This is a genomic window from Burkholderia sp. 9777_1386 (genome assembly GCF_015712265.1).
GTDB classification, from domain to species: domain Bacteria; phylum Pseudomonadota; class Gammaproteobacteria; order Burkholderiales; family Burkholderiaceae; genus Burkholderia; species Burkholderia cenocepacia.
Genome location: NZ_JACCQB010000010.1, coordinates 110,552 through 166,208 on the forward strand (window position 1 = coordinate 110,552; position 55,657 = coordinate 166,208).

51 protein-coding genes, 5 tRNA genes, 1 other RNA gene and 1 riboswitch (2 of these 58 cut by a window edge) are annotated in these 55,657 nt (G+C 67.3%); of the genes, 37 read left to right on the forward strand and 20 right to left on the reverse strand.

Features of this window, described 5'->3' with window-relative positions; translation table 11 throughout:
• A protein-coding gene (gene gyrA / locus H0X91_RS10985) for a DNA gyrase subunit A (RefSeq protein ID WP_077038477.1) crosses the window boundary here: on the reverse strand, positions 1-591 show its 5' portion. It extends 2,013 nt beyond the left edge of the window; the window shows 591 of its 2,604 coding nt (coding positions 1-591); it begins with the start codon at positions 589-591; its stop codon lies beyond the left edge, outside the window.
• A gap of 541 nt (positions 592-1,132) precedes the next feature.
• On the opposite strand from gyrA, the gene ompA reads away from it, so the two are divergent.
• The 4 genes from ompA (at position 1,133) to ssrA (ending at position 3,766) form a co-directional block, all read left to right on the forward strand.
• Positions 1,133-1,801: an outer membrane protein OmpA gene (ompA, locus tag H0X91_RS10990; protein ID WP_006476579.1), complete on the forward strand. Its 669-nt coding sequence runs from the start codon at positions 1,133-1,135 to the stop codon at positions 1,799-1,801.
• 152 nt (positions 1,802-1,953) lie between these two features.
• Entirely contained in the window at positions 1,954-2,652 is a 699-nt protein-coding gene (ubiG, locus tag H0X91_RS10995; protein WP_006486844.1) for a bifunctional 2-polyprenyl-6-hydroxyphenol methylase/3-demethylubiquinol 3-O-methyltransferase UbiG, read from the forward strand.
• A 13-nt stretch (positions 2,653-2,665) separates the two neighbouring features.
• Entirely contained in the window at positions 2,666-3,379 is a 714-nt protein-coding gene (gph, locus tag H0X91_RS11000) for a phosphoglycolate phosphatase (protein ID WP_058902093.1), read from the forward strand.
• A 17-nt stretch (positions 3,380-3,396) separates the two neighbouring features.
• Positions 3,397-3,766, forward strand: a transfer-messenger RNA (tmRNA) gene (ssrA, locus tag H0X91_RS11005).
• A 247-nt stretch (positions 3,767-4,013) separates the two neighbouring features.
• Here ssrA and H0X91_RS11010 read toward each other — a convergent pair.
• The 3 genes from H0X91_RS11010 to H0X91_RS11020 form a co-directional block, all read right to left on the reverse strand.
• On the reverse strand, positions 4,014-4,367 hold the full coding sequence (locus H0X91_RS11010; protein ID WP_006486887.1) for a DUF4148 domain-containing protein: 354 nt from the start codon (positions 4,365-4,367) through the stop codon (positions 4,014-4,016).
• Positions 4,368-4,714: 347 nt separating this feature from the next.
• Entirely contained in the window at positions 4,715-4,984 is a 270-nt protein-coding gene (locus tag H0X91_RS11015; protein ID WP_006486884.1) for a hypothetical protein, read from the reverse strand.
• Between the two features lie 100 nt (positions 4,985-5,084).
• Positions 5,085-6,191, reverse strand: a complete 1,107-nt coding sequence (locus H0X91_RS11020; protein ID WP_196433031.1) for a substrate-binding domain-containing protein — start codon at positions 6,189-6,191, stop codon at positions 5,085-5,087.
• A 131-nt stretch (positions 6,192-6,322) separates the two neighbouring features.
• Here H0X91_RS11020 and H0X91_RS11025 point away from each other — a divergent pair, with 131 nt between their 5' ends.
• Genes H0X91_RS11025 through H0X91_RS11040 form a run of 4 tightly spaced genes read left to right on the forward strand, consistent with a single transcriptional unit; the run spans position 6,323 to position 11,664 of the window.
• Positions 6,323-6,823 carry an NAD(P)H-dependent oxidoreductase subunit E gene (locus H0X91_RS11025; protein ID WP_034200858.1) on the forward strand — a complete coding sequence of 167 codons (501 nt, stop codon included), beginning with the start codon at positions 6,323-6,325 and terminating at the stop codon, positions 6,821-6,823.
• Positions 6,820-8,397: a formate dehydrogenase beta subunit gene (locus H0X91_RS11030; protein WP_196433032.1), complete on the forward strand. Its 1,578-nt coding sequence runs from the start codon at positions 6,820-6,822 to the stop codon at positions 8,395-8,397. Before H0X91_RS11025 ends, H0X91_RS11030 begins: the two co-directional genes overlap by 4 nt.
• Before the next feature lie 17 nt (positions 8,398-8,414).
• A complete protein-coding gene (fdhF, locus tag H0X91_RS11035) occupies positions 8,415-11,405 on the forward strand; it encodes a formate dehydrogenase subunit alpha (protein ID WP_196433033.1) in 2,991 nt (996 codons plus the stop codon).
• Between the two features lie 7 nt (positions 11,406-11,412).
• Positions 11,413-11,664 carry a formate dehydrogenase subunit delta gene (locus H0X91_RS11040; RefSeq protein ID WP_196433034.1) on the forward strand — a complete coding sequence of 84 codons (252 nt, stop codon included), beginning with the start codon at positions 11,413-11,415 and terminating at the stop codon, positions 11,662-11,664.
• 6 nt (positions 11,665-11,670) lie between these two features.
• Here the strand turns inward: H0X91_RS11040 and H0X91_RS11045 are convergent, their stop codons facing one another.
• Positions 11,671-13,317: an FAD-dependent monooxygenase gene (locus H0X91_RS11045; protein WP_034200861.1), complete on the reverse strand. Its 1,647-nt coding sequence runs from the start codon at positions 13,315-13,317 to the stop codon at positions 11,671-11,673.
• Between the two features lie 130 nt (positions 13,318-13,447).
• On the opposite strand from H0X91_RS11045, the gene H0X91_RS11050 reads away from it, so the two are divergent.
• A complete protein-coding gene (locus H0X91_RS11050) occupies positions 13,448-15,283 on the forward strand; it encodes a tetratricopeptide repeat protein (RefSeq protein WP_408733128.1) in 1,836 nt (611 codons plus the stop codon).
• A gap of 81 nt (positions 15,284-15,364) precedes the next feature.
• On the opposite strand, the gene H0X91_RS11055 is transcribed toward H0X91_RS11050, so the two are convergent.
• Entirely contained in the window at positions 15,365-16,660 is a 1,296-nt protein-coding gene (locus tag H0X91_RS11055; protein ID WP_006496552.1) for an MFS transporter, read from the reverse strand.
• Positions 16,661-17,014: 354 nt separating this feature from the next.
• Between H0X91_RS11055 and H0X91_RS11060 the strand changes: the two genes are divergently transcribed.
• On the forward strand, positions 17,015-17,968 hold the full coding sequence (locus tag H0X91_RS11060) for a hypothetical protein (RefSeq protein ID WP_172843422.1): 954 nt from the start codon (positions 17,015-17,017) through the stop codon (positions 17,966-17,968).
• Between the two features lie 78 nt (positions 17,969-18,046).
• Here the strand turns inward: H0X91_RS11060 and H0X91_RS11065 are convergent, their stop codons facing one another.
• Positions 18,047-18,745, reverse strand: a complete 699-nt coding sequence (locus tag H0X91_RS11065; protein ID WP_084750673.1) for a DUF2968 domain-containing protein — start codon at positions 18,743-18,745, stop codon at positions 18,047-18,049.
• A gap of 115 nt (positions 18,746-18,860) precedes the next feature.
• Positions 18,861-20,051, reverse strand: coding sequence for a gamma-glutamyl-gamma-aminobutyrate hydrolase (locus H0X91_RS11070; protein WP_006496556.1), 1,191 nt, complete (start codon positions 20,049-20,051; stop codon positions 18,861-18,863).
• A gap of 281 nt (positions 20,052-20,332) precedes the next feature.
• Between H0X91_RS11070 and H0X91_RS11075 the strand changes: the two genes are divergently transcribed.
• From H0X91_RS11075 to H0X91_RS11110, 8 genes are all read left to right on the forward strand, one after another.
• The gene (locus H0X91_RS11075; protein ID WP_196433035.1) at positions 20,333-21,013 is read left to right on the forward strand and encodes a GntR family transcriptional regulator; all 681 of its coding nucleotides are present in this window, start codon (positions 20,333-20,335) and stop codon (positions 21,011-21,013) included.
• A gap of 6 nt (positions 21,014-21,019) precedes the next feature.
• Positions 21,020-22,396 (forward strand): amidase, encoded by a 1,377-nt coding sequence (locus H0X91_RS11080; protein WP_124633229.1) that lies wholly within the window; start codon positions 21,020-21,022, stop codon positions 22,394-22,396.
• Positions 22,397-22,532: 136 nt separating this feature from the next.
• A complete protein-coding gene (locus H0X91_RS11085; RefSeq protein WP_196433036.1) occupies positions 22,533-23,045 on the forward strand; it encodes a disulfide bond formation protein B in 513 nt (170 codons plus the stop codon).
• 625 nt (positions 23,046-23,670) lie between these two features.
• Positions 23,671-24,675, forward strand: coding sequence for a xanthine dehydrogenase accessory protein XdhC (gene xdhC, locus H0X91_RS11090; protein ID WP_196433037.1), 1,005 nt, complete (start codon positions 23,671-23,673; stop codon positions 24,673-24,675).
• 18 nt (positions 24,676-24,693) lie between these two features.
• A complete protein-coding gene (locus H0X91_RS11095) occupies positions 24,694-25,719 on the forward strand; it encodes an adenosine deaminase (RefSeq protein ID WP_006482041.1) in 1,026 nt (341 codons plus the stop codon).
• A 27-nt stretch (positions 25,720-25,746) separates the two neighbouring features.
• Complete coding sequence (locus tag H0X91_RS11100) at positions 25,747-26,094, forward strand: hypothetical protein (protein ID WP_080403529.1); 348 nt, start codon at positions 25,747-25,749, stop codon at positions 26,092-26,094.
• Entirely contained in the window at positions 26,091-27,410 is a 1,320-nt protein-coding gene (gene guaD / locus H0X91_RS11105; protein ID WP_196433038.1) for a guanine deaminase, read from the forward strand. The genes H0X91_RS11100 and guaD overlap by 4 nt, the downstream gene beginning before the upstream one ends.
• A 122-nt stretch (positions 27,411-27,532) precedes the next feature.
• Positions 27,533-27,661: riboswitch (yybP-ykoY riboswitch) on the forward strand.
• Between the two features lie 94 nt (positions 27,662-27,755).
• Positions 27,756-28,328 carry a TMEM165/GDT1 family protein gene (locus H0X91_RS11110; protein ID WP_196433039.1) on the forward strand — a complete coding sequence of 191 codons (573 nt, stop codon included), beginning with the start codon at positions 27,756-27,758 and terminating at the stop codon, positions 28,326-28,328.
• Positions 28,329-28,382: 54 nt separating this feature from the next.
• On the opposite strand, the gene H0X91_RS11115 is transcribed toward H0X91_RS11110, so the two are convergent.
• Positions 28,383-29,090: a DUF4136 domain-containing protein gene (locus H0X91_RS11115; RefSeq protein ID WP_012492880.1), complete on the reverse strand. Its 708-nt coding sequence runs from the start codon at positions 29,088-29,090 to the stop codon at positions 28,383-28,385.
• 187 nt (positions 29,091-29,277) lie between these two features.
• Here H0X91_RS11115 and pepN point away from each other — a divergent pair, with 187 nt between their 5' ends.
• The 7 genes from pepN to H0X91_RS11150 all read left to right on the forward strand — a co-directional run bounded on the left by pepN (position 29,278) and on the right by H0X91_RS11150 (position 37,151).
• A complete protein-coding gene (gene pepN, locus H0X91_RS11120) occupies positions 29,278-31,971 on the forward strand; it encodes an aminopeptidase N (RefSeq protein ID WP_059721550.1) in 2,694 nt (897 codons plus the stop codon).
• Positions 31,972-32,253: 282 nt separating this feature from the next.
• Positions 32,254-33,267: a class 1 fructose-bisphosphatase gene (locus tag H0X91_RS11125; protein ID WP_006485729.1), complete on the forward strand. Its 1,014-nt coding sequence runs from the start codon at positions 32,254-32,256 to the stop codon at positions 33,265-33,267.
• 206 nt (positions 33,268-33,473) lie between these two features.
• Positions 33,474-33,549 (forward strand) — tRNA-Thr (locus tag H0X91_RS11130).
• Between the two features lie 169 nt (positions 33,550-33,718).
• Positions 33,719-34,528 carry a helix-turn-helix transcriptional regulator gene (locus tag H0X91_RS11135; RefSeq protein ID WP_062910910.1) on the forward strand — a complete coding sequence of 270 codons (810 nt, stop codon included), beginning with the start codon at positions 33,719-33,721 and terminating at the stop codon, positions 34,526-34,528.
• A 153-nt stretch (positions 34,529-34,681) separates the two neighbouring features.
• Positions 34,682-36,424 carry an FAD-dependent oxidoreductase gene (locus H0X91_RS11140; RefSeq protein WP_034200870.1) on the forward strand — a complete coding sequence of 581 codons (1,743 nt, stop codon included), beginning with the start codon at positions 34,682-34,684 and terminating at the stop codon, positions 36,422-36,424.
• The gene (locus H0X91_RS11145; RefSeq protein WP_006485726.1) at positions 36,421-36,633 is read left to right on the forward strand and encodes a hypothetical protein; all 213 of its coding nucleotides are present in this window, start codon (positions 36,421-36,423) and stop codon (positions 36,631-36,633) included. The genes H0X91_RS11140 and H0X91_RS11145 overlap by 4 nt, the downstream gene beginning before the upstream one ends.
• A 263-nt stretch (positions 36,634-36,896) precedes the next feature.
• Entirely contained in the window at positions 36,897-37,151 is a 255-nt protein-coding gene (locus H0X91_RS11150; RefSeq protein ID WP_006476609.1) for a GlsB/YeaQ/YmgE family stress response membrane protein, read from the forward strand.
• A gap of 79 nt (positions 37,152-37,230) precedes the next feature.
• Here H0X91_RS11150 and H0X91_RS11155 read toward each other — a convergent pair whose 3' ends face one another.
• From H0X91_RS11155 to H0X91_RS11170, 4 genes are all read right to left on the reverse strand, one after another.
• The gene (locus H0X91_RS11155; RefSeq protein WP_062884697.1) at positions 37,231-37,716 is read right to left on the reverse strand and encodes a TlpA family protein disulfide reductase; all 486 of its coding nucleotides are present in this window, start codon (positions 37,714-37,716) and stop codon (positions 37,231-37,233) included.
• The gene (locus H0X91_RS11160) at positions 37,713-38,981 is read right to left on the reverse strand and encodes a sialidase family protein (RefSeq protein ID WP_196433040.1); all 1,269 of its coding nucleotides are present in this window, start codon (positions 38,979-38,981) and stop codon (positions 37,713-37,715) included. The genes H0X91_RS11155 and H0X91_RS11160 overlap by 4 nt, the downstream gene beginning before the upstream one ends.
• Positions 38,969-41,332 (reverse strand): TonB-dependent receptor, encoded by a 2,364-nt coding sequence (locus H0X91_RS11165; RefSeq protein ID WP_059721554.1) that lies wholly within the window; start codon positions 41,330-41,332, stop codon positions 38,969-38,971. The genes H0X91_RS11160 and H0X91_RS11165 overlap by 13 nt, the downstream gene beginning before the upstream one ends.
• Positions 41,333-41,460: 128 nt before the next feature.
• Positions 41,461-41,850, reverse strand: coding sequence for a DUF2946 domain-containing protein (locus H0X91_RS11170; protein WP_006486673.1), 390 nt, complete (start codon positions 41,848-41,850; stop codon positions 41,461-41,463).
• A 198-nt stretch (positions 41,851-42,048) separates the two neighbouring features.
• On the opposite strand from H0X91_RS11170, the gene H0X91_RS11175 reads away from it, so the two are divergent.
• Positions 42,049-42,195, forward strand: coding sequence for a hypothetical protein (locus H0X91_RS11175; RefSeq protein ID WP_009690993.1), 147 nt, complete (start codon positions 42,049-42,051; stop codon positions 42,193-42,195).
• A 220-nt stretch (positions 42,196-42,415) separates the two neighbouring features.
• The gene (locus H0X91_RS11180) at positions 42,416-43,009 is read left to right on the forward strand and encodes a chorismate mutase (protein WP_062910913.1); all 594 of its coding nucleotides are present in this window, start codon (positions 42,416-42,418) and stop codon (positions 43,007-43,009) included.
• A 13-nt stretch (positions 43,010-43,022) separates the two neighbouring features.
• On the opposite strand, the gene H0X91_RS11185 is transcribed toward H0X91_RS11180, so the two are convergent.
• Both H0X91_RS11185 and H0X91_RS11190 read right to left on the reverse strand, forming a co-directional pair.
• Complete coding sequence (locus H0X91_RS11185; protein ID WP_006496574.1) at positions 43,023-44,150, reverse strand: exonuclease domain-containing protein; 1,128 nt, start codon at positions 44,148-44,150, stop codon at positions 43,023-43,025.
• 141 nt (positions 44,151-44,291) lie between these two features.
• The gene (locus H0X91_RS11190; protein WP_006476615.1) at positions 44,292-44,495 is read right to left on the reverse strand and encodes a cold-shock protein; all 204 of its coding nucleotides are present in this window, start codon (positions 44,493-44,495) and stop codon (positions 44,292-44,294) included.
• 393 nt (positions 44,496-44,888) lie between these two features.
• Between H0X91_RS11190 and H0X91_RS11195 the strand changes: the two genes are divergently transcribed.
• Together H0X91_RS11195 and H0X91_RS11200 are read left to right on the forward strand one after the other, a co-directional pair.
• A complete protein-coding gene (locus H0X91_RS11195; RefSeq protein ID WP_006486644.1) occupies positions 44,889-45,155 on the forward strand; it encodes a hypothetical protein in 267 nt (88 codons plus the stop codon).
• 502 nt (positions 45,156-45,657) lie between these two features.
• The gene (locus tag H0X91_RS11200) at positions 45,658-46,809 is read left to right on the forward strand and encodes a porin (protein WP_006486676.1); all 1,152 of its coding nucleotides are present in this window, start codon (positions 45,658-45,660) and stop codon (positions 46,807-46,809) included.
• Positions 46,810-46,891: 82 nt separating this feature from the next.
• On the opposite strand, the gene greB is transcribed toward H0X91_RS11200, so the two are convergent.
• Entirely contained in the window at positions 46,892-47,455 is a 564-nt protein-coding gene (gene greB, locus H0X91_RS11205; RefSeq protein ID WP_006486618.1) for a transcription elongation factor GreB, read from the reverse strand.
• Positions 47,456-47,584: 129 nt separating this feature from the next.
• On the opposite strand from greB, the gene H0X91_RS11210 reads away from it, so the two are divergent.
• The 3 genes from H0X91_RS11210 to H0X91_RS11220 all read left to right on the forward strand — a co-directional run bounded on the left by H0X91_RS11210 (position 47,585) and on the right by H0X91_RS11220 (position 47,942).
• A tRNA-Arg gene (locus H0X91_RS11210) sits at positions 47,585-47,661 on the forward strand.
• Between the two features lie 66 nt (positions 47,662-47,727).
• Positions 47,728-47,804, forward strand: a tRNA-Arg gene (locus H0X91_RS11215).
• Between the two features lie 61 nt (positions 47,805-47,865).
• Positions 47,866-47,942: transfer RNA gene (locus tag H0X91_RS11220), tRNA-Arg, on the forward strand.
• 191 nt (positions 47,943-48,133) lie between these two features.
• On the opposite strand, the gene H0X91_RS11225 is transcribed toward H0X91_RS11220, so the two are convergent.
• The 4 genes from H0X91_RS11225 to H0X91_RS11240 all read right to left on the reverse strand — a co-directional run bounded on the left by H0X91_RS11225 (position 48,134) and on the right by H0X91_RS11240 (position 52,440).
• Complete coding sequence (locus tag H0X91_RS11225; protein WP_006496576.1) at positions 48,134-50,500, reverse strand: RelA/SpoT family protein; 2,367 nt, start codon at positions 50,498-50,500, stop codon at positions 48,134-48,136.
• Between the two features lie 63 nt (positions 50,501-50,563).
• Positions 50,564-50,767: a DNA-directed RNA polymerase subunit omega gene (gene rpoZ / locus H0X91_RS11230; RefSeq protein WP_006025620.1), complete on the reverse strand. Its 204-nt coding sequence runs from the start codon at positions 50,765-50,767 to the stop codon at positions 50,564-50,566.
• 58 nt (positions 50,768-50,825) lie between these two features.
• Positions 50,826-51,509, reverse strand: coding sequence for a guanylate kinase (gene gmk / locus H0X91_RS11235; RefSeq protein WP_006486663.1), 684 nt, complete (start codon positions 51,507-51,509; stop codon positions 50,826-50,828).
• 7 nt (positions 51,510-51,516) lie between these two features.
• Positions 51,517-52,440: a YicC/YloC family endoribonuclease gene (locus H0X91_RS11240; protein ID WP_006486665.1), complete on the reverse strand. Its 924-nt coding sequence runs from the start codon at positions 52,438-52,440 to the stop codon at positions 51,517-51,519.
• 174 nt (positions 52,441-52,614) lie between these two features.
• Between H0X91_RS11240 and rph the strand changes: the two genes are divergently transcribed.
• The 5 genes from rph to H0X91_RS11265 all read left to right on the forward strand — a co-directional run.
• Positions 52,615-53,355 (forward strand): ribonuclease PH, encoded by a 741-nt coding sequence (gene rph / locus H0X91_RS11245; protein WP_196433041.1) that lies wholly within the window; start codon positions 52,615-52,617, stop codon positions 53,353-53,355.
• The gene (gene rdgB / locus H0X91_RS11250) at positions 53,348-53,974 is read left to right on the forward strand and encodes an RdgB/HAM1 family non-canonical purine NTP pyrophosphatase (protein WP_006486636.1); all 627 of its coding nucleotides are present in this window, start codon (positions 53,348-53,350) and stop codon (positions 53,972-53,974) included. The genes rph and rdgB overlap by 8 nt, the downstream gene beginning before the upstream one ends.
• A 34-nt stretch (positions 53,975-54,008) precedes the next feature.
• Positions 54,009-55,223 carry a radical SAM family heme chaperone HemW gene (gene hemW, locus H0X91_RS11255; protein WP_196433042.1) on the forward strand — a complete coding sequence of 405 codons (1,215 nt, stop codon included), beginning with the start codon at positions 54,009-54,011 and terminating at the stop codon, positions 55,221-55,223.
• Between the two features lie 44 nt (positions 55,224-55,267).
• A tRNA-Ser gene (locus H0X91_RS11260) sits at positions 55,268-55,355 on the forward strand.
• Positions 55,356-55,496: 141 nt separating this feature from the next.
• A protein-coding gene (locus H0X91_RS11265) for a hypothetical protein (RefSeq protein WP_006486642.1) crosses the window boundary here: on the forward strand, positions 55,497-55,657 show its start. The gene runs 235 nt beyond the window's last position; the window shows 161 of its 396 coding nt (coding positions 1-161); its start codon is at positions 55,497-55,499; its stop codon lies off the right edge, out of view.

Genomic DNA, 55,657 nt, shown 5'->3' on the forward strand with positions numbered 1-55,657 from the left:
CAGGTGCTGGCACGCGTCGACGACTTCGTTCAGGTTGTGCGGCGGGATGTTGGTCGCCATGCCGACCGCGATGCCCGACGAGCCGTTGATCAGCAGGTTCGGGATGCGCGACGGCAGGACCGACGGCTGCATTTCGTTGCCGTCGTAGTTCGGCTCGAAATCGACCGTTTCCTTGTCGATGTCGGCGAGCAGCTCGTGACCGATCTTCGCCATGCGAATTTCGGTGTAACGCATCGCCGCGGCATTGTCGCCGTCGATCGAGCCGAAGTTGCCCTGCCCGTCGATCAGCATGTAGCGCAGCGAGAAATCCTGCGCCATCCGCACGATCGTGTCGTAGACCGCGATATCGCCGTGAGGGTGGTATTTACCGATCACGTCACCGACGATACGCGCCGACTTCTTGTACGCACGGTTCCAGTCGTTGTTCAGTTCGTGCATCGCGAACAACACGCGCCGGTGCACGGGCTTCAGGCCATCGCGGACATCAGGGAGGGCACGTCCGACGATCACGCTCATCGCGTAATCGAGATACGAACGGCGCATTTCCTCCTCTAGGGAGGTGGGCAGGGTCTCTTTGGCGAATTGATCCATGTATCCGTATCGTTTCGGAGCGAAGACGGCGAACGCCTTTCGCGTGGGCGCTGCATGCGCAACGCAACGCGAGATTCTAACATGCGCCCATCAGCCGCCAATTCGCCTTCCCCTCTATATATAAATAGCAAAAATCGCGGCCGCGACGAATCGGCCGCAATCGCATCGCACCCACGCGTGTGCGACTCGACGTCGCAGGCGATCGCATCACCGTGTTTCACGCACACGAGTAAACAACTGCACGCATTCACGCAATTTCGCCGCCCCGCTCTTGACAATCTCTAAAAGTTACGGCAGGCCGGTGTTGCGCATGCACCACAAAGTTGAAGCGATCTTGGGGTGGGGAGGATTTTTTTTCGTAGGAAGGGAACGATATGGCAAAATGCCAACGCACTGAAAGTTAGACGCTGCTCGAAGTCTACACAGAGCGGTGCCGCGTTTTTTGTGCCGCACCAATGTTATACTTCGAGCAATGTATGACTTGTCACCGTCAACAGGCTCGCAGTAAACCTGCGGTAATCTCAATTTCGAGAGGAGAAATATGAATAAACTTTCAAAGCTCGCGTTCATTGCAGCTACCGCAGTTATGGCTGCATCCGCTTCGGCACAGTCGGTGCCGGCGTCGCGTCAAGCCGTCAATGACAACTGGGTGAACGGCACGGGCGAATGGGTGTGGATGAACGGCACGAACGAGCTCTGCTGGCGCGATGCGTTCTGGACGCCGGCCACCGCCAACGCGAAGTGCGATGGCGCACTGGTCGCCCAGGCACCGCAGCCGCCGGTCGCTCCGGTCGCTCCGGCCATCACGAGCCAGAAGATCACGTATCAAGCTGACGCACTGTTCGACTTCGACAAGGCAACGCTCAAGCCGCTGGGCAAGCAAAAGCTGGACGAACTGGCTTCGAAGATCGAAGGCATGAACACGGAAGTGGTCGTCGCAACGGGCTACACGGACCGCATCGGTTCGGACAAGTACAACGACCGTCTGTCGCTGCGCCGTGCGCAAGCCGTGAAGTCGTACCTGGTCAGCAAGGGTGTGCCGGCCAACAAGATCTACACGGAAGGCAAGGGCAAGCGCAACCCGGTTACGACTGGCTGCAACCAGAAGAACCGCAAGCAACTCATCGCCTGCCTCGCACCGGACCGCCGCGTGGAAGTCGAAGTGGTTGGTACGCAGCAAGTGCAGAAGACGACCGTTCCGGCAAACTAAGCCGCGGTTTTCGACTGCTTCAAAGCCCCGCTCCGGCGGGGCTTTTTCATTGACGCCCGTCCAGGCGCTCGCTGGCCTCGTGGTCCGCCCGCTTATATACTCGGGGCTGACGCACCGAAGCACCGCCCTCCTCTCGTAGCCCGTTTGCCGACATGACCAACGCCGATCCGCACGAACTCCAGAAATTCAGCGACCTCGCCCACCGTTGGTGGGATCCGAATGCCGAATTCAAACCGCTGCACGACCTGAACCCGGTCCGGCTCGGCTGGATCGACGCGCATGCGCATCTGGCCGGCAAGCGCGCACTCGACATCGGCTGCGGCGGCGGCATCCTGTCCGAATCGATGGCCGGGCTCGGCGCCCAGGTGAAAGGCATCGACCTGTCGACCGAAGCGCTCGGCGTGGCCGACCTGCACAGCCTCGAAAGCGGCATTTCGGTCGATTACGAGGCGATCGCCGCCGAAGCGATCGCCGCGCGCGAACCGGGTACCTACGACGTCGTCACCTGCATGGAAATGCTCGAGCACGTGCCGTCGCCGGGCGATGTCGTGGCTGCGTGCGCGACGCTCGTGAAGCCGGGCGGCTGGGTGTTCTTCTCGACGCTGAACCGCAACCTGAAGTCCTATCTGTTCGCCGTGATCGGCGCCGAGTACATCGCGCAAATGCTGCCGAAGGGCACGCACGATTACGCGCGCTTCATCCGCCCGTCGGAGCTGGCCGGCTTCGTGCGTGCGACGGATCTGCACATCGTCGAGATCAAGGGCATCACGTATCACCCGATCGGCAAGCGCTTCGCGCTGTCGAACGACACCGACATCAACTACCTCGTCGCGTGCCGCCGCGGCGCGTGACTCCCCGACCGGCATGACGACTCCCCTTTCGACCGTGCGGATCGCCGACGAACCGCGCCTGCTGCACTGCGATGCGGTCCTGTTCGACCTGGACGGCACGCTCGCCGACACGGCGCCCGATCTCGCGGCAGCCGTCAACAAGATGCAGCGCGAACGCGGCCTGCCCGAAACGTCGCTCGACGTGTTGCGGCCGCTGGCCTCGGCCGGCGCGCGCGGGCTGCTCGGCGGCGCGTTCGGTATCGACCCGCACACGCCGGGCTACGACGCGATGCGCGACGAGTTCCTCGCCAACTACGCGACCGATCTGTGCGTGCATACCACGCTGTTCCCGGGTATCGGCGACGTGCTCGACGAACTCGATGCGCGCGGCGTGCGCTGGGGCATCGTCACGAACAAGGCGATGCGGCTCACGGCACCGCTCGTCGAGCTGCTCGGCCTCGCGTCGCGCGCCGCATGCGTCGTCGGGGGCGACACAACGCCGCACTCGAAGCCGCATCCGGCCCCGCTGCTGCATGCAGCCGGCCAGCTGACGCTCGCGCCCGCGCGCATCGTCTACGTCGGCGACGACCTGCGCGACATTCAGGCCGGCAGCGCCGCCGGCATGGCCACGGTCGCGGCCGCATACGGCTATTGCGGCGACGGTATCGCGCCGGCCGACTGGCAGGCCCAGCACCTCGTCGACACGACGCAGGAACTGCGGGACCTGCTGCGCGATGTTGGGCTATAATGTTTGATCTTATCCGCGGGGGCGACCTGGTTTCGACAGGGGTTGTGAAGCGGCTAGGGCATGTCGAGGACCCGTCACCTCGTTAATCAATGGGAAAATCGTAACTGCAAACGACGATACGTTCGCACTGGCAGCCTAAGGGCCGCCGTCCTCTGCCTAGTTCACTGACGGGCTAGTGTCGCAAGACCGGTAGCAATACCGACAGAGGTCATTTACGTCAGTTAAGCCCTGTCGGCGTCGCGACGCCAGGGTCGAAAATCTAGCGAATCGCCGTAGTGCAGCGTGTTCGTCCGCGTCGCTGCGGTTAAATCAAAAGACTGGACTAAACATGTAGAACTAGTCGTGGAGCGCTTCTGGACGCGGGTTCGATTCCCGCCGCCTCCACCAAATTCCGCGCTCGTCGCACGAACCCCGCAAGACGCAAGTCTGCGGGGTTTTTTGTTGCCGACGAAACGCACTCCGATCCCTTCCAAAAAAGCGCCCAGCCACGGGCGGGCCGGGCGGAATGCCGCCGGCGTTCCGGCGACAGGAGGTGACGGATGTTCTGCCGCGCCCGCGGCATCATCGCTTGCGCGGGGCAGCGGCCGGCCCGGCGGTCAGGCGTCGCGCCTGCCCGCACCGGGCGATGTACGACTTAGCTGCCGCGATACAGCGACTTCATTTCTTCCGCGCTGGCCGGGCGCACGCCCATCGCACGCGAACCCGATGCCGATGCGCCCTGTGCCTGCGCACCGTAGCCGCTGACGTCGGCGCCTTGCGCTTGCGCCAGTGCACTGCGCTGCTGCTCCGCGATACGCGCCGTTGCGGCCTGGATCGCTTCCGGATAATGCGGATCTTCGCCACGGGCGGAGTTGTAACCGGCCTGCTGGAGCTGAACCAGTTCGGCACGGACCTGCGCACGGGTGATCGTCGAACCCGACTGGGCGAACGACACGACCGGGGCAACGAGAGCGGCAGCAACGACAACAGCTTGAACGAGCGACTTCATGATGACCTACCTCCAGGTTTGTCTGATTCGGCGGTGAACACGTTGATCAGCGCCGACAAACCGAAGTTTATGTAGGTGGATGCTTAAGAATAAGGCAGGTTTCAGGAAGACATCCTTCCTGATTTACGGGTTAACCCTGAATCACCGTCGATATGGCAATGCGGGCGAACGGTCGCTTGGTCCGTCCCCGCATTGCAGGAAATGCCTGCCCCAAAGCACGAGCCCCGCGAAGCGGCAGGCTTCGCGGGGCTCGAACAAAGCGGAACGGGCGCAATCGGTTGTCAGTTGATCCTGCTGCTGTCCTGAAGACAGGCGCCCCGCCCGGGCGCAAACACACAGCCTGCGCGTTACCGGCTATCCATCGGGCACTTCAGGTTGCAGCCGTTCGGATCGCCCAGGTCCCCCTTGCGGCGCAATGCCGACTTCTTGCTGCCCTGGTATTTCTGCGACGGCGCCGACGCCGCGAAAGGCATCTGCGGATGTTCGTTCAGGCGAAACTGTTCGCTCAGGATCCCGCCGGGCACACCCGGGGAATTCTGCGCGAACGCAAACGGCGAAGCGACGACCAGCAGCCCCGCGGTCAACGCTGCCGCGGCAAGGGGAACGGAAAATTTCATGGCGGATGACGCCTGAACGGCGTGCTTGTTGGAACGTTGATCAAGCGGCAAGCGTAGCGCAAATCCCCCACTGCTGCAGCGCGGTTCGATCGCGTCTTCGTTACCGGAAATTGCCGTCAGACGCGCTCGCGCCGTCGCTGCCGGCCAGCCCGGTCGCGATGCACTCCAGCGCGCCGCACGCGGCCGGATCGTAGCCGTCGAGATGCGCGACCCGTTCGACGAACCGTGCGTCGCGCAGCAGCGCCAGCACGTCGGCGAGCGGCCGCACATCGAGCCGGGCGCGCTCGCAGGCGAAGTAATAGTCCTCGTCGACGACCGGAATGAAGTCGAGCCCGAAATGACGGGCGGCCGGCTCGACACCGAAACCGAGATCGGCCATGCCGCTCGCGACGAACGCCGCGATCGCCGAATGCGTGAGTTCGGCCGACGCATAGCCGTCGATGCGCTCCGGATCGATGCCGATCGCGCGCAACGCGAGATCCAGCAGCATGCGCGTGCCCGACCCCGGCTGGCGATTGACGAAGCGGATGTCGTTGCGTGCCAGATCCGCCAGCCCGCGGACCTGCTTCGGATTGCCGCGCGGGACGAACAGCCCCTGCTGGCGGCGCGTCAGATGAATCAGCACGTGGCGCGTGTCGTCGAGCCAGGGCCGGTAGATTTGCGCGCACTGCGCGCGAAACGCGCCGCGCGGCAAATGAAAGCCGGCGAGATCGCATTCGCCGCGGACGAGCGCCTGCACGGCCTCGACGCTCTCGCGATACTTGATGTCGACGGCCGCCTGCGCATCGACGAGCGCGGAGACGAGCGCCGCGACCGCGTAACCGTGCGACGCATGAATGCGCACGGCGCCATCGCGCTGCGCGAGCCGCCGGTTGAGCTCGCTGGCCACCTCCGCCGCCAGCGTACGCAGGTTCCCGTCGAGGCGGCTGCGCGCCAGACGCTGCGCATCGACGACCGCCTGCCCGAGCGCCGACAGCGTCGAACCCTTGCCGCGTGCGGTTTCGATCAATTCCCCGCCGATGCACGACTCCAGCGCGCGCAGCATGCCCCACGCGTGCCGATACGACAGTCCCTTCGCTTGCGCGGCCTGCGCAATGCTGCCCGTATCGGCCACGAGCTCTAGCAGCGGCGCGACGTCGGACAGACTGGCCGAACGGCCTTCGGTGTCGCGTACGGTCAGATACGCGTCGCATTCGATTCGAATCAATTATGCACTCCGATTTCCTATTGCGACCGCGAAATCTTCCGCTTATCGTTGGTCGAAATCAATCAGAACGAAGTCCCGATGCGCACTATATGAATTTCGAGCGCATATGAGACTTTGGAGGAGCATAACCGATGTCCCCGAATTCCCCTGCGCCCGACGCGCTCGTCGGGCGCCATGCGCGCGCCGGCCGGTCGCTCGTCGCGATCCTGCATGCGATCCAGGACGACGCGGGCTACGTGCCGCCGGGCTGCGTCGCGCCGCTCGCCAAAGCGCTGAACCTGTCGCGCGCGGAAGTGCACGGCGTGCTGACCTACTACCACCATTTCCGCACCGCGCCGCCCGCGCGCGTGACGATCCAGATGTGCCGTGCCGAAGCGTGCCGCAGCATGGGCTGCGAAACGCTCGCCGCTCATGCGGAAGCCCGCACGGGCTGCCGGTTCGACGCCGCGCACGGCGATGCCGCCGCGCCCCACGCGCCGGACGACGTCGCGCTCGAATCGGTCTACTGCCTCGGGCTATGTGCGCAATCGCCGTCGATGACGGTCAACGGCGTGCTCCACGCGAAGGTCACGCCGGAGAAGTTCGACGCGCTGCTGGCCGACGCGGTCGCCCACACGCAGGAGCTGGCATGACGACCCGCATCTACGTTCCGCGCGATTCGTCCGCGCTCGCGCTCGGCGCCGACGCGCTCGCCGCCGCGATCGTGGCCGAAGCCGAACGGCGCGGCGTCGCGATCGAACTGGTTCGCAACGGTTCGCGCGGGCTGCTGTGGCTCGAACCGCTCGTCGAGGTCGGGACGGCCGCGGGCCGCGTCGGCTATGCGAACCTGTCGGCCGCCGACGTGCCCGCCCTGTTCGACGCCAACTGGCTCGACGGCGGCACGCATCCGAGCAGTGTCGGCCTCGTCGACGCACTGCCCTACCTCGCCCGTCAGCAGCGACTCACGTTCGCGCGCATCGGCCTGACCGATCCGCTGTCGATCGACGACTATCTGCAACACGGCGGCCTCGCCGGCCTGAAGAACGCACTGGCGCTCGACGGCGATGCCGCCTGCGAAACGCTGATCGAATCGGGGCTGCGCGGCCGCGGCGGCGCGGCATTCCCGGCCGGCATCAAGTGGCGTACCGTGCGGCAAGCACGCGCCGCGCAGAAATACATCGTCTGCAACGCGGACGAAGGCGATTCGGGCACGTTCTCCGACCGCCTGCTGATGGAGTGCGATCCGTACTGCCTGATCGAAGGAATGATCATCGCGGGCGTCGCCACCGGCGCGACGGTCGGCTACATCTACGTGCGCAGCGAATACCCGCACGCGATCGCCACGCTCGAAGCCGCGATCGTCCGCGCGCGTGAAGCCGGCTGGCTCGGCGAACACGTGCTCGGCTCCGCGCATGCGTTCGAGCTGCACGTCGCGAAAGGCGCGGGCTCGTACGTGTGCGGCGAGGAAACGGCGCTGCTCGAATCGCTCGAGGGCAAGCGCGGCGTCGTGCGCGCGAAGCCGCCGCTGCCCGCGCTCGCGGGCCTGTTCGGCCAGCCGACCGTCATCAACAACGTGATCACGCTCGCGACGGCGCCGGTGATCTTCGCGCGCGGCGCCGCGTTCTATCGCGATTACGGGATGGGCCGCTCGCGCGGCACGCTGCCGTTCCAGCTGGCAGGCAACATCCGTCACGGCGGCCTCGTCGAGCTTGCGTTCGGCGTCACGCTGCGCGAGCTGCTGTTCGACTTCGGCGGCGGCACGGCCAGCGGCCGGCCGGCCCGCGCCGCGCAGGTCGGCGGCCCGCTCGGCACCTACCTGCCCGACCATCAGTGGGACGTGCCGCTCGACTACGAGGCGTACACGGCGATCGGCGCGGTCGTCGGCCACGGCGGCATCGTGCTGCACGACGACACGTCGAATCTCGCCGAGCTGGCCGAATACGCGATGAAGTTCTGCGCGATCGAATCGTGCGGCAAGTGCACGCCGTGCCGGATCGGTTCGACGCGCGGCGTCGAGACGATCGCGCGGATTCGCGACGGCGACACGTCGGAGCGGCAGGTCACGCTGTTGCGCGACCTGTGCGACACGATGCTCGCCGGTTCGCTGTGCGCGATGGGCGGCATGACGCCGTACCCGGTGCTGTCCGCGCTCGACCATTTCCCCGAAGATTTCGGGCTCGCAGCCGGCAAGGATGCCGCGTCGAGCCCGGTCAAGGCTGCGGCCTGACCCAGAAGGAGCCCTGCATGTCCCTCGACACGAACAACGTCCGCCAAGGCGGCTGCGGCTCGGGCCAATGCGCGTGCAAGAGCGCCGCGCAGGCGCGCGCATTCGACCCATTCGACGAGAGCGCCGCGCAGGCGCGCGCATTCGACCCATTCGACGAAACCGACTACGGCACGCCGCAACGGCATGCCGACACCGACGTCACGCTCGAAATCGACGGCCAGCCGGTCACGGTGCCGGCCGGCACGTCGGTGATGCGCGCGGCGATCGAAGCCGGCGTCAACGTCCCGAAGCTCTGCGCGACCGATTCGCTCGAACCGTTCGGCTCGTGCCGGCTGTGCCTCGTCGAGATCGAAGGCCGGCGCGGCTATCCGGCGTCGTGCACGACGCCCGCCGAGGCCGGCATGAAGGTGCGCACGCAGTCGGACCGGCTGCAGTCGCTGCGCCGCAACGTGATGGAGCTGTACATCTCCGACCATCCGCTCGACTGCCTCACCTGCCCCGCCAATGGCGATTGCGAGCTGCAGGACATGGCCGGCGTGGTCGGGCTGCGCGAAGTGCGCTACGGCTTCGATGGCGCGAATCACCTGAAGGACACGAAGGACGAATCGAATCCGTACTTCACGTACGATCCGTCGAAGTGCATCGTCTGCAACCGCTGCGTGCGCGCGTGCGAGGAAACGCAGGGCACGTTCGCGCTGACGATCGCCGCGCGCGGCTTCGAATCGCGCGTCGCCGCCGGCGAAAGCGAATCGTTCATGGCATCGGAATGCGTGTCGTGCGGCGCGTGCGTCGCCGCCTGCCCGACGGCCACGCTGCAGGAAAAATCCGTCGTGCAGCTCGGCCAGGCCGAACACTCGGTCGTCACGACCTGCGCGTACTGCGGCGTCGGCTGCTCGTTCAAGGCCGAGATGAAGGGTACGCAGGTCGTGCGCATGACGCCGCACAAGAACGGTCTCGCGAACGAAGGCCACGCCTGCGTGAAGGGACGTTTCGCGTGGGGCTATGCGACGCACAAGGACCGCATCACGAAGCCGATGATCCGCGAGAAGATCACCGACCCGTGGCGCGAAGTGAGCTGGGACGAAGCCCTCACCTACGCGGCGACGCAATTCCGCAAGCTGCAGCAGAAATACGGCCGCGATTCGATCGGCGGCATCACGTCGTCGCGCTGCACGAACGAGGAAACCTATCTCGTGCAGAAGCTCGTGCGCGCCGCGTTCGGCAACAACAACGTCGATACCTGCGCACGCGTGTGCCACTCGCCGACCGGCTATGGCCTCAAGACGACGCTCGGTGAATCGGCCGGCACGCAGACGTTCGCATCGGTCGGCCAGGCCGACGTGATCGTCGTGATGGGCGCGAACCCGACCGACGGCCATCCGGTATTCGGCTCGCGACTGAAACGGCGCGTACGCGAAGGCGCGAAGCTGATCGTGATCGACCCGCGCCGCATCGACGTCGTCGACGGTCCGCACGTGAAGGCCACGCACCACCTGCAGTTGCGCCCGGGCACCAACGTCGCGATCGTCAATGCGCTGGCGCACGTGATCGTCACCGAAGGGCTGGTGGCCGACGCATTCGTCGCCGAGCGGTGCGAGACGCGCGCGTTCGAGCAATGGCGCGACTTCGTCGCGCAGGCCGACAATTCGCCCGAGGCGACCGCCGACGTGACGGGCGTGCCGGCCGAGTTAGTGCGCGAGGCCGCGCGCCTCTATGCGACGGGCGGCAACGCCGCGATCTACTACGGGCTGGGCGTCACCGAACACGCGCAGGGCTCGACGACGGTGATGGGCATCGCCAACCTCGCGATGGTGACCGGCAACGTCGGCCGCGAAGGCGTCGGCGTCAATCCGCTGCGCGGCCAGAACAACGTGCAGGGTTCGTGCGACATGGGCTCGTTCCCGCACGAATTGCCCGGCTACCGGCACATCGGCGACACGGTCGTGCGCACGCAGTTCGAGCAGGCGTGGTCGGCCACGCTGCAGCCGGAGCCGGGGCTGCGCATCCCGAACATGTTCGACGCGGCGCTCGACGGCAGCTTCAAGGGGCTCTACTGCCAGGGCGAGGACATCGTCCAGTCGGACCCGAACACGCAGCACGTCGCGGCCGCACTGTCCGCGATGGAATGCATCGTCGTGCAGGACATCTTCCTGAACGAAACCGCGAAATACGCGCACGTGCTGCTGCCGGGCTCGACGTTCCTCGAGAAGGACGGCACGTTCACGAATGCGGAACGCCGGATCTCGCGCGTGCGCAAGGTGATGCCGCCGCTCGCGGGCTACGCGGACTGGGAAGTCACGCTGCTGCTGTCGCAGGCGCTCGGCTACGACATGCACTACACGCATCCGTCGGAAATCATGGACGAGATCGCGCGGCTCACGCCGACCTTCTCGGGCGTGTCGTACGAGAAGCTCGACGCGCTCGGCAGCATTCAATGGCCGTGCAACGAACAGGCGCCGGACGGCACGCCGACCATGCACATCGACACGTTCGTGCGCGGCAAGGGCCGGTTCGTGATCACCAAGTTCATTCCGACGCCGGAGAAGGTCACGCAGCGCTATCCGCTGATCCTGACGACGGGCCGCATCCTGTCGCAATACAACGTCGGCGCGCAGACGCGCCGGACCGAGAACGTTCAGTGGCATGAAGAGGATCGCCTCGAGATCCATCCGCACGACGCGGAAGATCGCGGGATCCGGACCGGCGACTGGGTCGGCATCGAGTCGCGTGCCGGTCAGACCGTGTTGCGCGCGCGGGTGTCCGACCGCATGCAGCCGGGCGTCGTGTACACGACGTTCCACTTCCCTGAATCGGGGGCGAACGTGATCACGACGGACAGTTCCGACTGGGCGACGAACTGCCCCGAATACAAGGTGACGGCCGTGCAGGTGATGCCGGTTGCGCAACCGTCCGACTGGCAGCGCTCGTATGCGCGCTTCAACACGGAGCAGCTCGACCTGCTCGAGCGCCGCGCCGCCGCGCCGGCCGCCGTGACGACAGGCAAGTGAGGCAACCATGGACAACGACCACCTGATCGACATGGCCAACCAGATCGGCGCATTCTTCGAATCGATGCCCGATCGCGGCGAAGCGCTGACCGGGATCGCCGAGCATATCCGGCGCTTCTGGGAGCCGCGGATGCGTCGCGCATTCCTCGCCGCGCTCGACGATCCGTCGAGCGAAGCCGGGCAACGCGCGGCGCCGATCGTGCGCGACGCGATCGCCGCGCATCGCGCGGCGATCGTCCCCGCGGCGGCGGCGGCCTGAGCGCGGCTACGCGGACACCGACATGCCCGCGAACCAGCTTTCGCAGTGGCGCAGCAACGCGTTCGCGTCGGTTGCCGTACGCCCGCGCGCGGCGACATAGCCGTCGGGCCGCAGCAGATAGAACGACGGCCGCGAGCGGCCGTATTCCTGCGCGAGCCCCGCCGCCCCGTCGCCTTCGGCATCGGCGACACGCCACACGCGCACCGCTTCCGGCATGATCCGCTCGAGCCCCTGCACGAGCACCTGCGCGTCGGCCGAGATCGGCGGTACCTCGCCGGCGTCGGTATTCACCGGCTCTTCCAGCAGCAACAGCGTGAAGCTCGCCGGATCGTGAAGATCGTATAGCCGCGCCGTGCCGGGCGCGCGACCGAGCGGCCCGTCGAGCACGTGCACGAGTGCATCGGGCGCGCGTTCGCCGGCGCGCGGGCCGCCGTCGAGCACGCGCTCGAGCGTGAGCGGACTCTTCCGGTACTGCACGCCGAGCTCGCTGACCGTGCGCCTGACCGCGTCGCGCATCGGCCCGAACGACGCCAGCAGCGGCACGACATGATCGCGCAGCAGCTTCATCGCGCCGCGCTCGGCTCCGACGACCTGCGTGACGAAACCGGTCTGCCGCAACACGTCGCGCTCGATCGGGTGGCGCTCCGCGTGATACGTGTCGAGCAATCGCTCGGGCGCGCCTGCACGGAGGACGCGGGCGAGCTTCCAGCCCAGGTTGAACGCCTCCTGGATGCCGGTGTTCATGCCCTGCGCGCCGGCCGGACTGTGGACGTGCGCGGCGTCGCCCGCGAAGAACACGCGGCCGTGACGCAGCCGGTCGACCATCCGGCTGTGCAGGTGGAAATAGGACGACCATGCAAGATCGCTCGGCGCGATCGATGCGCCGACGCGCGCGCGGATGATCGCGTCGCATTCGTCGAGCGACGGCGCCGGCGCGTCAGGCGACGCATCGCTGCCGGGCGGCCGGTCCGCGACGAGCCGGTAACGACCGCCCCCCATCGGAAACAGGCCCGCGATGCCCGCGGATGTCGTAAACAGGCGGATCTCTTCGTCCGGCCAGTCGGGTATCGCCGCGAAATCGGCAAGCAGGAACGTCTGTTCGAACGCATGCCCGGCAAAGCCCAGGCCGAGCAGATGCCTGACCGTGCTGTGCGCGCCGTCGGCCGCAATCAGGTACGACGGCGTGAACGACTCGTCGCGGCCGTCGGCGCGGCGAAGCGTCACGTCGAGCGACGTGCCGCCCGCGTCGCAGGCGGTCAGCGTCGTACCGCGCTCGACGCTCACGCCCATCCCGGCCAGATGCTCGGCGAGGAGCCGCTCGGTGATGCTCTGGTCGAGGAACATCAGATACGGATAGCGCGTTTGCAGCGGATCGAAATCGAGCCGCGCGATCACGCGGCCGTCGGCATGCAGCTCGGCCGCATGCGCGCGATGACCGAGCGCGAGAAACGGCTCGACCGCGCGATGCTGCTCCAGCAGTTCGAGCGTGCGCGCCTGGATGCCGATCGCACGCGAAAACGGCGCGGGCGCGACGAGACGATCGATGAGGCGCACCGGCACGTGGGCCCGCGCGAGGCTCATCGCCGCGGCAAGGCCGGTCGGTCCCGCGCCGACGATCAGCACGGGCGGGATATCGGACAGTGTGTCAGCCATGAGGACCTCGATGACACGCGATCATGCAAGTCTACGCCGCTCCGCGTGACGGGGCCATATGCCGACCGGCCGATCCGCGGCCCCGCCGCGCGGTGTGGGAAAATACGCGCTTTCCGCCAGTTTTCGCGTCATGGATTCCGCATTCGACCAGGCATACGCCGCACACCGTGCGGGCCGCCTCGCCGAGGCCGAGCACGGCTATCGCAACGCGCTCGCCTCCAACCCCGCTGACGCCGACGCGCTGCACCTGTTCGGCGTGCTGCGGCACCAGCAGGGCCAGCACGCCGAGGCGGCCGATCTCGTCGGCCGCGCCGTCGCGCTGCGTCCGGACGATGCGGCGCTGCAGCTCAATCTCGGCAACGCGCTGAAAGCGCTCGGCCGGCTCGACGAAGCGATCGACCGCTTTCGCAACGCGCTGACGCTCGCGCCCGAATTTCCGCTCGCGCACTACAACCTCGGCAACGCGTATGCGGCGCTGCAGCGCCACGACGATGCGATCGACGCCTTCCGCCGCGCGCTGCGGCTCACGCCCGACGACGCGTCGATCCACAACAATCTCGGCAACGCGCTGAACGCGCTCGGCCGCCACGACGACGCGCTCGCCGCGTTCGGTCGCGCGCTCGAGCTCCGGCCCGGGCACGCGGGCGCGCACAACAACCTCGCGATGGCGCTGAACGCGATGGGGCGCGCCGACGATGCGATCGCACACTTCCAGGCCGCGATCGCCGCGCAGCCGCGGTTCGTCGCCGCGCATTTCAATCTCGGCAATACGTTCGATGCGGTCGGCCGGCATGCCGAGGCGGCCGCGGCATTCGAAGCCGCGCTCGCGCTGCATCCGCCGTTTCCGCTCGCGCTGTTCGGGCTTGCGAATGCGCTCTGCGCGCAGGCGCGCCACCGCGACGCGCTGCCCTACTACGAACGCGCCGTCGGGCTCGATCCGTCGTTCGGGCTCGCGTGGCTGAATCTCGGCAACGCGCATCACGCGCTCTGCGCGCACGAGATGGCGCTGCGCGCATACGACCAGGCGCTGCGCGTCGCGCCCGATCTCACGCTCGCGCGGCTGCACCGCGCGGTCACGCTGCTGACGCTGCGCGACTTCACGCGCGGCCTGCCCGCCTACGAAGCGCGCCACGAGACGCCCGGCGCGACGCCGCTCGGCACGCTGCCGCGCTGGCAGGGCGAGCCGATTGCGTCGCGCACGCTGCTGATCCGCGCGGAACAGGGGTTCGGCGACACACTGCAGTTCGTCCGCTTCGTGCCGCTGGTCCGCGCACGCTGCGCGCGCGTCGTCCTCGAAGTCCAGCCGGAGCTCGTCGCGCTGCTGGCGCCGGCTGCGTCGCGCTGGCGCGTGACGCTCGTCGCGCAGGGCGCCGCGAAGCCGCCTGCCGCGGACGTCGCCTGCACGCTGATGAGCCTGCCGTTCCTGCTCGGGCTTCAGCCGGACGACATCGCCGGCTCGCGCTACCTCGACGCCCCCGACGGCGCCCGCCGGCGCTTTCGCGGCTCGCTCGGCGGGCAGTCGAAGCGCAAGTTCGGCCTGGCCTGGTCGGGACGCCGCCAGGCGCAGGAAAACCGCTCGATGCCGTTCGACGCGCTCGCGCCGCTGCTCGCGCTGCCGGACATCGACTGGATCGTGCTGCAGCCCGCGCTCGACGACGACGAACGGACGCGCGTCGACGCGCATCCGCGCGTGCATCGTCTCGACGGCCGGCTGAACGACTTTGCCGATACGGCCGCGCTGATCGAGCGCCTCGACGGCGTCGTCACGATCGACACGGCGGTCGCGCACCTCGCGGGCGCGCTCGGCAAGCCACTGTGGGTCATGTTGCCGTTCGCAGCCGACTGGCGCTGGTTCACCGGCGACGACTGCCCGTGGTATCCGCGGGCCAGGATCGCGCGCCAGCCTGCACCGGGCGCGTGGCGCGACGTGGCGGCCGCGGTGGCCGACCTGCTGCGCGAAGCATGACCGCAAACGAAACAGGGAGCGCATCGCGCTCCCTGTTTCGATGTGATGCGCGGCCGACGCCGCGCGCTAGCCCTGCCGCCGTCAGACCGACTTGTACTGGTTGCGCGCGTCGGCCGTGCGGTACAGCACGAGCGTCGCGATCAAGCCGCAGATCGCGGCCACGCTCAACCACAGCCCCGGCGCCGCCTTGTTGCCCGTCTGGTGGATCAGCAGCGTCGAGATCGCCGGTGTGAAGCCGCCGATCGTCGTGGCCAGGCTGTACGCGAGCGAAAAGCCGGCCGTACGCACGTCGGCCGGCATCACTTCGGTCAACGCGACGACCATCGCCCCGTTGTACGACGCGTACAGGAACGACAGCCACAGCTCGACCGCGAGCAGCCGCAGGAACGACGGATCGCCGACGAGCCACAGCACGGCCGGGTAAGCCGACAGCAGCGTCAGCACGGTGAACGCGATCAGCACCGGGCGGCGGCCGATGCGGTCGGACAACGCACCGGACAGCGGCAGCCACACGAGGTTCGAGATCCCGACGCAGACGGTCACGATCAGCGCATCGAGCGACGACAGGTGCAGCACTTCCTTGCCGAAGGTCGGCGTATAGGCGGTAATCATGTAGAACGACACCGTCGTCATGATCACCATCCCCATGCCGGCCACCACGACGCCCCAGTTGTCGAGCATCGAGCGCATGATCTCGCCCATCGTCGGACGGTGACGCTTCGCCAGGAATTCGTCGGTCTCCTTCAGCGACCGGCGGATCAGGAACAGGAACGGCACGATCAGGCAGCCGATCAGGAACGGAATGCGCCAGCCCCACGCGGTCATTTCCTCGACCGGCAGCGCGCGGTTCAGCACGACACCGACGAACGCGGCGAACACGACGGCCACCTGCTGGCTGCCCGACTGCCACGACGTATAGAACCCCTTGTGCCCCTTCGTCGCGATTTCCGACAGGTAGACCGACACGCCGCCGAGCTCGACGCCCGCCGAAAAGCCCTGCAACAGCCGGCCGAGCAGCACGAGCACCGGCGCGAGCACGCCGATCGTCGCATAGCCCGGTATCGCGGCCACCGTGAGCGTGCCGATCGCCATCAGCCCGAGCGTCAGGATCAGCCCCTTGCGGCGACCGTGATGGTCGATGTACGCGCCGAGCACGATCGCGCCGACCGGCCGCATCAGGAAACCCGCGCCGAATACCGACAGCGACAGCATCAGCGATGCAAAGGCGTTGCCGCTCGGAAAGTACGTTTTCGCGATAGCCGACGCGTAATACCCGTAGACCATGAAGTCGTACATTTCCAGGAAATTGCCGCTGACGACCCGGAAGACGGTGCGGACTTTCGATTCCTGCGCGATGGCAGGGGACGCTGTGGACATGTTTTCTCGCTCAGCTCGGATGGCGCGAATACCGCGCCGCATGAATCCGGCGATGCGCGACGCGCCGGGTTGACCCGCGCGCACGGGCATCGCTGCCCGCCGACGGCACGGCGCGTAACGACGCGCCGCCGGCATGATTCGCGAATCATGCCACGCCAGGCCGACATTTGCCTTGTGGCGCGCCCGTCCCGGCTGTCGCGGCACCCACCTCGTACCAGTCGCCCTCAAACGGGCACAAGAATCAGATTGATCTGATCGACCTGCCTTCGCCGGCTGACCACAATGTCACGATTTGCAACGACATTTCCGCGGCGCGCCGGCACGGTTGCCCGTATCGCACGGTGTACCCCTTTCATGACCCCATCGCCCCTCGTCCCGATCGAAGGCGCGCTCGCCCGCCCGCGCGTCAATCCGCTCGATCACGTCCCGCCGTTCGGCCGCGAATGGCGGTTTCTCGGCGCACCCGGCGCACGGCCCGGCAAGCACGGCCTCGCGACCCTGACGACGTCCTGCGTCGATGTCGGCCGGCCGCACCGCACATGCCGGTGGCAACCGCTACCGGCGGCCGCGCTGCCGGCTTCGGGCGGGCGGGCTGTCGCGCCGGCTGCGGCCCCCGCCCGGCGGTTGCGCCATCCCGCGCGCCGCCCTCGCGACCGGCGCGCGATGTACGCGGTCTGCTGGAGCATCGGCGCGCTCGGCATCATCGGCTGGCTGATCGGCACGTACGACCCGCCGGCGGGTTTCGGGCCCGTGCATGCGATTCAAGCGACCGGCCGTACGTCCGATCACGTCACGACATCGACCGGCTCGATACGTGTCGCCTCGGCACAGCCGGATACATCGACGCGCGTCATGCCGCAGCACAAGATGGCGACGCCCGTCGCGCACACGGTCGAATCACCGCCAGCCAGGCACCGCGTCGCGCTTCGACCGGCAACGCTTCACCCGCAAGCGACGGCCGACGTGCGGCACGTCACGCCTGCTTCACCACGTCGAGCAACCGGCCTGCGCACAACGAAGTCACCGACCCGCACACCGGTCGTGCCGCGGCTCGCTGCGCATCCGCCGATCCTGCGCGACGCGGCCAGCACCGGCACACGCGATCGACTCGCTCCACCGCCGCGCATCGCCAACACGCGCGATGCACGCGGCTCGCTCGACGATCCGGCCACGTTGATCGCAATGGCGAACGCGCTGCGCGCCACGCAGCCGGCCCGCCCGGCACACCCGAGCGCGGCCGGTTTCGACTGGACGTCGCAACTGTCGCACCGCCGCGTGACCGACACGCCGGACGCGTTCACGCACTGACGCCCGCGCAATAAAAAACCCGGCGAAGATCGCTTCGCCGGGCTTTCGCTCGTCTCGCTCCGTCCGTTCGACGAACCGTTACTTGTGCGCGGGCAGCCCCGTCTCGGTCTGTCTCTCGAGTTGCCGCACCTGCTCCTGCAGATCGCGCAACTGCAACTGCGCAGCCCGCTTCTCGACCTGCAGCGCCTGCGCCTGCTCCTGCGCCGACTTCTGCCGCTGCGCGACTTCGGCCTGCTGGCTGCGCGCGACGCTCAGATCGGCCTGCAACTGTTGCGCACGATTCGCCTGCAGCGCGATCACGCGCTCGAGAAATGCCTTCTGCGCCTGCAACTCGGTCCGGCGGATCTCGATATCGGCGAGCTGCGCGGTCTGCTGCACGAAGTTCGCGTACACCGTCTCCGCGCGATTCTTTTCCTGCGAACGGATCACGCGCCACAGGTTCTTGTCCTGGAACAGCGCGACGTAATACGTCATCTCGCGCGGATCGAACATCAGGCTCGCGCCGTAGCTGCCGTTGTACGTGGTGCGCATCTCGACAATCCGGCCGTCGTGCAGCATCTGCGTCAGCTCGGCGACGTTGCCTTGCGCGGCGGCGTCCATCGCGACCGCGCCCGATGCCGCCGATGACGCGCCGCCGCTCAGGCTCGTGACCGCCGGACGCGTGCCGGCAACAGGTGCGCTCGCGTCGGCGGACCAGGCCGCGCCCGCTTGCGCGCAGGCAACCAGCGCAACGATCCACGTTGCGCATCGTGCAGGGGAAAAGTTTCGGAAAACCAACGTCAGACTCCGGCGAACGAATCGGAACTCGCGATTATCGTTCAAAACGAAACGGCCGCATCTCGAATTTATCGGGATGCGGCCGGCCTTCGTGCAACACGGAAAATGCGGCGTGCTACAGACGCGTTTCACGCGCCGCGCGCAGGAACGCATCGAGCAGCGGCGTGCAATCGAGCAGTTCCGAGCCGCCCGCGCGATGGAACTCCGGATGCCACTGCACGCCGACGACGAACGGCGAGCGCCGATGGCGAATGCCTTCGATGATTCCATCGCCGGCCGATACGGCCTCGATGTTCAGATCGCGGCCGAGATCGCGGATCGCCTGGTGGTGAATCGAGTTGACGATCGCTTCGCTGCGTCCCGGGAACATGCTCGCGAGCGTCGACGAGTCGGGGAAGCGGATCGCGTGACGATGCTGGTCGTAATGCTCGCTCACGTGCGCATTCGCGGTCGGCACGTCGGTGGCGATGTCCTGGTACAACGAGCCGCCGAACGCGACGTTGATCAGCTGGCAGCCGCGACACACGCCGAGCACGGGTTTGCCGGACTCGACGAATTCGTGCAGCAACTCGAGCTCGTACATGTCGCGCACGCGATCGCCGGGCCATTCGGGACGCGCATCCGACGCCGCGTAGGTCTGCGGCGACACGTCGGCGCCGCCTTGCAGCAGCAGGCCGTCGAGATGCTTCGCGTAATCGCGCAGGCGGATGTTGCTCGGATGGATCATGCCTTGATGGCCGACGGTCGGAATCATGAACACGAGCACGTCGCGCGACATCACCCAGTGAGCGATCGATTCCTCGAGATACTGCAGCGTCTTGCCGCGCAGCCCCTTCGCGCCCGGCTCCGGATGGAAGATCCGCGCCGACACGCCGATGCGCAGCGTGCGCTGCGTGATGCGCTGGCCGGCGCGGTCGAACAGCCGCCGCGCGCGCGCCGCGACGATCCGGCCGAACACCGACCACGGCGTGTCGCTCTGCTTCAGGTAGGCCGGCGGCGCATTCTGCGCGTTCGCGGGCGGCGGCCGCGGCGTGTCGAAATCGGGCTGCGCGCCGAATCCGGGCGGCGGCGCGCCGGGCTTCGGCGGCGCGGCTGCGGCAGCGCCATCGCCTACGGCGCCTGCCGCACCGGGCGCGCCCGGTTCGGATGCGGCCGTGACGGGCGACGCGCCGTCGTCGGCGACGTTGTGCGCGGCGGCCTGCGTGGCCGGCGCATCGGGCGTTTTCGCCGGATCGGGACGGGGGGAATCGGAAGAAGCGGAAGAGGTGCCGGGCAGACCGGCCGGGGAAGGCGTGGTTTCGCTCATGACGATGGTCTGGTACGTCGCTCGCGCGTATGGATTGACGAAGATTCATTATGCTTCAGTGCACGATCGCGCGGCAAACCTGCAACATCCTGTCGATATTGTTGCAAGTCGGTGGCAAGTCGTGCCGCGGGGCGGTTCCGCTCACGCGCCGGCACCGGCTTGCCCGATATCTTCCCCAGTGGACATCCGTGATATATCACAATAATATCCAGAGATCGTCCACGCTTTCCGAGCCTCCGCGTCATGATCGCGCCCCCTCCGGCCCCGCTGCCGCCGCCCGCATGAGTACGCTGATCGACGTCGCACGCGACCGCCCCGCCGCATCGCCGGCCAGCCTTGCCGACCGCGCGTACGCGCTGATCCAGCGGGACATCATCACGATGCGCCTGAAGCCGGGCGCCGCGCTCAACGAAGCCGACCTCGTCGCGCGCACCGGGATCGGCCGCACGCCGGTGCACCAGGCCGTGCATCGGCTCGTGCTCGAAGGGCTGCTGTCCGTGATGCCGCGCAAGGGCCTGATGGTGCAGCCGCTGTCGCTCGACGACATCGTCGCGGTGATCGACGTGCGGCGCATCAACGAAGCGCACTGCGCCGAACTCGCCGCGCGCCATGCGACACCCGACGATCTCGCGCACCTGGCCGCGCTGCTCGACGACGGGCAGGCCTGCGTCGACACGCACGACGTCGAAGGCATGATGGAGCTCGACCGCGCGTTTCACCAGACGATCGCCGCGGCCGCGCGCAATGCGGTGCTCGCCGACATCCTGCGCGCGCTGCACGAGCGCTCGCTGCGCTTCTGGTTCGTCACGCTGTCCGAACCGCACCATCTCGCCGACGTCCAGCACGAGCACCGCGCGCTGTTCGACCGGCTGTCCGCCCGCGACGCCGCCGGTGCGCGCGCAGCCGTCGAAAGCCACATCGATTCGTTCCGCTCCACGCTTGTCCAACATCTTCGCCCCTGAGCCGCCATGACCACTTTCACGCCGTTCCCCCCGCTCGCCCAGCTCGCCGCCGACCTCGCCGCCGGCCGGACCACGAGCCGCGCGCTCGTCGACACCGCGCTCGACCGGATCGCCGATCCGGCGGGCCAGGGCGCGGTCGTCTTCACCGAAGTCGATGCCGACAACGCCCGCGCGGCCGCCGACGCCCACGACCGGCTGCGCGCCGCGGGCACCCTGCTGTCGCCGCTCGCGGGCATTCCGGTATCGGTCAAGGACCTGTTCGACGTCGCGGGCCAGGTGACGCGCGCGGGCTCGCGCGTGCTCGACGGCGCACCGGCCGCGCGCACCGATGCGGTCGCCGTCGCGCGGCTCAAGCGCGCGGGCGCGGTGCTGGTCGGCCGCACCAACATGAGCGAATTCGCGTTCTCGGGGCTCGGGCTGAATCCGCACTTCGGCAATCCGCGCTCGCCGTACCACCGCGACGTGCCGGGCGACGCGCGGATTTCGGGCGGCTCGTCGTCGGGGGCGGCCGCGTCGGTCGCCGACGGGATGGCCGCCGTCGCACTCGGCACCGACACCGGCGGCTCGATCCGCATCCCGGCCGCGCTGTGCGGGCTCACGGGCTTCAAGCCGACCGCGAGCCGGATCCCGACGCAAGGCGGCGTGCCGCTGTCGACGACGCTCGACTCGTTCGGCCCGATCGGCCTCACGGTCGCGTGCTGCGCGCTCGTCGACCGGATGCTGGCGGGGCTCGAGCCGCACGTGCCGGCCGCCCGGCCGCTCGAAGGCGTACGGCTCGGCGTGCTGACGAACTACGTGACGGACGGCGTCGATGCCGACGTCGCGGCCGCGCTCGACACCGCGCTCAAGCATCTGGAAGCCGCCGGCGCGATCGTCACCGACGTGCGCTTCCCCGCGCTCGACCGGCTGCCGGAGATCAACCGTTTCGGCTTCTCGCCGATCGAGGCGTACGCGTGGCATCGTCCGCTGCTCGCCACGCATCGCGACCAGTACGACCCGCGCGTGCTGACGCGGATCCTGAAGGGCGAACCCGCGAGCGCCGCCGACTATCTCGACCTGCTCGCCGCGCGTGCCGCGATGCTCGACGAAGCCGCGCACACGGTCTGGTCGCGCTTCGACGCGCTCGTCGCGCCGACGGTGCCGGTCGTGCCGCCGCGCATCGCCGAACTCGAAACGGACGACGACGCGTTCACGCGCACCAACGCGCTGATCCTGCGCAACCCGAGCGCGTTCAACTTCCTCGATGCGTGCGGGCTGTCGCTGCCGTGCCATCCGCGCGACGCGGCGCCGGTCGGCCTGATGCTCGCGGCGGCGCCGCATCGCGACGACGCGCTGCTCGCGATCGGCCAGTCGGTCGAGGCCGTGCTGAACACGATCCGCTGACCGCGCCCGCCGATCGTCGGCGGACCGAGCGCGGTGCGGCAGGGTGCCGCACGCGCGCTGTCAGTTTCGTGCCAGACCGTTCGCGCTAAAATCGCGCGATTGTTTTCCGGACCGACCGACGAGGAACCCCGCCGACATGAACGACTACACGCTTGCACTACGCCGCGAACGCCGCCTGCTGATGCTGCTCGGATGGGTGTGCATCGCCCTGCTGGCCGGCGCGCTGTACCTGCAGTACGTGAAGAACGAAGACCCGTGCCCGCTGTGCATCATCCAGCGCTACTTCTTCTGCGCGATCGGGATCTTCGCGTTCCTGGCCGCCGGGATCCGCAACTGGCGCGGCGTCTGGGTGCTCGAGCTGCTGATCGCGATCGCCGCGGCCGGCGGTGTCGGCACGGCCGCACGGCACCTGTCGATCCAGATGAATCCGGGCTTCAGCTGCGGCTTCGACACGCTGCAGCCGATCGTCGACAGCCTGCCGCCCGCGCAGTGGTTCCCCGGCATGTTCAAGGTCGCCGGGCTGTGCGAGACCGTCTACCCGCCGATCTTCGGCATCCTGCTGCCCGGCTGGGCGCTGATGGGCTTCGCCGTGATCCTGGTCGCGGTCGTCGCGAGCCTCTGGCGCCATCGCCGCAAGCTCGCGGGCTGACCGGCCGGCCGCGTTTTGGCCCATGGCCTGCGCGGCCCCGCCGAACGGGCCGCGCGCCGCCGGCAAGTCGTCGCCCGGCTGCAGCCGACGCCTCCGGCGGCCCTGCCCGGCCGCCGCGCGTAAACACCTACCCCGCCGTCGCCTGGATTTCCGGGCGAGCGCGTGTCGCGCGATTGCCGCGCCCCCGCCCCGCCACGCATGCGTTTCGGCCCGATGTGCATGCATCGGTCCCCCGATCCCGCGCGGCGGGCCTATGATCGACATGATCGCCTCCTGATAGCCCGGATCACCGCCCGGCCATGTTCCGGCCGCGTGGCGATGCTATCTTCGGGACTGGATGGCGATCTACGTGCGCGAGGCCAGGCGGTCTCACCGCTCCCTGCGTAACGCGCGCCCGATCCGCAATGTCGACTGGATTCATCATGACAACGCAAACCATCCGCATCCGTCACCCTCATGGCGTCCGCGCGTCCGGCGGCGCCGTACGCGCACGCCGTCAGTCCGCGGCCACCGCACGGCATCGGCCCTGCAGCCGGCCGGCCCCGCTCCCGTCCGTCCTCGTTGCCGCCGCGCCCGCCAGCCCGCGCCGCGTGTCGTGCCGCGTCGTCCCGAACGGAGCGTGCTGATGGAAGCCTGGCTCGGCGATCTGCAGCAACTGCTCGCGCACGGCGAAGCGGCCGTGCTCGTGACGGTCGCGCACACCGACGGCTCCGCGCCGCGCGAAGCCGGCACCAAGATGCTCGTCACGCGCGACACGGCCCGCCATACGATCGGCGGCGGTCATCTGGAATGGAAGGCGATCGAGATCGCGCGGCACCTGCTGAAGGACGGCGCGCACGTGCCGCACGCCCGCCGGCTCGAGCGGCTCGCGCTCGGCCCGAGTCTCGGCCAGTGCTGCGGCGGCGCCGTGGTGCTCGCGTTCGAGCGGCTCGACGTCGGCGATCTCGGCTGGATCATGTCGCTCGCGAAGCGCGTCGCGGCCGGCGCCGCGACCGTGCGTAGCGTATCATTCGGCCCCTCGCCGGGCGCGCCGCTGTTGAGCGAGCCCGAATCGGAAGCCGCGCGTGCCGACTGCCTGCTGTGGGAAACCGGCGGCGTATCGCTGATGACCGAGACGATCGCGCCGTATGCGTTCCCGGTCGTGCTGTTCGGCGCCGGGCACATCGGCACCGCGCTCGTGAAGGTGCTGGCGACGCTGCCGTGCCAGGTGCGCTGGATCGACCGGCCCGATGCGGTGTTCCCGCCGGCCGACGCGCTCGCCGGTATCGGCAACCTCGTGATCGACGCGGCTGCGTCCCCGGCGGACGCGGTCGACGCCGCGCCACCGCAGTCCTACTTCGTCGTGATGACGCACGACCATGCACTCGATTTCGTGCTGGCCGAGCGCATCCTGCGACGCGGCGACTATGCGTACTTCGGGATGACCGGCTCGCACACGAAGCGCGTGCAGTTCGATCACCGGCTCGCCGCGATCGGCATCGACCCGGCCCAGGTCGCGCGGATGCGCTGCCCGATCGGTGTCGAAGGCATCATCGACAAGGCGCCCGAAGTGATTGCGATCTCGGTGGCCGCGCAGTTGCTGCAGGCCGTCGAGGCGAATGCGTCCGCGCAGGCTTCCCCTACCTACTGACCGACCAAGAACGACGCCATGACCCCGACATTCAAGGACAAGATTGCCCGCGCGCCGAAAGCGGAGCTGCACATCCACATCGAAGGCTCGCTCGAGCCCGAACTGATCTTCGCGCTCGCGCAGCGCAACGGCGTGAAGCTCGCCTACGACTCGATCGATGCGCTGCGCGCCGCGTACGCGTTCACCGACCTGCAATCGTTCCTCGACATCTACTACGCCGGCGCGAGCGTGCTGCTCACCGAGCAGGATTTCTACGACATGACGGCCGCGTACTGCGAACGCGCGCTCGCCGACAACGTCGTCCACACCGAACTGTTCTTCGACCCGCAGACGCACACCGAGCGCGGCGTGCCGATCGAGACGGTCGTCGCGGGCATCGAGCGCGCGCTCGCCGATGCCGAACGACGCGGGCTGTCGAGCAAGCTGATCCTGTGCTTCCTGCGCCACCTGTCGGAAGAGGATGCGCTCGCGACGTTCGAATCCGCGTTGCCGCTGTTCGAACGCTATCGTCATCGCCTGATCGGCGTGGGCCTCGATTCGTCCGAGCTCGGCCATCCGCCGACGAAGTTCGCGCGCGTGTTCGAAAAGGCCCGTGCACTCGGGCTGAAGCTCGTCGCGCATGCGGGCGAGGAAGGCCCGCCCGCCTACATCTACGAAGCGCTCGACGTGCTGAAGGTCGACCGGATCGACCACGGCGTGCGCAGCATCGAGGATGCCGCGCTCGTCGAACGCCTCGCCCGATCGCGCACGGCGCTCACCGTCTGCCCGCTGTCGAACCTGAAGCTGTGCGTGTTCGACGACATGGCGAAGCACACGCTGAAGGCGCTGCTCGACCGCGGCGTCGCGGTGACGATCAACTCCGACGATCCGGCCTATTTCGGCGGCTACGTCAATGAAAACTACTTCGCGACGGCCGAAGGGCTGCAACTCACGGATGCCGAAGTCCATGCGGTGATCCGCAACGGCTTCGAGGCGTCGTTCATCGAACCGGCGCAGCGCGACGCACTGTACGCGCGCCTCGACGCGTACTGGCAGGCCGCGTGACGGCCCGCATCGAGGAACGCTAGACAGATGAAACACGGCAACGGCATCCGCTTCGCGCTCACCGGTCCGGCCTGGCCCCGGGCCGGTGGGCTGCGTGCATGCGGCGCGACGGCGCCGTGTGTCGGCGCTTGTGCGCACCGGCCGTCGCGGCTTGCCGTGCCGTTCGCCGCCGCACCGGATGCGGGTGCAACGGCCGCGAGGTGCGCGGGCAACCACTTGCGGGCGGCTTCGGCCGCCACGTTCGCCCATGCCATCGCCGCCGGCCGCGCCGCACGCCGCGTGCCGCTGCCGCTCGCGACGCACCGTCCCGCCGCCGTGCTGCGCCGATCGCTTTCTTCTGTTCGCCTTACCTTGATGCAGGACCATTCGTCATGACGCAAACCGCTTTCCGTTCCCAGCTGCTGACCTTCAACGGCGACCCGGCGCAATCGAGCCAGGCCGCGAACCACGAGACCGACGGGCTCCTGATCGTCGACGACGGCAAGGTCGTCGCGATCGGCCCGTATGCGGCGCTCGCCGCGACGCTCGCGCGCGATGCGGTGGTCCACGACCTGCGCGACAAGCTGATCGTGCCCGGCTTCATCGACACGCACATCCACTATCCGCAGACGGACATGATCGCGTCGCCGGCGCCGGGCCTGTTGCCGTGGCTCGACAAGTACACGTTCCCGACCGAGCGCCAGTTCGGCGACCCCGAGCATGCGCGTGAAGTCGCCGACTTCTTCGTCGACGAACTGCTTGCGTGCGGCACGACGAGCGCACTCGTCTACTGCACGGTGCACAAGCAATCGGCCGATGCACTGTTCGCCGCAAGCGACGCGCGCGACCTGCGGATGATCGCGGGCAAGGTGCTGATGGACCGCAACTGCCCCGAATTCCTGCGCGACACCGCGCAGTCGGGCTATGACGACAGCGCCGAGCTGATCGACCGCTGGCACGGCAAGGGCCGCCAGATGTACGCGCTCACGCCGCGCTTCGCGCCGACGTCGACCGAGGCGCAGCTCGAGGCGTGCGGCGAACTCGCGCGCCGCCATCCGGACGTGTTCGTGCAGAGCCACGTCGCGGAAAACGTCGACGAGGTGAAATGGGTGGCCGAGCTGTTCCCCGGCCATCGCAGCTATCTCGACATCTACGACCGCTACGGGCTGCTGCGTCCGCGCGCGGTGTACGGTCACTGCATCCACCTCGACGACGAGGATCGCCGCCGGATGGCCGAGACGCGCACCGTCGTCGCGCACTGCCCGACGTCGAACTTCTTCCTCGGCAGCGGGCTGTTCGACTTCGACAAGGCCGGCGAATACGACGTGCCCGTCACGCTCGCGACCGACGTCGGCGGCGGCACGTCGTTCTCGATGCTGCAGACGATGAACGAGGCGCACAAGGTCGCGCGGCTGTCGGGCCATCACCTGACCGCCACGCGGATGTTCTGGCTCGCGACGGCCGGCGCCGCGCAGGCGCTCGACCTCGCCGACACGGTCGGCACGCTCAAGCCGCGCACCGAAGCCGACTTCGTCGTGCTCGATCCGCAGGCGACGCCGCTGCTCGCGCGCCGTACGAAGCGCGCGGAGTCGCTCGAGGAACTGCTGTTCGCGTTCGCGCTGCTCGGCGACGACCGCGCGGTATACCGCACCTACGCGGCCGGCGAGCTCGTGCACGAACGCGGCGCCGCGCGCCGCCCGGCCGCCGCGTAACGACCCGCGGCCGGCACGTTCCGACACGCGCGGCAGCTTCGCCGCCGTGCATGTCGGCAATCGAAGCCGCTTCAGTGCGCCGCACGGCGGCCCGGCTGCTTTCCGGCGCGCAACGCGCCGTGCTAGAATGCGCCGCTCATTGGGGAGTAGCCGCTCCGCTCGATGTCCCGCGCCCCCGGCGCGCATCGTGACGGAGGCGTCCGTCAACAGACTTGGCCGTTCGGCCATGGCGGACGCAGCCACGTTGGCCTGGCGAGACCGATGGTTCACTGCGCGCCGCATCAGGGCCCGGCGCGCGGTGGATCGTCGCTCGCACGCACAACAACGGCCCGCGGAACCCCATTCGTGTCTCAAGCCTTCCTGATCTCCGCCGGCGCCGTCGCCCTCGCTGAAATCGGCGACAAGACCCAACTGCTTTCCCTCGTGCTGGCCGCGCGCTATCGCAAGCCGGTGCCGATCATTCTCGGCGTGCTCGTCGCGACGCTCGTCAACCATGGTTTCGCCGGCGCGCTCGGCGAATGGCTGGGCGCGCTCGTCACGCCGTCGATCATGCGCTGGGCGCTCGCGTTCTCGTTCATCGCGATGGGGCTGTGGATTCTCGTACCGGACAAGCTCGACGAGGACGAAGCCAATGCGACCCGCTCGCGGCTCGGCGTGTTCGGCGCGACGCTCGTCGCGTTCTTCCTCGCGGAAATGGGCGACAAGACGCAGATCGCGACCGTCGCGCTGGCCGCGCGCTTCCAGGACTACATCGGCGTCGTGGCCGGCACGACGTTCGGGATGATGCTCGCGAACGTGCCGGCGATCCTGCTCGGCGACCGCTTCGCGCACCGTCTGCCGACGAAGCTCGTGCACGGGATCGCAGCCGTGCTGTTCGTCGTACTCGGCGCGCTGGCGCTGCTGGGTATCGGGGTCTGACGGAAAGGAAAGTGGCCGGCGCGACCGGGCGGCCGCGCCGGAGTGGATGCCGCTTTACTTCGCGACGGCCGCGCCCGAGGCGGGCGCCGCCGGCACCGCGCGCTCGTTGGCGGCCGGCGCCGCCGGCCCGCCGCGCTTGTCGACCGGCAGCCGAACCGAGCGGACCGCGCCGTTCGACAACGGGAAATCGGCGAGCGCGCTGCGCGCGAGGAACGGCATCGCGTACAGCAGCGTGCCGTTGTCGCCGGTCGTGCGCGCGGACACGTTGTAGACCTCCTTGCCCGTCGCGCGCTCGGTGATGCGGATACCGAGCATGTAGTCGAATACCTGGTACGTCTGCGCGACATAGCCGGCCGGCATCGGCCCCCAGGGCCCCCACGGGCCCCAGGGATTCCACGGCCCGCGCCGCCAGTACGGCCCGGGCGCGAACCACGGATCGTAGTAGACCGGCTGCGGCACCGTCACGAGATCGCTGCCGACCGCATAGGTCAGCCCGACGAGATAGCGGGCCTGCGACTGCGGCACCTGCCGGAACGCGTACGCGGACAGCTCGTTCGCGACGATCGGCTCGTAGGTCGACTGCTCGATGCTGTTCTTCTGCGCGTCCGTGCGCGTGAACGCATAGGTGCGCGTCGCGTCGCTGCCGCTCCAGTCGGAGAAGGCCGTGACCTGGGTGGTCACGTAGCTGGTGCAGCCGGTCAGCAGCGCGACGCACAGCGCCGCCGCCCAGCCCGCACCGCGAAAAATCCAATCGCGTTTCATGTTGATCCTCGTCGATCCGTCACCCGTTCGTCGCACCGCGCGAACCACAACGGGATGCCGATAATACGCGGACTGGCGGAAGCGGTAAAAAGTTCGCCCGACACGCAGCCGCAAGCCTTTGTACAATGGCCCGGTTCGCCTGGCCCGCGCGACGGGCCCGTCCCCCACTCCACCGATCTCGACGACCATGTCCGACAACGCCTCCTCCACCGTGATCCGCCGCGCCGACTACACGCCGCCGGCCTTCCTCATCGATTCCGTCGCACTCGAATTCGATCTCGCCCCGGCCCGCACGATCGTCAGGAATACGATGCGCGTGCGCCGCAATCCGGATGCCGCGCCCGCGCCACACCTGGAACTGATGGGCGAGGCGCTCGAATTCCTCGGTGCGCGGCTGGATGGCGCACCGCACGGCGCGGTGCGCGCGCACGAGCACGGGCTGACCGTCGAGAACGTACCCGACACGTTCGAGCTGACGCTCGAAAGCGCGTGCGCCCCCGACCAGAATACGACGCTGTCGGGCCTCTACGTGTCGAGCGGCAACTTCTTCACGCAGTGCGAAGCCGAAGGCTTTCGCCGCATCACCTACTTCCTCGACCGCCCCGACGTGATGGCGTCGTACGTCGTCACGTTGCGTGCCGACAAGGCCGCGTACCCGGTGCTGCTGTCGAACGGCAACCTCGTCGATTCGGGCGACCTGCCCGACGGCCGCCACTTCGCGAAATGGGAAGACCCGTTCCGCAAGCCGAGCTATCTGTTCGCGCTGGTCGCGGGCAAGCTCGTCGCGATCGAGGAAACGATCACCACCGGCTCCGGCAAGGAAAAGCTGCTGCAGGTGTGGGTCGAACCGGCCGATCTCGACAAGACGCGTCACGCGATGGATTCGCTGATCCACTCGATCCGCTGGGACGAAAAGCGCTTCGGCCTCGAGCTCGATCTCGACCGCTTCATGATCGTCGCGGTCGGCGACTTCAACATGGGCGCGATGGAGAACAAGGGGCTCAACATCTTCAACACGAAGTACGTGCTGGCGAACCCCGAGACCGCGACCGACACCGATTTCGCGAACATCGAGTCGGTGGTCGGCCACGAGTACTTCCACAACTGGACCGGCAACCGCGTGACCTGCCGCGACTGGTTCCAGTTGAGCCTGAAGGAAGGCCTGACGGTGTTCCGCGACCAGGAGTTCTCGGCCGACATGGCCGCGGGCGACGCGGTCGAATCGGCGGCCCGCGCGGTCAAGCGCATCGAGGACGTGCGCGTGCTGCGCCAGCTGCAGTTCGCGGAGGACGCGGGCCCGATGGCGCACCCGGTGCGCCCGGAGAGCTACGTCGAGATCAACAACTTCTACACGATGACGGTCTACGAGAAAGGCTCGGAAGTCGTGCGGATGTACCAGACGCTGTTCGGCCGCGACGGCTTCCGCAAGGGGATGGACCTCTACTTCAAGCGCCACGACGGCCACGCGGTGACCTGCGATGACTTCCGTCACGCGATGGCCGACGCGAACGGACGCGACCTCGCGCAGTTCGAGCGCTGGTACAGCCAGGCCGGCACGCCGCGCGTGTCGGTGCGCACCGCGTACGACGCGGCCGCACGCCGCTATACGGTCACGCTCGCGCAGGGCTACGGCGACGCGTCGCCGGCCGCGCGCGAAACGCAGCAGGGGCCGCTCCTGATCCCGTTCGCGATCGGCCTGATCGGCCGCGACGGCCGTGACCTGCCGCTGCGTCTCGACGGCGAAGCCGCTGCATCGGGCACGACGCGCGTGCTGGAGTTCACCGACACCGAGCAGACCTTCACGTTCGTCGACGTGCCGGAAGCGCCGCTGCCGTCGCTGCTGCGCAACTTCTCGTCGCCGGTGATCGTCGAGTACGACTACAGCGACGACGATCTCGCGTTCCTGCTCGCGCACGACAGCGATCCGTTCAACCGCTGGGAGGCCGGCCAGCGCCTCGCGACGCGCGCGCTGCTGACGCTCGCCGCGCGGGCGGCCGCCAACGCGCCGCTCACGCTCGGCGAGAACTTCGTCGCCGCGTTCCACCGCGTATTGACCGATGAAAGCCTGTCGCCGGCGTTCCGCGAACTCGCGCTGACCCTGCCGTCGGAAACCTATCTCGCCGATCAGATGGCCGAGGCCGATCCGGCCGCCGTGCATCGCGCGCGCCAGTTCGTGCGCCGCCAGCTCGCGACCGCGCTGCGCGCCGACTGGCTCGCTACGTACGAGCAGCACCAGACGCCCGGCGCCTACGAGCCGACGCCTGAAGCCTCGGGCCGCCGCGCGCTGAAGAACCTCGCGCTCGCGTATCTGGCCGAACTCGACGATCCGGCCGATGCGGTACGCCTCGCCACGGCCCAGTACGACGCGGCGAACAACATGACCGATCGCGCGGCTGCGCTCGGCGCGCTGCTGTCCGCGGCCGCCGCGGGCGCGAACGGGCCGGCCGAGCACGCGCTCGACGACTTCTACCGCCGCTTCGAGAAGGAAGCGCTCGTGATCGACAAGTGGTTCGCGATGCAGGCGGCGCAACGCGGTACGCCCGCGCAGCCGACGCTCGCGAAGGTGCGCAAGCTGCTCGCGCACCCGGCGTTCAATCTGAAGAATCCGAATCGCGCGCGCTCGCTGATCTTCAGCTTCTGCGCGGCCAATCCCGCGCAATTCCACGCGGCGGACGGTTCGGGCTACGCGTTCTGGGCCGAACAGGTGCTCGCGCTCGACGCGATCAACCCGCAGGTCGCCGCACGCCTCGCGCGCTCGCTCGAACTGTGGCGCCGCTTCACGCCGGCGCTGCGCGACCGGATGCGCGAAGCGCTCGAACAGGTCGCGGCCGGCGCGAAATCGCGTGACGTGCGCGAGATCGTCGAGAAGGCGCTCGCGTAACTTGCGCGTTCGACCTGTCGCGTCCGCGCGATCGAGCCGGTGCCGCCTCACGCGGCGCCGGCTTTTTTATTGCACGAGCACGGCTGCAACCGCACGCGCTCGCGGGGTCGGACCGCTCGGGCGGCCACCGCGGCGAGGCGCACCCCGCCCGGCGTCGCCGCCCGATACCGCGCCGCTTCGGCCACCCGGCCATGTAACCGGACGAAAAAAGCCGGCGGCACCGGAGGCGCGACGGGTAAAATTGCGGCCATTCAAGGATTCTTTGGCCTTTCGGAGTCTGTCATGTCCATTGCCCGCCGCACCACGCTGTCGAAGTTCCTGATCGAACAGCAACGTGAGACCAACAACCTCCCCGCCGACCTGCGCCTGCTGATCGAAGTCGTCGCCCGCGCGTGCAAGGCGATCAGCTACAACGTGTCGAAGGGCGCGCTCGGCGAAGCGCTCGGCACCGCCGGCAGCGAGAACGTCCAGGGCGAAGTGCAGAAGAAGCTCGACATCCTGTCGAACGAAATCCTGCTCGACGCGAACGAATGGGGTGGCAACCTCGCCGCGATGGCGTCGGAAGAAATGGAAACGTTCTTCCCGATCCCGGCGAACTACCCGCGCGGCGAATACCTGCTCGTGTTCGATCCGCTCGACGGCTCGTCGAACATCGACGTGAACGTGTCGATCGGCACGATCTTCTCGGTGCTGCGCTGCCCGGACGGCAAGCAGGCGACCGAGGAATCGTTCCTGCAACCCGGCACGCAGCAGGTCGCGGCCGGCTACGCCGTCTACGGCCCGCAGACGGTGTTCGTGCTGACGACCGGCAACGGCGTGAACTGCTTCACGCTCGACCGCGAAGTCGGCTCGTGGGTGCTCACGCAGAGCAACATGCAGATCCCGGCCGACACGCGCGAATACGCGATCAACGCATCGAACGCGCGCCACTGGTACGACCCGGTCAAGCGCTACGTCGACGAGCTGAACGCCGGCAAGGACGGCCCGCGCGGCGACAACTTCAACATGCGCTGGATCGCGTCGATGGTGGCCGACGTGCACCGGATCCTGAATCGCGGCGGCATCTTCATGTACCCGGCCGACAAGCGCACGCCCGATCGTCCGGGCAAGCTGCGCCTGATGTACGAAGCGAACCCGATGTCGTTCATCGTCGAACAGGCAGGCGGCGCCGCGACGACCGGCACGCAGCGCATCATGGAAGTGCAGCCGACCGGCCTGCACCAGCGCGTGCCCGTGTTCCTCGGTTCGAAGAACGAAGTCGAGCGCGTGACCGGCTATCACGACGAAGCAAAATAATTGCACTGCAGCACTGGACGAGGGTGCGAGACATCAGTACAATCGCGCCTTCGCGATGTGGCCCTAACGGGTTGCATCGCAGTGAAGTGAAAGCGGAAAGTCCGCCGGATCGAGGGTTTCGCGAAGCAGCCGCAGCAAGCTGAAAAAATTTCGCAAAACCTATTGCCAAGATCGCGGATTTCACCATATAATTTCATTTCTCTGCTGCCGGTGTAGCTCAGTTGGTAGAGCAGCGCATTCGTAATGCGAAGGTCGTAGGTTCGACTCCTATCTCCGGCACCAAGACATAAAGGTCTGACAAGCATCGCTTGTCAGACCTTTTCTCTTTTCCGGCGCCGAAATCGTGCGCCCGTCCGCTTTCCGACTCACCCTCGTTTGCGGGCATCTCCCGACTCCCGCGTCACGTCCCGCCGATTACAATCGCCGGACCATTCCGCCCTCTCCCCGCACCATGCGCACCTGGCGTCTCGAGCGACCGGCTTTCTCCGCGCAACTGGACGTGTCCCGCGCGACGCGCCTCGTCGCCGCGATCGGCGGCAACGAGCCCGACGCGTTCGCCGGCGAAATCCTGAGGCTGTTCGACGATGCACTGTCGATTACGCAGTGCACGATCTTCGCGTACGAGTTCGGCAACCGCCCGCGCACGCTGTCCGTCGCCGATCATCGCGGCGGCCGCTATCTGCGCGACGTCGCCGACACGTACGCGCGACACTTCTACGCACTCGACGGCAACCAGCCGATCGTCTCGGCCGCCTGGCGCGGCACGCACCGGCACGGCGTGCTGCTGCACCAGCAGGCCGGCGACGAAATCGATCACGAAGCGTATCGCGCGGCGTGCTATCGCGGCCCCGACGTGTCCGACCGGCTCGCGTTGCTGATGCAGCCCGACGATGCAACCTGGCTGTCGATCAACCTGTATCGCGCGCATCGCAGCGGCGCATTCCAGCCGCGCGAGATCGCGACGATCGAGGCGCTCGCGCCGCTGATCGCGCAGGCCGCCAAGCATCACTACGCGCTGGCCGGCGCGGCGCAGATCGGCATCCCGCAGCGCATGCTCGCGCGACTGCGCCATGCGTGCCCGGCATTGTCGAAGCGCGAACTCGACGTGTTGCGCGGCGTGCTCGAAGGCCAGACCGCGCATGACATCGGCGAGACGATGGGCGTAAAGGCGTCGAGCGTCGTGACCTACCAGAAACGCGCGTATCGGCGCCTCGGCATTTCGAGCCAGCGAGAACTGTTCGCGCTGTGCATGCAGCCCTGAAACGCATCGGCTCGCACCGGGCGTAGCGCGACCGCCGCCGTACCCGAAATGGGGACAACGGCGGCACGACCGGCTTCCATACTGGATCGACCAGCTGCCCACATCGCTTCACCGATGCGGGCACGTCGAACCGGACCACCCTGGAAGCCAACGATGGATATCGACTTCAAGCCCTACCCGTTCGTCGCCGAGCGCCATCCCGCGCATCTGCCGGAGCGTGACGGCGGCATCGACACGCGCCGGCATCGCGTCGCGATCGTCGGCGGCGGCCCCGTGGGCCTCGCCGTCGCGCTCGGCCTCGCGAATCACGGCATCCGCAGCGTGCTGATCGAAGCCGACGATTCGGTCTGCCACGGCAGCCGCGCCATCTGCATCTCGCGCCGCAGCCTCGAGATCGTCGAGCGGCTCGGCGCGCTCGACGATTTCCTGCGCACGGGGCTGCCATGGACCGGCGGCCGCAGTTTCTATCGGCGCGACGAAGTGCTGCATTTCACGATGCCGCAGGACGCGAACCAGAAGCTGCCGCCGATGGTGAATCTCGCGCAATATCACATCGAACAATTCCTGCTCGATGCCGCGCTGCGCCAGCCCGACCTGATCGAGATCCGCTGGCAGACGAAGGTGACCGGCGTGACGCGGCTGCCGGACGGTGTGCGCATCGACGTCGACACGCCGCTCGGCGGCTACGCATTCGATGCCGACTGGGTCGTTGCGTGCGACGGCGGCCGCAGCACGATGCGCGACGCGCTCGGCCTGTCGCTGCGCGGCACGACCTACGAGGGCCGCTACGTGATCGTCGACATCGCGCTCGACAGCGACCGGCCGACCGAACGCCTGGCCTACTTCGATCCGTCGTCGAATCCGGGCTCGACCGTGCTCGTCCACAAGCAGCCCGACAACGTATGGCGGATCGACTACCAGTTGCGTGACGACGAGGATCCCGCAGCGGCCGTGAAGCCGGAGAACGTGATCCCGCGCGTGCAGGACCTGCTCGACATGATGGGCGAGCGCGGCGCGTGGTCGCCCATCTGGATCACGATCTACAAGGCGAACGCGCTGACGCTCGAACGCTACCGGCACGACCGCGTGCTGTTCTGCGGCGATGCCGCGCATCTCGTGCCGATCTTCGGCGTACGCGGCGCGAATTCGGGCATCGACGATGCCGACAATGTCGCGTGGAAGCTCGCGTACGTGATCCGCGGCATCGCGTCGGACGCGCTGCTCGACAGCTACTCGGACGAGCGCGTGTTCGCGGCGCACGAGAACCTGCGCTACGGCACGAAGAGCACCGAGTTCATGGCGCCGCCGTCGTTTGCGTTCGCGCTGATGCGCAAGGCCGTGCTGACGCTCGCGGTCCGGCATCCGGCACTGCGTTCGCTGATCAACCCGCGCCAGACATCGGCCATCGCGTATGCCAGGTCGCCGCTCAACACGGCCGAACGCGACACCTTCGCGGCCGGCCCGGCGCCCGGCACGGTGCTCCCCGAGTGTCCGTTGACGCTGCACGGGGCGCATGGCGACGATACGCACCGCGGCCACCTGACCGATCTCGTCGCGCCGCGCTTCACCGCGTTCTGCTTCACGGCGGACGGCGTGCCCGATCCATCGCTCGCCGCGCTCGAGCCGCGCCTGCAGGCAGCGCACATACCGTTCGCGCTCGTCACGCTCGCCCGGCATGCGGCGACCGTACGGCATCCGGCCTGCCGCGGCCACGACGACGACGGGCGGCTGTTCGACATGTACGGCGCACGCGACGGCACCGTCTATCTCGTGCGTCCGGACGGGCACGTGCTCGGTCGCTGGCACGATGCGCGGGCCGACGACGTGAGCGCCGCACTCGATCGCGCGCTCCATCCGCACGCCTCGATCGAAACCGATCTTCAGGAGACCGCATGATGACGGACACCGAACGCGACACGCTCTACACCGCTCTGTGCCACACGATGACCCGGATCGGTGAAGCCGATGCGTCGCTCTTCCTCGCCCGTTTGGCGCTGCTGTCGATCGAGGCGATCGACGATGCCGCGACCGTCGCGCGGCTGATTGCCGACGCAGCCGACGGACTGCCGGAGGCCACCCTGTCCACGACGACGCACGAGAGATAACGCGTTCGACCGATCAGCCGCAGCGGCGACCCGATTCTTACAAATTCATTTCGCCATGCGTCGCATGCGCACGAATCGTGCCGTACGCAGACAAATCACCTGGAAAATCTGCTTAAGGGTGCATAACATTACTTAACGATTCTGACCCGTCTATCGCGTTACATTGCGTGGGCGGCGCGGCGGTCGCAGCCGCTTTCAACCAGCTTGCGGCGCGCGGCGGCCGGTACGCGGTCATTTCGACTCAACCCAAGGAGAGGACCACCATGACTCATGGCTTGATTATGTGGCTCATCATCGGCGCGATCGCCGGCTGGCTTGCCGGCTTGCTCGTGAAGGGCGGCGGCTTCGGGCTGATCGTCGACATCATCGTCGGGATCGTCGGCGCGGTGATCGGCGGCTGGCTTGCCGGGTTGCTCGGCATCAGCATCGGCAGCGGCTTCATCGGTTCGGTGATCGTCGCGGTCATCGGCGCGGTGATCCTGCTGTTCGTGATCCGGCTATTCAGGCGAGCGGCCTGACGTTTCTCTCCACGCGCCTTCGGGCGCGTTTTCGCATCGGGCCGCCGCGCGGCCGGTTCGCCGCGCGCCGCCCGCTGCGTCACCGCTTCGCGTGCTGCAGCCAGCCGTCGAGCACGTCGGCCGTCAGCAAGCCGCTGCGCGCGTCACGCACGCCCTCGCGCCCGATCCACACGGTGCGCGGCATCTCCCCTCGCCATCCCGCATCGAGCGCCGTTCGCAGCCGCTCGGGCATCGGCTCCGCGTTCGCATACTGCGCGACCTGCGGCGGCAGGTTCATCTGCGCCAGCGCCTGCGCGATCGCCGCACCGTTGTCGTCGTACGCATCCATCGCGACCATCGCGAGCTGCACGTCCGGATGACGGCGCTGCCACGCGACCAGATGCGCGGCGTTCTCGCGACAGTATCCGCAATCGAGCGACCAGATCTCGACCGCCAGCGGCCGCTCGCGCGCCGCCGCGTACAGGCGCGCGACGTCCGCCGCGCACAACGGCTGCAATGCACCGCCGCCCGCCCATGCGGGCAGGCTCGCGAGCACGATGCCGAGCCATGCCATCAGCCGCTTCATTGCGCCCCCTCCACGGCGATCAGCCGATAGCCGTCGTTGCGCGTGCGCCACGACATGTAGATGCGGCCCGCATCGTCGAGCAATTGCGGGTTGTCGCTCGCGCCCGCCGTCGACGCGATCACGCGCGGCGCCGACCAGTGCTCGCCGCGGTCATCCGACCGACGCAGCTTGATCTGCATCGTGTCGCCGTCGAACGCCTTCCAAGCGAGCCACACGACGTCGCCGTGCGCGACGAGCGCCGCATGCGACGCCTGCTCGCCGGGCACCGCGGGATTCGCGCCGAATGCCCACGGTGTCTCGCGCGGCTGGCCATCGGCGCCGATGCGCGAATAGAACACGTCGGCGCGACCGTCGACGACGCCGAACCACGCCACATGTCGCATGCCGTCCGGCGTGATCGCGAGCGCCGGCCCGTGTTCGGGGCACGCCTCGACGTGCCAGTTCGAGAACGTCGCGCGTATCGGCAGGACCGGCTCGGACGCCGATACGGGCAGCACCGCGAGCGCGTGATCGCGGATCTGCCCCGGGAACACGTTGCGCCACACGGCCTCGATGCGCCCGGCCGGATCGATCGCCATCGCGATCCGGCAGCATTCGCAGGTGTGGTCGGTCACCTTGCGCTCGGGATCGAACGACGCGCCGCCGTCGCGTGACACCGCGTAGTAGACGGCCGCGCCTTCGTACGTCTGCCCGGCCGCCTTCGCCGCGACGAGATCACGCTTGTCGATCCATGCGATCGCGATGTTGCCGGCGGGATCGACGGCCATCATGTCGAAGCGGTGCGTAATCGCCTGCCGGTCGCGATGCACGGTCACGGGCACGCTCCACGTCGCGCCGCCGTCGAGCGAGCGCGAGAAGCGCACCATGCCGGTGTACGGCGCATCGAGCGGCATCGACCACGACACGTACACCGCGCGCCCGTCCGGGCTCGTCGCGAGCTTCGGGCGATTCTCGGCGCTCGTGTAGATCGGCTCGGGCATCGCATTGACGGTGACGGGCGCGGACAGCGTGCGCCCGGCGTCGTCGGAATGCGCGACGACGACATGCGCGCCTTCGACCCATGCGACCCACAGCCGATGACGCGCATCGAACGCGGCGCCCGTCGCGAGCGGCTGCTTCTGCTGCGCGGGCGTCGCCTGCATGCTCATGTGCGCGGCGTGCGGATCGGCGGCTTTCGGCACGCCGGACGCATCATGCGCGCCGGCGGTCGAGAGCGCCGCGAGCCACAGCGCGCAGCCCGCCGCGAACGATCTCACAGCGACCATTTCAGTTCTCCATAGAAAGTGCGGCCCGGATACGGGTGAAACGTGTAGTAGCGGCGGTCCGTCAGGTTGTCGATGCCGGCCGACGCGGTCCAGTGACGATCGAAGCGGTAGCGTGCCTTCAGATCGACGACCGTGAACGAGCTCGTGCCGCCGTAGACGTCCGGATTCACGTCGCTGTTGTCCAGCGTGTTGTACTGGCGGCCCGAGTAGCGCACGCCGACGCTCGCGAGCCAGTGCTCGTCGAAGCGATACGACGCGAGCAGGTTCGCGCGCATGCGCGGAATGCGGGGGAAACGCGACCCGACGTAGGCCGGGTTCGCGGCGTCGGCAAGGATCTGCGCGTTGCTCGCCGACACGTTCGCGTCGAGGTTGAGCCCGCGCAGCCCGACGTTCTCGCCGCTGAACGCGAGCTCGACGCCACGCACGCGCACGCGGTCGACGTTCGAGATGTTGGTGACGGTCGTCGCGCCCGACGCCGTCGTCTGGCTGTAGATCGAGTCGCGCAGGTCGCTCTGGAACACGCTGGCGCGCACGACGCCGACGCCCACGTCGCGTTCGGCCGTGAAATCCCAGTCGATCGCCTTTTCGGGCCGCAGGTTCGGATTGTTGTTGACGATCGCGTTGTTCGAAATCGTGCCCTGGAACAGCTCGCCGACCGTCGGAAACCGCGTGCCGGTCGCGAACGACAGCCGGAAGCGCCAGACTTCCGTCGCGTCCCACTGCAGCGCGACTTTCGGCGACAGCGCATTCGCGCTCCGGTCCGCATAGCCGAACGTGCCTTTCGCATTGCCGAGCGCGCCGCCGTACGCATCCCAGCGCTCGTAGCGCAGCCCGAGCGTCGCGAGCCAGTCCGGCGCGAAGCGCCACGCGTCCTGCCCGAACAGCGCCTGCGTGCGCGTGTCGCCACGATAGACGCTCGCGAGCGACGTGGTCGGCCCGGCCAGCCAGTCGGCGGTGTTGTACGTGACGTTGCGCAGGAAGTAGTTGTCGTAGTGATAGCCGAACGTGAACGTATGGCCTTTCACTTCCGGCGCCTCGGCCTTCAGGTCGAGCGTGCGCCAGCCGGTGCCGTCGCCCTGGAACAGCGTGCCGGCCCCACCCTGCACGGTCGAGGCCGCGCGCAGCACGTCGCGCGACACGTCGTACGCGGATACCACGCCCGACAACCGCCAGCCGGAATCGAGCCGGCCGTTCAGCCCAAGCGCGTACAGCCAGTTCTCCTGGTCGCCGCGCTGCGGCGCGAACGCGTTCGGCGCGACGGTCATGTTCTGCCCGCCGATCGACACGTTGCCGCCGTAGACCGGATTGCCCGTCGCATCGCGCAGGAAGGTCTCGCCGTGCTGCCGGTAATGGTTCTCCCAATGCCCGAGCGTCAGCGTCGCATCGACGTGATCGGTGAACGCATAGCCCATCCGGACCGTCTCGTTGAGCTGCTCGGTCCGCTCGATCGTCTGCGCGCCGACGATGGTCCGCGGCTTGCCGTTGGGGCCGATGTCGGTCGCGGCGCCCGTCACGGGCACGGCGGCGCCCAGCCTCGGGTTGTAGGCCGAAGCGGGGCTCGCATACTGCATCGGCTGGCCGTTGTTCTCCAGCCGGTCGAGCGACAGCGCGAACCAGAACCGGCCGACGCGGTTCGCGATCCGCGCGGTCTGGTGATTGCCGCCGAGGCTATCGGCAAAGCCGTAGCCGTCGTGGTAGCGCTGCGTGAAAAACTGCGTCGACAGCGACGCCTCGAGCTGTTCCGGGCGGCGCGTGGTGAGCAGCACGGTCGAGCCGATCGAATTGCCCGGATACAGCGCGGAAAAGGGGCCATAGAGCACGTCGACGCGCGCGATGTCGTCGGGCGGAATCAGCGACCAGCGCGGCGGGTACGCGTAGCTCGACCCGAGCAGGTTCGACAGCAGCACGCCGTCGGCATAGACGAGCCCGCGCGCGCTCTGCAGTTCGTTGAAGTCGCGGCCCGCGAAGATGCTGTTGCGGTCACCGATGTAGCGCTTGCGGACCATCAGGTTCGGCGCGTACTTCAGCGCGTCCTCGGTGGTGACGTTGGTGTGCGCATCGATCTGCTCGCGGGTGATCGACGTGACGACGGCCGGCGTATCCGGGTCGACCGGTTGCCGCTGCGCGGTCACGCTGACGGCGCTCAGCGTGTCGCCGGCCGGTGTGGCCGATGCCGCGACACCGGCGGAAGCCGGCGTGGCGATGGCGGAACGATCGGCGCCGCCGCCGCGGGCGGCCTCGGCGCGTGCATCGTCGGTCGAAGCCGCGTGAGCGGCCGGCCATGCGAAAGCGGTCGCGCATGCGAGCGCGAGCCGGCCGCGCGACGGCCGCGCGGCAAAGGTAGACGACATGAGTGAATTCCTGAAAACGTGATCGGACGCCGCCGGACACGGGTGCGCGAGCCGCGCACGAACGACGCGACGCGCGGACCGGGGCCGCGGGCGGCTCGCGCGCCACCAGGGCGCGCGGACGACATCAATCAGATCGGGAGGTTTTCAGGCGGGGCGCGCGGCTGCGCGAGACGGATGCCCTTGCGGGGTACATCGGGAACGACCGGCGCGGCCACCCGATACGCGAACGTCCGCACGAAGCCCGGCATCGCGGGCAGGCTCGTGCCCAGCGCGACGTTCGCCGCGAAGCCGGGGCAGTACACGCAGTGCGGGACGCCGGCATGGTCGAACGACGACGTGTCGCGGTCGTCGCCCGCTTGTGCGAGCACGACCTGACGGGCGCCCGCTGCACTGCACAACTCGAGCGTGAGCGCGCCGGAGCCGCTCGACGCGAGACGCGCGTAGCCGACGACGGGCGACAGTACGTTCAGTACCAGCGCCAGCCATACGAGGCCGATCCATCGCGTCGTTCGTCTCATCGCGGTCCAGGAAAAAGTGCGCGCAAGTATAACAAGCGGCCCGATTGTTGCCGATCGTGCAGCGTGCAATACCGGGCATCGCACCGCGCGCCGGAGCGCATGTGCCGTTAATACAACAGAGACAAAATCTAACGATTCGCCGCTGGCATAAATCCGAGCGCGAGGTTGATAATCATTGAACCTGCTGGAGAAACGATCATGGACGAAAGACCCACTCGCATGCCACCGCCCGAGCAAGTGATGAGCCCGGATCCGGAACCCGTCGGCGTGGAATTCCTCGCCGAGCTGCCCGAGCACGTTCGGGCATTCTTCGACGAGCAGCACAAGTTGTACTCGCCGAAGTGAACGTCAGTTCGGTTCTGTAACCGCCACGTGTCGATCATCGCTATCGTGCGGTTCATCCGTGCGCTTCGCGCGCAATTCGCCTCGCACCCGGGCCGCAACAGCCTGACGGTGCCGGATCAGCTCGCCTGATTCTCCTGTCGCGACGCTACGCCGCGCGACTGTCTTCGTCTATCCTTCTGGTTTTCCACGTCCGGCCCGCCCGGGTCTCCCGATCGTTCCGATGAAGCAAGCCATTCGTGCCAGCCTCGCTGTCGCCGCGCTCGGCGTCGCCCTCCTTTCGTCTCCGCATCCCGCCCTGGCAGACGGCGACGACACCGCCCTCACCAACATCGTGGCGCTCGCGTCGCAACGCCTCGCGCTCGCCGAACCGGTCGCGCGCTGGAAATGGGCGAATCACAAGGCCATCGAGGACCGGCCGCGCGAAGCGGCCCTGCTCACGGCGGTCGAACAGCGCGCCGTTCAGGCCGGCATCGATCCCGCGTTCGCCCGTACGTTCTTCGAGGACCAGATCACGGCGAGCAAGGACGTGCAGAACGCACTGTTCGCGACCTGGCGCACGACGCGGCCGCCGGAAGGCACACCGCCCGATCTCGCCGCCAGCACGCGGCCGGCGCTCGATCGGCTGACGCAGAAAATGCTGACCGGTCTCGCGCAGGTCGCCCCGCTACGCGAGGCGCCCGATTGCCAGGCGCGGCTCGCGCGCAGTATCGCGAACTGGAAGACGCTCACCCGCTACGATTCCACGCAGACGCAGGCACTCGATACCGCGCTGTCGCACGTCTGCTCCGCCGGCGGAGCCAGCGCGATCGGCTGACGCGCCGTGGCGCTCAATCCGCCGGCGTGAGCGCCATGAGCGGAATCACCTGCAGGCCGCGCGCGAGATGCGTCTGCAGCAGGCGATGGGTGAAGGGTTCGAACACACTGGCCGCCGCGTCGGCCACGAGCCGCGCGGCCGCATCGAGCGATTCCGCCGAACCGAGATAGCACCAGCCGTCGATCACATGAAACAGGCGGCGCTCGCCGTTCGCCTCGAACGCGACGGCGCCTTCGAACGGCCAGGGCGCGCCACCCGCGCGGGTAGCGTCGGCCGTGGGGCGCCGGTTGTACGACGGGCGCAACCGGGCAATCCATTGCGCTTCGGCGAGCATCGCCCCCAGCTCGTTGCCGGTCTCGCGCCATTCGACACGGCGCACCTGCTGCGCCAGCCGCATTTCCTTCGACGACCGGCGTTCGCCGGTCAACAGCGCACGCAGCCGCTGCCGCACGCGCACGCTGCGGCCGACATACAGCGCTTCGTCACGCTCCCCGAACAACGCATACGCGCCGCACCCTGCCGGCGCGGTATCCAGCCACGCCTCGGTCAGATCGCCGCCCAGACGGAAGTGACGCGTCGTCCGCGCGATCTGGTCGCGCAGCCGCTCGAGCGGCACGATCTCGTGCAACTGGCGCCAGAACTGCCAGAGCAGGTCGGCATCGGCCAGCGCCCGGTGGCGCGCGGCCGGAACGAGCCCATGCCGTTCGATCAGCGCATCGAGCCCGTGCCGCGATTCGCGCGGAAACAGCGCGCGCGACAGCCGCACCGTGCAGAGCACATCGGGATTGAAGGCCAGCCCGGCGCGCTCGAACTCGGCGCGCAGGAAACCGCGGTCGAAGCTCGCGTTGTGCGCGACGAACAGCTTCCCGTCGAGCCGCTCGAACAACGCCGGCGCGAGCGACGCGAACGTCGGCGCGTCGCGCACCATCGCGTCGGAGATGCCCGTCAGTTGCTGGATGAACGGCGGGATCGCCTGCCCCGGATTGACGAGACTCGTCCACGTCGACACGCCGAGCGGTCCGATTTCGACCACGCCGATTTCGGTGATGCGGTGGTCGGCGGACGAGCCGCCGGTGGTTTCGAGGTCGACGAAGACGAGCGGCTGTTCGCTGGCGGGATCGGACGGACGGGAATCGGACATGAAAAGACTGGGAAACGATGCTTCCGTGAGTATGCACCGGCGGGCGTACTCGCGGCCAGCCCGGACCGGTTTGCTCCGTCCCCGGAAAACAAAAAGCCCCCGCGATGCGGGGGCCGGACGTGATCGGCGATGCGTGGCGCGTCAGACCGCCTGGATATTCGCTGCCTGCTTGCCTTTCGGGCCGACCTTGACGTCGAACGAGACACGCTGGTTTTCCTTCAGCGTCTTGAAGCCGTCCATCCGGATTTCGGAAAAGTGCGCAAACAAATCTTCACCGCCATTGTCCGACGTAATAAAGCCAAAACCTTTAGCATCGTTAAACCATTTCACGATACCGGTATCCATGTCTTCGTTCCCCACTCGATAAGATCAAAAAAGCTATTTTTATAGCCGTTACCCGAAATCCCGAAACATTGCGCCAGCACCCGCACCAGCACGCCGCCCGAGGACGGAGTGCTGACTTTATAAATTGGACAATCCGGGTGCGTCAAGAAAATTTTTGGCGACCGTTTTATCGAAAAGACGCTAATAGCACTGGAATCGGTACACCATCGCCTTTGATTAATTGATTCGCATCAAAAACCTGTCAATATTACCGGGACCGGATCGCCAATAATCCGGGGCGTGAAATTCCTACCGGGGACAAATCGATTCGGTAAAATCCTCGGGTTTTTTCCGGGTTGCAGAAATGCGGGGACGTTGCGATCCTGAATCAACACCGAAAGGAAGGAGAGGGTCATGTGGCTGGACGGAATCAAGCGCTTCGCGAGCCGGCTCGGACGCGTACGTCGCAAGTCCCGCGCCCTGGCCGAGTCCGCGCGCGAAGCGCCGTGCGACACCGAATTCGATATGACGTGGCACGGCGATCACTGGCAGAACCTGCTCGCATCGCCTCTCGATGCCCGTCACTACGTGATGGAAGACTGGACCTATACGCCGCCGCCGATCGAGGCAGAAGAAGCCGTGCCCGCGGGCAAGCGCAAGCGCCGCTCGTACACGCAGTAGCGCACCGGGCAGCAGGGCAAAAAAAAAGCGCGACTGGGAAGTCGCGCCGACAAAGGTTTGGAGATCTTTTCCGTCAACGAAAAAGTCTGCTTCGGAAAGCAGAGATCGCAGTATAACGAGAGAACTACCTTTCATTATCCATGCTCCACACAAACCTCTATTGCCGATGTGTCAATAATCGCGCTATAGCTGCCGCCGCCCGTTGCTGACCGTCTGTCGCAATCGCGCAACGCCCGTTACGTAGTCCTGAGTTCCATTTCATTTCGCTGCACCGCCGCAAACCCTTGCGGAGCAACCGTTTGCGCGCTTTTTTTGATTTTTGCGGATTCCAAAATACATTGTTTCTTAAAGTGTGAGCCGTCCCCGCTTCGCGCCCTCCGTACACTGCACATGGCTTTCTGATAAGCGCACCGCCGTTCTGCGGGACCGGCTACAGCGTCAAGCAAAACACCGCCAGTCCGCCGCAGGTTCGATCGACATCATCCTGTTTGGAGACAGATCCATGAAAAAAACCCTGATCGTCACCGCGTTGTCGGGTGTATTCGTTACCGCAGCCCATGCTCAAAGCAGCGTTACGCTGTACGGCCTGATCGACGCAGGCATCACCTATACGAACAATCAGGGCGGCCACAGCTCGTGGTCCGAACGCAGCGGCCAGATCAACGGGAGCCGCTGGGGTCTGCGCGGCACGGAAGATCTCGGCGGCGGCCTGAAAGCGATCTTCGTGCTGGAAAACGGCTTCAACATCGCCAACGGCACGCTCGGCCAGAATGGCCGCGAGTTCGGCCGCCAGGCATTCGTCGGCCTGTCGCAGGAGCAGTTCGGCGCCATCACCCTCGGTCGCCAATACGATAGCGTCGTCGACTATATCGGCCCGCTGTCGCTGACCGGCACGCAATTCGGCGGCACCCAGTTTGCCCACCCGTTCGACAACGACAACCTGAACAATTCGTTCCGGATCAACAACGCCGTCAAATATACGAGCGTCAATTTCGGCGGGCTGAAGTTCGGCGCGTTGTACGGCTTCTCGAACAGCAGCCAGTTCTCGAACAACCGTGCATACAGCGCGGGGGTGTCGTACACCTACGCCGGCTTCAATATCGGCGCCGGCTATCTGCAGTTGAACAACGACATCTCGGGGCTCACGTCGGCCGCGGTCACCAACGGCGCCGGCGCGGTGGCAGGCGACAACACGTTCGTCGGCAAGCGTCAGCGCGTGTTCGGCGGTGGCCTGAACTACACGTTCGGTCCGGCAACGGCCGGCTTCGTCTTCACGCAATCGCGCGTGAACCGGGCGCTCGGCATCTCTGCCGGTGCGTCGGGCGTGTCGACCGGCCTGGGTCTCAACGGCACGTTTGCCCGCTTCAACAACTACGAAGTGAACGCGCGCTACGCGCTCACGCCGGCGTTGTCGCTGGCCGGGTCGTACACGTACACCGCGGGCTTCCTGGACGGCCGTCATCCGGGCTGGAATCAGTTCAACCTGCAGACCGACTATGCGCTGTCCAAGCGGACCGACGTGTATGTGCAAGGCGTGTATCAGCGCGTCAGCACGGACGGCCTGGGCATCGGCGCCTATGTCAATGGCCTCGGTGGCGCTTCGTCGAGCAACAAGCAGATCGCCGTGACCGCCGGCCTGCGTCACCGTTTCTGAGCAACCGGCACCGCACCGTACACCGGAACGGAAAAGCGCCCCGTCGGGGCGCTTTTTCTTTACCGCGCCGCGCCGCCGACGCTCAGGCGTCGCCCCGTGCCGGATACCGGACGTCGAGTATGTCGATCGGCTGGGGGCCCGCCGGCGTCATCAGCGTGACGGTATCGCCGATCTTCGCCTTGATCAGCGCACGCGCGACCGGCGAAATCCAGCTGACGCAGCCGCGGTCGAGATCGACCTCGTCGATCCCGACGATCGTCACCGTATGATCCTCGCCGTCCGGCGTCTCGTAATCGACCGTCGCGCCGAAAAACACCTGGTCGACATTCTCCTGTCGGCTCGCGTCGACGACTTCCGCGAGGTCGAGCCGCTTCGTCAGGAAGCGGATGCGGCGATCGATCTCGCGAAGCCGCCGCTTGCCGTAGATGTAGTCACCGTTCTCCGACCGGTCACCGTTCGATGCGGCCCACGACACGAGCCGCACGACTTCGGGACGCTCGACGTCGATCAGGTTCAGCAGCTCGTCCCTCAGCCGCTTGTGGCCGGCCGGCGTGATGTAGTTCTTCGCGCCCGCCGGAATCGCGGGTTGAGCCGGGTCGAGATCGTCGTCGTCACCGTCCGACTCTTTGACAAACGCCTTGTTCATGATGCAGATTCAACGTGGATGACTGATCCCCCCAAGGGTACACGAAGGGGGCCGGCCAAGGTCATGCACCCTAATTCGCGAATAAGGCTTCCCTTTTTATACGACTCTGCTATACTTCCGCTTCTGCGTGCGGCTGTAGCTCAGTTGGATAGAGTACTTGGCTACGAACCAAGGGGTCGTGGGTTCGAATCCTGCCAGCCGCGCCACTTTTTCGAGGGCCTTCCCAACCGAAGGCCCTTTCAGTTCGAAGCAGTAGAAGTTTGTTGTTGCGTGCGGCTGTAGCTCAGTTGGATAGAGTACTTGGCTACGAACCAAGGGGTCGTGGGTTCGAATCCTGCCAGCCGCGCCACTTTTTTGGGGGCCTTCCCATCGCAGAAGGTTCCGACAGTTGAAGCAGTACCGTTTTGCGTGCGGCTGTAGCTCAGTTGGATAGAGTACTTGGCTACGAACCAAGGGGTCGTGGGTTCGAATCCTGCCAGCCGCGCCACCTTAAAAGGGCTTTCCTCCGGGAAAGCCCTTTTTCTTTTTGCGCCCCCTCCTTCGTTCGCGCCATCATCCGCACGCCTTGGGCAAAGCGCCGGCAACGTCGCGCGCGCTTTCGCCGGCCCCAATGAAAACGGCGGCCATCGGCCGCCGTCCGTCGATCAACGCATTCACCCGCGAGGGTGCGCGTCAGCGTCAGTAATCCTGCCGCTCGCGCTCGATACGCATCCCGCCGTCATGGCGCGCATGCGCACCATCGTCGGTCGAGCGCTCGCGCATGATCCGCATCACGTCCGGATTGGTTCTCACGCGCCGCATCACGTTCGCGAGGTGCACGCGGTCGCTAACCTGGATCACGAAGCGCAGCACCGTCGATTCGTGCGTCAGATCCTCGTCCATCGCGATATGGACGATGTTCGCGTCGGCCGACGTGATGTCCGCGGCGACGCGCGCGAAGATGCCCTTCGTATTCTTCACGAGCGCCTTCACCGCGACATCGAACAGACGGCCCGGCTGCGGCGCCCATTCGACGTCGATCCAGCGGCCCGGATCGCGGCGATGGATGCGCTGCGCGACCCGGCAATCCGTCGTATGAATCGCCATGCCCAGACCGATGCCGATGTAACCCATGATCGCGTCACCCGGAATCGGCCGGCAGCATGCGGACAACTGCACGGACATCCCTTCGGTGCCGGTGATCACGACCGGCGGCGCATGATGCGCGGGATGCCGCTCGGACTTCGGCAGATCGTCGTCCGCATCGCGGCCGCTCATCAGCACCTCGATGCGCTTGGCCATCACCGCGGCGACGCGACGGCCGAGACCGATGTCCGCGAAGATTTCCTGGCGGCTCTTGTTGCCCGTCCACTGCACGAGCTTCTCCCACACTTCCGGCTCGACGTCGGCCAGCGCGAGACCATAGCCCTTCAGGCTCTGGTCGACGAGCCGCTCGCCCAGCTGCACGGACTCGTTCAGGCGCATCGTCTTCAGGTAGTGACGGATCGCCGAGCGCGCCTTGCCGGTACGCACGAAGCCCAGCCACGCGGGGTTCGGCTTCGAATACGGCGCGGTGATCACCTCGACGATGTCGCCGCTCTTCAATTCGGTGCGCAACGGCAGCAGCTCGTTGTTGATCTTCACGGCCACGCACTGGTTGCCGAGATCGCTGTGGATCGAATACGCGAAATCGAGCGCCGTCGCGCCGCGCGGCAGCGCCATGATCTTCGACTTCGGCGTGAACACGTAGACCGCATCGGGGAACAGGTCGATCTTCACGTGCTCGAGGAACTCGCTCGAATCGCCGGCCTCGCTCTGGATGTCGAGCAGCGACTTCAGCCACTGGTGCGCGCGCTTCTGCACGTCGCTGAGATCCGCGCTGCCGTTCTTGTACAGCCAGTGCGCGGCGACCCCCGCCTCGGCGATCTCGTGCATCTTGCGCGTACGCACCTGGAACTCGATCGGCGCGCCGAACGGGCCGACGAGCGTCGTGTGCAGCGACTGATAGCCGTTGATCTTCGGGATCGCGATGTAATCCTTGAACTTGCCGGGCACCGGCTTGTACAGCGCATGCAGCGCGCCGATGCACGTGTAGCAGTCGAGCGGGCTGTCGACGACGACACGGAAGCCGTACACGTCGAGCACCTGCGAGAACGACAACTGCTTGTCGCGCATCTTGCGATAGACGCTGTAGATGGTTTTCTCGCGGCCGGTGATCTCAGCGTCGATCTTCGCGTCGGCCATCGCGCGCTGCGCGGCCTCGAGGATCTTGCTGATCACTTCGCGGCGATTGCCGCGCGCGGCCTTCACGGCTTTCTCGAGCGTCGCGTAGCGATGCGGGTTGAAGTTCGCGAAGCTCATGTCCTGCAGCTCGCGATACGTGTTGTTCAAGCCGAGCCGGTGCGCGATCGGTGCGTAGATGTCGAGCGTTTCCCGCGCGACGCGGCGGCGCTTTTCCATCGGCACCGCGCCGAGCGTACGCATGTTGTGCAGGCGATCGGCGAGCTTGACGAGAATGACGCGCACGTCGCGCGCCATCGCGAGCAGCATCTTGCGGAAGTTTTCCGCCTGCGCTTCCTCGCGGCTGCGGAATTCCATCTTGTCGAGCTTCGACAGGCCGTCGACCAGCTCGGCGACCTTCGGGCCGAATCGCTCGGCCAGCTCGTTCTTGGTCACGCCCTGGTCTTCCATCACGTCGTGCAGCAACGCGGCCATCACGGCCTGCGCGTCGAGCTTCCAGCCGGCGCAGATTTCCGCGACGGCGACGGGATGGGTGATGTAGGGCTCGCCGCTCTGGCGATATTGACCGAGGTGGGCTTCGTCGCTGAAGTGGAACGCCGCCTTGACCTCTTTGATTTCGTCCGGACCGAGATACTCGGCAAGCGCGGCGGTCAGTTTCGCGATCGAAACGACGCCGTGCTTGCGCGGCTGCTCCGGCGTGGCGGTCGGCCCGAACAGATGCCGGAAGGACTGTTCGAGGACCGCGTCGATGTACTGGCGCGCAGGCGACTGGGCCGTGGCTTCGGTGGTCGAATCCGCGGAGGCGGACGATGGGGTGGTGCTCATATTCGCCTCCAGGTCGAGTCGTTGCGCGCGTGGACTACATGGCTGGAACGGGCCGGATGCGCGTTACACCGGCACCTTCTTCAGCATCTCGACGCCGACCTGGCCGGCAGCGATTTCGCGCAGCGCGACGACGGTCGGCTTGTCGCGGCTTTCGATTTTCGGCGTATGGCCTTGCGCGAGCTGCCGCGCGCGATAGGTGGCGGCGAGCGCCAGTTCGAAGCGGTTCGGGATTTGCTTCAGGCAGTCTTCGACGGTAATGCGAGCCATGTTGGCAATTCCTTCTGAATATAGTCCTTATTCTACCTTATGTCCCTCGTGCCCCGCGTCATTCCGCGTGGGGCAGATGGACGCCGAGGTCGATGAACAGCTCCGTGTGTCGCGCGTACTGCGAAGCAAAACGCAGGCGCGTCGCCGCGACGATGCATTCGAGTTCCGCGAGCGCACGCTCGAAATTCTCGTTGATCACCACGTATTCCGCTTCCGACGCGTGCGCGATCTCGCTGCCGGCGGCCAGCAGGCGTCGCGTGATCACGTTCGGCTCATCCTGGCCGCGCTTCTTCAGGCGCTCCTCGAGGGCGTCGAGCGACGGCGGCAGGATGAAGATGCCGACCGCGTTGCGGAACTGCTTCTTCACCTGCAACGCACCCTGCCAGTCGATTTCGAGCAGCACGTCGTGACCGTTCTTCATCTGCTCTTCGATCCAGACGCGCGACGTGCCGTAGTAGTTGCCGTGCACTTCAGCGCTCTCGAGGAATTCGTGCGCCGCGTGACGCGCGCGGAAATCCTCGACGGTCGTGAAGTGGTAGTGCTGGCCGTCCTGCTCGCCCGGGCGCGGCTTGCGCGTCGTGTACGAGATCGACAGGCAGATGTCGCTGTCCTTCGACAGCAGCGCGTTCACGAGCGTCGACTTGCCGGCGCCCGACGGCGCGACGACCATGAACAGGTTGCCGGGATAGACGCCGCCATGCAGCGAATGCGACGCGTGGCCGTCGCGGTTAAGGTCGGTCATGTTACTGTTACTCCAGGTTTTGCACTTGCTCGCGCATCTGCTCGATCAGCAGCTTCAGCGCCATCGACGCATCGGCGAGTTCCTTCGCCGCCGCCTTCGAGCCGAGCGTGTTCGCTTCGCGATTCAGTTCCTGCATCATGAAGTCGAGACGCTTGCCGACGCGGCCGCCCTTCTCGATCACGTGACGCGTTTCGTTCAGGTGCGCGGTGAGCCGCGACAGCTCCTCCGCGATGTCGATCCGGATCCCGTACATCGTCACTTCCTGACGGATGCGCTCCGCGGCTTCCTCGCGCGTGACGACCGTCGAGCCGCCTTCCGGCGCCGCGAGGCCGAGCGCTTCCTGCAGCCGCTCGACGATCTTCTGCTGGTGCTTCGCGATCAGCTCCGGCACGAGCGGCGTGATGCGCGCGACGATCGCCTCCATCTCGGTAACGTTCGACAGCAGCATCGTCGCCAGTTGCGCGCCTTCGCGCGAACGCACGACGACGAGCTCGCCGATCGCTTCCTTGCCGCAGGCGAGCACCGCGTCGCGGATCGCTTCCGCGGACACGCCGCTCTCGGCGAGCACGCCGGGCCAGCGCAGGATTTCGCCCGCGCGCAGGCGGCCGACGCCCGGGAACGAATCGAGCACCGCGCGCTCGAGCTCGGCAAGCTGGCCGAGCGCCGACTGGTTCAGCGCGCCCGCGCCGATGCTCTGCTCGCCGCGCTGCAGGTTGATGCGCACGTCGACCTTGCCGCGCGACAGCTTGTTCATCAGCATTTCGCGCAGCGCGGGTTCGCACGCGCGCACGTCGTCCGGCATCCGGAAATTGAGATCGAGGAAGCGCGAGTTCACGGTGCGCAGTTCGACCGACACGCTGGTGCCGCCGTTGCCGGTGGCCGTCACGAGTTCGCGCGTGGCGCTCGCGTAGCCCGTCATGCTGTAGATCATGGTTCGTCTCGCCGTCTGGTGCCCTCGCGGGCGGGGGGATATGTCGAGGCGCCCGGCGCATCGGAAAGCGCGGGGCGGCAAGCGCGCATTATCCCATTTTTGCGGACCACCCCGCCGGGCGCGCCCGCCGTTCGGCGCTAAAATCGGGGTTTCCTCTCCTTCCGCGATTTCCCCATGACGTCTTCCGTTTCCCGCCCGAGAGGCCGCCGCGCCGACGAACTGCGCAAGGTCGCCCTCACGCGCCACTACACGAAACACGCCGAAGGCTCCGTGCTGGTCGAATTCGGCGACACCAAGGTGCTCTGCACCGCGAGCGTCGCCGAGCGCGTGCCCGAATTCCTGCGCGAGCGCGGGCAAGGCTGGCTGACCGCCGAATACGGGATGCTGCCGCGCGCGACCCACACGCGCAGCGACCGTGAAGCCGCGCGCGGCAAGCAGACGGGCCGCACCCAGGAAATTCAGCGCCTGATCGGCCGCGCGCTGCGCGCGGTGTTCGATCTCGAGGCGCTCGGCCCGCGCACCATCCACATCGACTGCGACGTGATCCAGGCCGACGGTGGCACGCGCACGGCCAGCATCACCGGCGCGTTCGTCGCCGCGCACGACGCCGTGTCGACGCTGATCGCGGCCGGCAAGCTCACGCGCTCGCCGATCACCGATCACGTCGCCGCGATTTCGGTCGGCGTGTACGAAGGCGCACCGGTGCTCGACCTCGACTACGCGGAAGATTCGCGCTGCGACACCGACATGAACGTCGTGATGACGGGCGCGGGCGGCTTCGTCGAAGTCCAGGGCACGGCCGAAGGCGTGCCGTTCTCGCGCGCCGAGATGAATGCGCTGCTCGACCTCGCGCAGGGCGGGATCGCCGAGCTCGTGCGGTTGCAGAAAGACGTCCTAGGTGCGAGCCATGCCTGACGACCGCACCGTCGCGCCGCTGTCGCGCATCGTTCTCGCGTCGAACAACCCGGGCAAGCTGCGCGAATTCACCGCGCTGTTCTCGACGGTCGGCATCGAGATCGTCCCGCAGGGCGACCTCGCGGTGCCCGAGGCGGAAGAGCCGTTCGGCACGTTCATCGAGAACGCGCTGACCAAGGCGCGTCACGCGTCGCGGCTCACCGGGCTGCCGGCGATCGCCGACGATTCGGGCCTGTGCGTGCGCGTGCTGCGCGGCGCGCCGGGCGTCTATTCGGCCCGCTACGCGCAGCGCGCGGGCCGCGACAAGGGCGACGCGGCGAACAACGCGTATCTCGTCGAGCAACTGCGCGGCATCGACGACCGGCGCGCATACTACTGTTGCGTGCTCGCGCTCGTCCGCCATGCGGACGACCCGGAGCCGCTGTTCGCCGAAGGTCGCTGGGCCGGCGAGATCGTCGACACGCCGCGCGGCGAACACGGATTCGGCTACGACCCGTATTTCTACCTGCCGTCGCTCGGCGCGACGGCCGCCGAACTCGAACCCACCGTGAAGAACACGCACAGCCATCGCGCGCTGGCGCTGAAGGCGTTGCTCGCGCGGCTCGCGGAGGAAGCATGACCGTACCCGACACCCATTCGCTGCGGGAGGCCGCATGAGCCAGGCTGCGGAAACCGGCGCGCGCGTCGTCGCGACCTTCACGTCGCCCGGCCAGGTGCGCCTTACGTCGCTGCCACCGCTCGCGCTGTACGTGCATTTCCCGTGGTGCGTGCGCAAGTGCCCGTACTGCGATTTCAACTCGCACGAATGGAAAGGCGAGCGGTTTCCGGAAACCGAGTATCTCGACGCGTTGCGCGCCGATCTCGAGCAGGCGCTGCCGCTCGTGTGGGGCCGGCAGGTGCATACCGTGTTCATCGGCGGCGGCACGCCGAGCCTGCTGTCGGCGGCCGGTCTCGACCGGATGCTGTCCGACGTGCGCGCGCTCTTGCCGCTCGACGCCGATGCCGAGATCACGCTCGAGGCGAATCCGGGCACATTCGAAGCCGCGAAGTTCGCGCAGTTCCGCGCAAGCGGCGTGAACCGCCTGTCGGTCGGCATCCAGAGCTTCAACGAGGGGCATTTGAAGGCGCTCGGCCGGATTCACGACACCGCGCAGGCACGCGCGGCCGTCGAGATCGCCGCGAAGAACTTCGACAACTTCAACCTCGACCTGATGTTCGCATTGCCGAACCAGACGCTCGACGAATGCCGCACCGACATCGAGACCGCGCTGTCGTTCGCGCCGCCGCACCTGTCGCTGTATCACCTGACGCTCGAGCCGAATACGCTGTTCTCGAAGTTCCCGCCGGTGGTCCCCGACGACGACGCGTCGGCCGACATGCAGGAATGGATCCATGCGCGCACGGCCGAAGCCGGCTACGGGCGCTACGAAGTGTCCGCGTACGCGAAGCCGAATCATCAGTGCAAGCACAACCTGAACTACTGGCGCTTCGGCGACTATCTCGGCATCGGCGCGGGCGCCCATACGAAGCTGTCGTTCCCGAACCGGATCCTGCGGCAGGCACGCTACAAGCATCCGGCGACCTTCATCGAGCAGGCGAAGGCCGGCGCGGCCGTGCAGGAAGAGCGCGAAGTCGGCGCGCGCGACCTGCCGTTCGAATTCATGCTGAACACGCTGCGGCTCGTCGAGGGCTTCCCCGTGCACAGCTTCGCGGAACGCACCGGCCTGCCGATGAGCACGATCGAGCCGGCGCTGAAGGAAGCGGAGCGGCGCGGACTGATCACGCGCGATTTCACGCAAATCGCGCCGACGCCGCTTGGCCAGCGTTTCCTCAACGACCTGCAGGAATTGTTCCTGCGCGACGACTGAACGCATGAACGAGGCGGCATTTCGGTTACAATGCCGCCTCGTGTGGAAGCGTGGCCGAGCGGTTTAAGGCACTGGTCTTGAAAACCAGCGACGGGAAACTGTCCGTGAGTTCGAATCTCACCGCTTCCGCCAGGAAGTTCGCCGAACCCCGTCCATTCGCAGAATGACGGGGTTTTTGTTTGTCCGCGCGCGTGCGCCCCGCACTTCCCGACGCGCCCCGCCGGATGCCGTTACAATCCGGCGCTCCGATTCGCGAAACGGGAAATCCACGTCATGAAGCCCTTCCTCGTCTCGTCGCTCGTCGCCGTGCTGGCCGCCGCCAGCATGCATGCAGCGGCCGACACCGCCTCCGGCAGCGACGCGCAGGCGTCGTGCGCGATCGCGTACGTGACCGGCGTCGGCGGCTCGCCGCGCGGCCTGAGCGAATACCTCGC

Excerpts from the sequence above, each read along its gene's own strand:
- H0X91_RS11040 (WP_196433034.1), top strand. The coding sequence starts at position 11,413 with ATGGACAACGACCACCTGATCGACATGGCCAACCAGATCGGCGCATTC.
- H0X91_RS11180 (WP_062910913.1), top strand. The coding sequence starts at position 42,416 with ATGAAGCAAGCCATTCGTGCCAGCCTCGCTGTCGCCGCGCTCGGCGTC.
- H0X91_RS11060 (WP_172843422.1), top strand. The coding sequence starts at position 17,015 with ATGACCCCATCGCCCCTCGTCCCGATCGAAGGCGCGCTCGCCCGCCCG.
- H0X91_RS11145 (WP_006485726.1), top strand. The coding sequence starts at position 36,421 with ATGATGACGGACACCGAACGCGACACGCTCTACACCGCTCTGTGCCAC.
- H0X91_RS11140 (WP_034200870.1), top strand. The coding sequence starts at position 34,682 with ATGGATATCGACTTCAAGCCCTACCCGTTCGTCGCCGAGCGCCATCCC.
- xdhC (WP_196433037.1), top strand. The coding sequence starts at position 23,671 with ATGGAAGCCTGGCTCGGCGATCTGCAGCAACTGCTCGCGCACGGCGAA.
- guaD (WP_196433038.1), top strand. The coding sequence starts at position 26,091 with ATGACGCAAACCGCTTTCCGTTCCCAGCTGCTGACCTTCAACGGCGAC.
- H0X91_RS11015 (WP_006486884.1), bottom strand. The coding sequence starts at position 4,984 with ATGAAATTTTCCGTTCCCCTTGCCGCGGCAGCGTTGACCGCGGGGCTG.
- H0X91_RS11240 (WP_006486665.1), bottom strand. The coding sequence starts at position 52,440 with ATGATCTACAGCATGACGGGCTACGCGAGCGCCACGCGCGAACTCGTG.
- greB (WP_006486618.1), bottom strand. The coding sequence starts at position 47,455 with ATGAACAAGGCGTTTGTCAAAGAGTCGGACGGTGACGACGACGATCTC.
- H0X91_RS11050 (WP_408733128.1), top strand. The coding sequence starts at position 13,448 with ATGGATTCCGCATTCGACCAGGCATACGCCGCACACCGTGCGGGCCGC.
- H0X91_RS11165 (WP_059721554.1), bottom strand. The coding sequence starts at position 41,332 with ATGTCGTCTACCTTTGCCGCGCGGCCGTCGCGCGGCCGGCTCGCGCTC.
- H0X91_RS11030 (WP_196433032.1), top strand. The coding sequence starts at position 6,820 with ATGACGACCCGCATCTACGTTCCGCGCGATTCGTCCGCGCTCGCGCTC.
- H0X91_RS11115 (WP_012492880.1), bottom strand. The coding sequence starts at position 29,090 with ATGAAACGCGATTGGATTTTTCGCGGTGCGGGCTGGGCGGCGGCGCTG.
- H0X91_RS11160 (WP_196433040.1), bottom strand. The coding sequence starts at position 38,981 with ATGGTCGCTGTGAGATCGTTCGCGGCGGGCTGCGCGCTGTGGCTCGCG.
- H0X91_RS11135 (WP_062910910.1), top strand. The coding sequence starts at position 33,719 with ATGCGCACCTGGCGTCTCGAGCGACCGGCTTTCTCCGCGCAACTGGAC.
- H0X91_RS11025 (WP_034200858.1), top strand. The coding sequence starts at position 6,323 with ATGTCCCCGAATTCCCCTGCGCCCGACGCGCTCGTCGGGCGCCATGCG.
- hemW (WP_196433042.1), top strand. The coding sequence starts at position 54,009 with ATGAGCCAGGCTGCGGAAACCGGCGCGCGCGTCGTCGCGACCTTCACG.
- H0X91_RS11175 (WP_009690993.1), top strand. The coding sequence starts at position 42,049 with ATGGACGAAAGACCCACTCGCATGCCACCGCCCGAGCAAGTGATGAGC.
- gmk (WP_006486663.1), bottom strand. The coding sequence starts at position 51,509 with ATGACCGACCTTAACCGCGACGGCCACGCGTCGCATTCGCTGCATGGC.
- H0X91_RS11170 (WP_006486673.1), bottom strand. The coding sequence starts at position 41,850 with ATGAGACGAACGACGCGATGGATCGGCCTCGTATGGCTGGCGCTGGTA.
- H0X91_RS11155 (WP_062884697.1), bottom strand. The coding sequence starts at position 37,716 with ATGAAGCGGCTGATGGCATGGCTCGGCATCGTGCTCGCGAGCCTGCCC.
- H0X91_RS11150 (WP_006476609.1), top strand. The coding sequence starts at position 36,897 with ATGACTCATGGCTTGATTATGTGGCTCATCATCGGCGCGATCGCCGGC.
- H0X91_RS11080 (WP_124633229.1), top strand. The coding sequence starts at position 21,020 with ATGACCACTTTCACGCCGTTCCCCCCGCTCGCCCAGCTCGCCGCCGAC.
- H0X91_RS11100 (WP_080403529.1), top strand. The coding sequence starts at position 25,747 with ATGAAACACGGCAACGGCATCCGCTTCGCGCTCACCGGTCCGGCCTGG.
- H0X91_RS11200 (WP_006486676.1), top strand. The coding sequence starts at position 45,658 with ATGAAAAAAACCCTGATCGTCACCGCGTTGTCGGGTGTATTCGTTACC.
- ompA (WP_006476579.1), top strand. The coding sequence starts at position 1,133 with ATGAATAAACTTTCAAAGCTCGCGTTCATTGCAGCTACCGCAGTTATG.
- H0X91_RS11070 (WP_006496556.1), bottom strand. The coding sequence starts at position 20,051 with ATGAGCGAAACCACGCCTTCCCCGGCCGGTCTGCCCGGCACCTCTTCC.
- H0X91_RS11095 (WP_006482041.1), top strand. The coding sequence starts at position 24,694 with ATGACCCCGACATTCAAGGACAAGATTGCCCGCGCGCCGAAAGCGGAG.
- H0X91_RS11185 (WP_006496574.1), bottom strand. The coding sequence starts at position 44,150 with ATGTCCGATTCCCGTCCGTCCGATCCCGCCAGCGAACAGCCGCTCGTC.
- H0X91_RS11225 (WP_006496576.1), bottom strand. The coding sequence starts at position 50,500 with ATGAGCACCACCCCATCGTCCGCCTCCGCGGATTCGACCACCGAAGCC.
- H0X91_RS11085 (WP_196433036.1), top strand. The coding sequence starts at position 22,533 with ATGAACGACTACACGCTTGCACTACGCCGCGAACGCCGCCTGCTGATG.
- rph (WP_196433041.1), top strand. The coding sequence starts at position 52,615 with ATGACGTCTTCCGTTTCCCGCCCGAGAGGCCGCCGCGCCGACGAACTG.
- H0X91_RS11125 (WP_006485729.1), top strand. The coding sequence starts at position 32,254 with ATGTCCATTGCCCGCCGCACCACGCTGTCGAAGTTCCTGATCGAACAG.
- ubiG (WP_006486844.1), top strand. The coding sequence starts at position 1,954 with ATGACCAACGCCGATCCGCACGAACTCCAGAAATTCAGCGACCTCGCC.
- H0X91_RS11010 (WP_006486887.1), bottom strand. The coding sequence starts at position 4,367 with ATGAAGTCGCTCGTTCAAGCTGTTGTCGTTGCTGCCGCTCTCGTTGCC.
- fdhF (WP_196433033.1), top strand. The coding sequence starts at position 8,415 with ATGTCCCTCGACACGAACAACGTCCGCCAAGGCGGCTGCGGCTCGGGC.
- pepN (WP_059721550.1), top strand. The coding sequence starts at position 29,278 with ATGTCCGACAACGCCTCCTCCACCGTGATCCGCCGCGCCGACTACACG.
- H0X91_RS11195 (WP_006486644.1), top strand. The coding sequence starts at position 44,889 with ATGTGGCTGGACGGAATCAAGCGCTTCGCGAGCCGGCTCGGACGCGTA.
- H0X91_RS11075 (WP_196433035.1), top strand. The coding sequence starts at position 20,333 with ATGAGTACGCTGATCGACGTCGCACGCGACCGCCCCGCCGCATCGCCG.
- H0X91_RS11055 (WP_006496552.1), bottom strand. The coding sequence starts at position 16,660 with ATGTCCACAGCGTCCCCTGCCATCGCGCAGGAATCGAAAGTCCGCACC.
- gph (WP_058902093.1), top strand. The coding sequence starts at position 2,666 with ATGACGACTCCCCTTTCGACCGTGCGGATCGCCGACGAACCGCGCCTG.
- H0X91_RS11190 (WP_006476615.1), bottom strand. The coding sequence starts at position 44,495 with ATGGATACCGGTATCGTGAAATGGTTTAACGATGCTAAAGGTTTTGGC.
- rpoZ (WP_006025620.1), bottom strand. The coding sequence starts at position 50,767 with ATGGCTCGCATTACCGTCGAAGACTGCCTGAAGCAAATCCCGAACCGC.
- rdgB (WP_006486636.1), top strand. The coding sequence starts at position 53,348 with ATGCCTGACGACCGCACCGTCGCGCCGCTGTCGCGCATCGTTCTCGCG.
- H0X91_RS11045 (WP_034200861.1), bottom strand. The coding sequence starts at position 13,317 with ATGGCTGACACACTGTCCGATATCCCGCCCGTGCTGATCGTCGGCGCG.